A 52,983-nucleotide genomic window follows, 5' to 3' on the forward strand; every position below is an offset into this window, starting at 1 on the left:
GGGCGGCGTGCCGACCAACATTCATGGCCAGGCGATCACCCAGAACGCCGAAGGCGTGGACGAGATCATCCACGGTCTGTTCGCCGTAGGCGAAGTGGCTTGCGTATCGGTACACGGTGCCAACCGTCTGGGCGGCAACTCGCTGCTCGACCTGGTGGTATTCGGTCGTGCTGCCGGCCTGCACCTGGAAAAAGCCCTGACCGACGGCATCGAATACGATGACGCCACCGACGCCAACATCGAGGCCGCCCTGGCGCGCCTGAACGCTCTGAACGAGCGTACCGATGGCGAAGACGTGGCTACCCTGCGTCGCGAGCTGCAAAGCTGCATGCAGAACTACTTCGGTGTATTCCGTACCGGCGAATACATGCAGAAGGGTATTGCCCAGCTGGCCGACCTGCGCACGCGCATCGCCAACGTCAAGATCAACGATAAGAGCCAGGCGTTCAACACGGCTCGTATCGAAGCCCTTGAGCTGCAAAACCTGCTGGAAGTGGCCGAAGCCACTGCGATCGCCGCCGAGGTTCGTAAAGAATCCCGTGGTGCCCACGCCCGTGAAGACTTTGAAGATCGCGACGACGAAAACTGGTTGTGCCACACCCTGTACTTCCCGGGTGACAAGCGCGTGACCAAGCGTGCCGTGAACTTCTCGCCGAAGACGGTGCCGACGTTTGAACCGAAGATTCGGACTTACTAAGGGTGGCTGCCATGTTGAAAGTCAGTGTTTACCGCTACAACCCTGATCAGGACGCCGCGCCGTTCATGCAGGAATTTCAGGTCGATACCGGTGGTAAAGACCTGATGGTGCTGGATGTACTGGCACTGATCAAAGAGCAGGACGAAGGTTTCTCCTATCGTCGCTCTTGCCGTGAGGGCGTTTGTGGCTCCGACGGCATGAACATCAACGGCAAAAACGGCCTGGCGTGCATCACGCCGCTGTCGGCTGTTGTTAAAGGTAACAAGCTGATCGTTCGTCCTCTGCCAGGTTTGCCGGTTATCCGTGACCTGGTGGTCGATATGAGCATCTTCTACAAGCAATACGAGAAAGTTAAGCCGTTCCTGCAGAACGACACGCCGGCTCCGGCCATCGAACGTCTGCAGTCCCCTGAAGAGCGTGAAAAGCTCGACGGTCTGTACGAGTGCATCCTGTGCGCTTGCTGCTCGACCTCGTGCCCGTCCTTCTGGTGGAACCCGGACAAGTTCCTGGGTCCAGCTGCCCTGCTGCAAGCGTACCGCTTCCTGGCAGACAGCCGTGACACCAAGACGTCCGAGCGTCTGGCTTCACTGGATGACCCGTTCAGCGTATTCCGCTGCCGCGGGATCATGAACTGCGTCAACGTATGTCCCAAAGGCCTGAACCCGACTAAGGCCATTGGTCACATCCGTAACATGCTGCTGCAAAGCGGCGTGTAAGCGACGTTGTAGCAAAGCAGGACCGTTGTGCCCGTAAATGCTACGGCGCAGGCTTCAACCGGCGCCGTAGTTTTAACTTGAGCAGCGACTTACAAAGCCGCAGCTCTTATTTTGAAGAAATGAGACAAGCAGGGGCATTCGGGTTGGTACCCGAACTATCAGCGTGATCCTAAGTGGCTTGTTTTGGTCGCTGCACTTGGCCTTTTGCAAGCAAACTCGGTGTTTTCGCCGGTGGTGTCCCCAAATCGAGGGTGACCAAGCATGCAAGAAAGCGTGATGCAGCGCATGTGGAACAGCGGCTATCTTTCAGGTGGTAACGCTGCCTATGTGGAAGAGCTTTATGAGCTCTACCTGCACGACCCTAACGCTGTGCCAGAAGAATGGCGCACCAAATTTCAGACGTTGTCTTCAGACGGCAACGCTGCCACCGATGTATCGCACGCAACAATTCGCGATCAATTTGTGCTGCTGGCAAAGAACCAGCGCCGCGCCCAACCGGTTTCCGCCGGTAGCGTGAGCAGCGAGCATGAGAAGAAGCAAGTTGAAGTATTGCGACTGATCCAGGCTTACCGGATGCGTGGCCACCAGGCGGCCCAGCTTGACCCGCTGGGGCTCTGGAAGCGTCCTGCACCTGCTGACCTGTCGATCAATCATTACGGCTTGACCAATGCCGATCTTGATACGACCTTCCGTGCCGGCGACCTGTTCATCGGCAAAGAGGAAGCGAGCCTACGCGAAATTCACGAAGCGTTGCAGCAGACATATTGCCGCACCATCGGCGCTGAGTTTACGCACATCACCGATTCCGAGCAGCGCCACTGGTTCCAGCATCGCCTGGAAGGTGTGCGTGGCCGTCCGGTTTTGTCCGCCGACGTGCGCAGCCACTTGCTGGAGCGCGTGACCGCGGCCGAAGGTCTCGAGAAATACCTGGGTACCAAATACCCGGGCACCAAGCGTTTCGGCCTGGAAGGCGGCGAAAGCCTGATTCCAATGCTCGACGAGTTGATCCAGCGTTCCGGTTCCTACGGCACCAAGGAAATCGTGATCGGCATGGCTCACCGTGGTCGCCTGAACGTGTTGGTCAACACCTTCGGCAAGAACCCGCGTGAACTGTTCGACGAGTTCGAAGGCAAGAAGAAGGTCGAACTGGGTTCCGGTGACGTCAAGTATCACCAGGGCTTCTCGTCCAACGTAATGACTACCGGCGGTGAAGTTCACCTGGCCATGGCCTTCAACCCGTCCCACCTGGAAATCGTTTCTCCGGTGGTCGAGGGTTCGGTGCGTGCTCGCCAGGATCGTCGTAACGATTCCACCGGTGAGAAAGTCCTGCCGATTTCCATCCACGGTGACGCGGCGTTCGCCGGTCAAGGCGTGGTCCTGGAAACGTTCCAGATGTCGCAGACTCGCGGCTTCAAGACCGGCGGTACGGTTCACATCGTCATCAACAACCAAGTCGGTTTCACCATCAGCAACCCGCTGGACGCGCGCTCTACCGAGTACGCGACCGACGTTGCCAAGATGATCCAGGCGCCGATCCTCCATGTGAATGGTGATGATCCGGAAGCCGTGTTGTTCGTGACCCAGCTCGCCATCGACTACCGCATGCAGTTCAAGCGTGACGTGGTCATCGACCTGGTTTGCTACCGCCGTCGCGGTCACAACGAAGCGGATGAGCCGAGCGGCACCCAGCCGTTGATGTACCAGCAGATCACCAAGCAGCGCACCACCCGTGAACTGTACGCCGACAGCCTGATTACGGCCGGCGTGGTTGACGATGCGCGTGTTCAGGCGAAAGTCGACGAATACCGCAACGCGCTGGACAACGGCCTGCATGTAGTGAAAAGCCTGGTTAAAGAACCGAACAAAGAGCTGTTCGTGGACTGGCGCCCGTACCTGGGCCACGCCTGGACGGCGCGTCACGACACCTCGTTCGACCTCAAGACCCTGCAGGAACTGTCCGCCAAGCTGCTGGAAATTCCAGATGGCTTCGTGGTGCAGCGCCAGGTTGCGAAGATCTACGAAGACCGTCAGAAGATGCAAGCCGGCGGCCTGCCGATCAACTGGGGTTACGCCGAAACCATGGCGTACGCGACCCTGGCGTTCGAAGGTCACCCGATCCGCATGACCGGCCAGGACATCGGCCGTGGTACGTTCTCGCACCGTCACGCGGTACTGCACAACCAGAAAGACGCGACCACCTACGTACCGCTGCAACACCTGTACGAAGGCCAGCCACGTTTCGACCTGTACGACTCGTTCCTGTCCGAAGAAGCCGTACTGGCGTTCGAATACGGCTACTCCACCACCACGCCAAATGCGCTGGTGATCTGGGAAGCCCAGTTCGGCGACTTCGCCAACGGTGCCCAGGTGGTTATCGACCAGTTCATCACCAGCGGTGAGCACAAGTGGGGCCGTCTGTGCGGTCTGACCATGTTGCTGCCACACGGTTATGAAGGTCAGGGTCCGGAGCACTCCTCGGCCCGTCTGGAGCGTTACCTGCAGCTGTGCGCCGAGCACAACATCCAGGTGTGCGTGCCGACTACCCCGGCCCAGATCTACCACTTGCTGCGTCGTCAGGTGATCCGCCCGCTGCGCAAGCCGCTGGTAGTGCTGACCCCGAAATCGCTGTTGCGTCACAAATTGGCCATCTCGACCCTGGAAGATCTGGCCGACGGTTCGTTCCAGACCGTGATTCCAGAAATCGACACCCTGGACGCTGCCAAGGTCACTCGCCTGGTCCTGTGCAGCGGCAAGGTTTACTACGACTTGCTGGAAAAACGCCGTGCCGAAGGCCGCGAAGACATCGCCATCGTGCGTATCGAGCAGCTTTACCCGTTCCCGGAAGACGACCTGATGGAGGCCATCGCGCCTTACACCAACCTCACCCACGCGGTGTGGTGCCAGGAAGAACCGATGAACCAGGGCGCGTGGTACAGCAGCCAGCATCATTTGCGTCGCAGTATCGGTAACCACAAAACAGGCCTGGGCCTGGAGTACGCCGGTCGTGATGCTTCTGCTGCACCTGCGTGTGGTTATGCGTCGATGCACGCCGAGCAGCAGGAAAAACTGCTGCAAGATGCTTTCACTGTTTAACGCCTTCGCGCTGACTGAAACCGAATTTTAAGGACCCACAGATAATGGCTATCGAAATCAAAGCCCCGTCATTCCCGGAATCGGTTGCCGATGGCACCGTTGCCACCTGGCACAAGAAACCAGGCGACGCTGTAAAGCGTGACGACCTGATCGTCGACATCGAGACCGACAAAGTCGTTCTGGAAGTGTTGGCCGAAGCTGACGGCGTGCTGGGCGCGATCGTGGCTGAAGAGGGCGCTACCGTCCTGTCGAACCAGATCCTGGGCTCGATCGAAGCGGGCGGCGCTGCTGCTCCTGCTCCGGCCGCCGCTGCTGCTCCAGCTGCCGCACCTGCCGCTGCCGCTCCGGCTGCAGGTGGTGAAGACCCGATCGCTGCACCGGCTGCGCGTCAGCTGGCTGAAGAAAACGGCATCAACCTGGCGTCCCTCAAGGGCACCGGCAAAGACGGCCGCGTAACCAAGGAAGACGTGGTTGCTGCTGTCGAAGCCAAGAAAAACGCTCCGGCTGCTGCACCGGCCAAGGCTGCAGCACCTGCTGCCGCTGCGCCTGTGTTCGCTGCTGGCGACCGCACCGAGAAGCGCGTACCGATGACCCGCGTGCGTGCCACCGTGGCCAAGCGTCTGGTTGAAGCACAGTCGAACATGGCGATGCTGACCACCTTCAACGAAGTCGACATGACTGAAGTCATGGCCCTGCGTTCGAAGTACAAGGATCTGTTCGAGAAGTCCCACAATGGCGTGCGCCTGGGCTTCATGTCGTTCTTCGTGAAAGCGGCCACCGAAGCGCTGAAACGCTTCCCGGCAGTCAACGCTTCCATCGACGGCAGCGACATCGTTTACCACGGCTATGCAGACGTCGGCGTTGCCGTGTCCAGCGACCGTGGCCTGGTAGTACCGGTCCTGCGTAACGCCGAGCTGATGAGCCTGGCTGAAATCGAAGGCGGCATCGCCGGCTTCGGCAAGAAAGCCCGTGACGGCAAGCTGACCATCGACGAGATGACCGGCGGTACCTTCACCATCACCAACGGTGGTACCTTCGGTTCGATGATGTCGACCCCGATCGTCAACCCGCCGCAAGCTGCGATCCTGGGCATGCACAACATCATCCAGCGTCCGATGGCCATCAACGGCCAAGTCGTGATCCGCCCGATGATGTACCTGGCGCTGTCGTACGATCACCGCCTGATCGATGGTAAAGAAGCCGTGACTTTCCTGGTAACCATCAAGAACCTGCTGGAAGACCCGGCTCGTCTGCTGCTGGATATCTGATAGAAGCAGCTGCAAGTTGCGAGCTACAAGCTGTAGGAACAAGCAGCTTGGCTTGCAACGTGTGGCTAGAAGCTTGTCGCAAATAGAGGATCTATTTTCATGACACAGAAATTTGACGTTGTAGTGATTGGTGCAGGTCCTGGCGGCTACGTTGCCGCCATCAAGGCCGCACAACTGGGCCTCTCGACTGCTTGCATTGAAAAATACACCGACAAGGAAGGCAAACTGGCGCTGGGCGGTACTTGCCTGAACGTTGGTTGCATTCCTTCCAAGGCGCTGCTGGACAGCTCCTGGAAATTCCACGAAGCCCAAGACGGTTTCGCGATCCACGGCATCAACCATGCTGGCGTGACCATGGACGTGCCAGCAATGGTCGGCCGTAAAGCCAACATCGTTAAAGGCCTGACTTCCGGCGTTGCCACCTTGTTCAAGGCCAACGGCGTGACTTCCCTGCAAGGCCACGGCAAGCTGCTGGCCGGCAAGAAAGTTGAAATCACCAAGCCGGACGGCTCGGTTGAAGTCATCGAAGCCGAAAACGTGATCCTGGCACCAGGTTCGCGTCCAATCGACATTCCGCCTGCTCCTGTTGACCAGAACGTGATCGTTGATTCGACCGGCGCCTTGGAATTCCAAGCGGTTCCCAAGCGTCTGGGCGTGATCGGCGCTGGCGTAATCGGCCTGGAACTGGGTTCGGTATGGTCGCGCCTGGGTTCTGAAGTGACTGTGCTGGAAGCCCTGGACACGTTCCTGCTGGCTGCCGACACTGCAGTGTCCAAAGAAGCGCTGAAAACCCTGACCAAGCAAGGTCTGGATATCAAGCTGGGCGCCCGTGTTACCGGTTCCAAGGTCAACGGCGAAGAAGTCGTTGTGACCTACACCGATAAACAAGGCGAGCAGACCATCACCTTCGACAAGCTGATCGTAGCCGTGGGTCGCCGTCCAGTGACCACCGACCTGCTGGCTTCCGACAGCGGCGTGAACATCGACGAGCGTGGTTTCATCCACGTTGACGATCATTGCGCTACTACCGTGCCAGGCGTGTATGCCATCGGCGACGTGGTTCGCGGCATGATGCTGGCGCACAAGGCTTCCGAAGAAGGCATCATGGTTGTCGAGCGCATCAAGGGTCATAAAACCCAGATGAACTACGACCTGATCCCATCGGTTATCTACACCCACCCGGAAATTGCATGGGTCGGCAAGAACGAACAGCAGTTGAAAGCTGAAGGCGTTGAAGTTAACGTCGGCACCTTCCCGTTTGCCGCTTCTGGCCGTGCCATGGCAGCTAACGACACCGGTGGTTTTGTCAAAGTCATCGCTGATGCCAAGACTGACCGCGTATTGGGCGTCCACGTGATTGGCCCGAGCGCTGCAGAACTGGTTCAGCAGGGCGCGATCGGTATGGAATTCGGCACCAGTGCCGAAGACCTGGGCATGATGGTCTTCTCCCATCCGACCCTGTCCGAAGCGTTGCACGAAGCAGCGTTGGCAGTGAATGGCGGCGCCATCCACATCGCCAACCGCAAGAAGCGCTAAGCGAGATAATAAGAAACCACGGCGGAGTTGCCCGTCGTGAGCCTTGCGCGCAAGACTCACCGCGGAATATCCGCTGGACGCAGCCTTGCACAGTTTTACGGGTCTTAAGCCTCGCAAATTGTGCAAGCAGCAGTCACAGGTGGTGCGGCACTCATAATGAGCGCAGCGCCGAATGCGCAGTACCTAACGAAGACGGTAAAAAGCATGAATCTTCACGAGTATCAGGGTAAGCAGCTGTTCGCTGAATACGGCCTGCCAGTATCCAAGGGTTACGCAGTAGACACCCCGGAAGCAGCAGCAGAAGCTTGCGACAAAATCGGTGGTACCGAATGGGTTGTCAAAGCCCAGGTCCACGCCGGTGGTCGCGGTAAAGCGGGCGGCGTCAAGCTGGTTCGCAGCAAAGAAGACGCCAAGGCCTTCGCACAGCAGTGGCTGGGCAAGCGTCTGGTGACTTACCAGACTGATGCCAATGGCCAACCAGTCACCAAGATCCTGGTTGAATCGTGCACTGATATCGCTAAAGAGCTGTACCTGGGCGCTGTCGTTGACCGTTCGAGCCGTCGCATCGTGTTCATGGCTTCCACCGAAGGTGGCGTGGACATTGAGAAGATCGCCGAAGAAACCCCAGAAAAAATTCTGAAAGCCACTATCGATCCACTGGTTGGCGCTCAGCCATTCCAGGGTCGCGAGCTGGCTTTCCAGCTGGGCCTGGAAGGCAAGCAAGTTGCCCAGTTCGCCAAGATCTTCGTAGGTCTGGCCAAACTGTTCCAGGATCACGATCTGGCCCTGCTGGAAGTGAACCCGCTGGTGATCAAGGCTGACGGCGATCTGCACTGCCTCGACGCCAAGATCAACATCGACGCCAACGCCATGTACCGTCAGCCTAAGCTGAAGACTTTCCACGATCCGTCGCAAGACGATCCGCGCGAAGCGCACGCTGCCAAGTTCGAACTGAACTACGTAGCCCTGGAAGGTAACATCGGTTGCATGGTCAACGGTGCTGGCCTGGCCATGGGTACCATGGACATCGTCAACCTGCATGGCGGCAAACCAGCCAACTTCCTCGACGTGGGCGGCGGTGCTACCAAAGAACGCGTTACCGAAGCGTTCAAGATCATCCTGTCCGACTCCAACGTCGCAGCAGTATTGGTCAACATCTTCGGCGGCATCGTTCGTTGCGACATGATTGCCGAAGGCATCATCGGTGCAGTGAAAGAAGTTGGCGTTAAAATCCCGGTTGTTGTTCGCCTTGAAGGTAACAACGCTGAACTGGGCGCTAAAGTACTGGCAGAAAGCGGTTTGAACATCATCGCGGCTACCAGCCTGACCGACGCTGCTCAACAAGTTGTCAAAGCTGCGGAGGGCAAATAATGAGCGTCCTGATCAATAAAGACACCAAAGTTATCTGCCAGGGTATTACCGGTTCGCAAGGTAGTTTCCACACCCAGCAAGCCATCGAATACGGCACCAAGATGGTTGGTGGTGTTACTCCTGGTAAAGGCGGTACCGAGCACCTGGGCCTGCCAGTGTTCAACACCGTGAAAGACGCTGTAGCTGCCACTGGCGCCACCGCCAGTGTGATCTACGTTCCAGCTCCTTTCTGCAAAGACTCGATCCTGGAAGCGGCATTCGGCGGCATCAAGCTGATCGTTTGCATCACCGAAGGCATTCCTACCCTGGACATGCTGGACGCTAAAGTTAAGTGCGACGAGCTGGGCGTAGTCCTGATCGGCCCTAACTGCCCAGGCGTGATCACCCCAGGCGAATGCAAGATCGGCATCATGCCAGGTCACATTCACTTGCCAGGTAAAGTCGGTATCGTTTCGCGTTCCGGCACCCTGACCTACGAAGCTGTCAAGCAGACTACTGACGCCGGTTTCGGTCAGTCGACTTGCGTCGGCATCGGCGGTGACCCGATCCCAGGTTCGAACTTCATCGACATCCTGAAACTGTTCCAGGAAGACCCGAAGACCGAAGCGATCGTGATGATCGGTGAGATCGGCGGTTCGGCTGAAGAAGAAGCGGCTGCCTACATCAAGGCACACGTGACCAAGCCGGTTGTTTCCTACATCGCTGGTGTGACTGCCCCTGCAGGCAAGCGCATGGGCCATGCTGGCGCAATCATCTCTGGCGGCAAGGGCACAGCAGACGAGAAGTTTGCTGCCCTGGAAGACGCAGGCGTTAAAACCGTGCGTTCGCTGGCAGACATCGGCAAGGCTTTGTCCGAGCTGACCGGTTGGGCTGTCAAGTAAGCCTCGCGCTTAGCTGACGCTTCACCACACAAAGGCCACCTTCGGGTGGCCTTTGTGCATTCTGGATTTGCCCATTTTTTGGCAGATTTACTCGGTCAAGTGTGGGAGCTGGCTTGCCTGCGATAGCAGTGTGTCAGCCAACACATTTGGCACAGACAGATCGCTATCGCAGGCAAGCCAGCTCCCACAGGGACGGCACTGCCAAATTAAGTATGAAAACGCGACATTTGGATGTCGCTTATCGGACAGTCCGCCCCGCAACAGTGCGTTTGTCGGCTTATTTCTGTACTCTAGCCGCCTCTTTATGCGTCCGCCTCCCAAAAGGAAGCCGCGCGCTAGACCGGTCGGTCCCCATCAGGGCCGGCAGCAGTTCCCTCATCCACAGGGAATCCCTCTCTAAATTCCGATTCAGTAGTGTGGTATTTCCTGAAATGAAAGTGTTGAAAAGCCAGGACATCCTGGCGTTAGGCTTTATGACTTTTGCCCTGTTCGTGGGCGCCGGCAACATCATCTTCCCGCCTATCGTTGGTTTGCAGTCCGGGCCTCACGTCTGGATGGCAGCGCTGGGCTTCCTGATCACCGCAGTTGGCTTGCCGGTGGTCACCGTGATCGCGCTGGCCAAGGTCGGCGGCGGCATGGACGCATTGAGCAGTCCGATCGGCAAGATCGCCGGTGGCCTGCTGGCGGCGGCGGCGTACCTGGCGGTAGGCCCGCTGTTCGCCACCCCGCGCACCGCGACCGTTTCGTTTGAAGTGGGCCTGGCGCCGCTGACCGGCGAAAGCCCGCTCGCGCTGTTCCTCTACAGCTCGGTGTACTTCCTGCTGGTGTTCTTCATTTCCCTGTACCCAGGGCGTCTGCTGGACACGGTAGGGCGTTTTCTCGCACCGTTGAAGATCATCGCCCTGGCCGTGATGGGCATCGCTGCGTTTGCCTTGCCGGCCGGTGATGTGGGTGTTGCCACCCCGGAATACGTCGCTGCACCGTTCTCCCAGGGCTTTATCAATGGCTACTTGACCATGGATACCCTCGGCGCGCTGGTGTTCGGTATCGTCATCGTCAACGCGATTCGTTCCCGTGGTGTTGAGTCGCCAAAGCTGATCACTCGCTATGCGATCATCGCCGGGCTGATTGCCGGCGTGGGCCTGGCGCTGGTGTACATCAGCCTGTTCCGCCTGGGTTCGGGCAGCCACGCGGTGGCGGCCGGTGCCAGCAATGGCGCGGCAGTGCTGCACGCCTACGTGCAACACACCTTCGGCTCCCTGGGCAGCGGCTTCCTCGCGGTGTTGATCTCCCTGGCGTGCTTGGTCACCGCCGTGGGCCTGACCTGTGCTTGCGCCGAGTACTTCAGCAAAGTGCTGCCATTGTCTTACAAGACGCTGGTGGTGATCCTGGCGCTGTTCTCGCTGTTCGTGTCCAACCTGGGCCTGACCAAGCTGATTGCCTTCTCGATCCCGGTGCTCACCGCGATCTACCCGCCGTGCATCGTGCTGGTGGCCCTGAGCTTCTGCAAAGACTTCTGGCAGGAGCAGGGCCGTATTGTTGGCCCGGTGATGCTGGTGTCGTTCATCTTTGGTTGCATCGACGCGCTTAAAGGCGCTGGCTTGGCCGATTGGATGCCTGCACAGTTGGCGCACCTGCCGCTGAGTGAGCAAGGTTTGGCCTGGCTGGTGCCATCGGTGATTACGCTGGGGGTGGCGGTAGTGGTTGACCGGATGCTCGGCAAGCGTAGCGAAGCCATCGCCTGACTCAAGGTTTCACGCTGTACTGAAATGCCCCGTATCAATCGATACGGGGCATTTTTTATGCCTGCAAGACCACAACGCTCTAAAGTTGGAGTTCGGTCAATGTGGGAGCTGGCTTGCCTGCGATGGCGTCGGTTCAGTCACTGCTGTGTCGCCTGATCCACCGCCATCGCAGGCAAGCCAGCTCCCACATTTTTAACCGTGTTTGTCTTTAATCATCGTATACAAGGCCCTGCATGTCGTTCATCGAAACCAATCAAATCCACCTGCTGGCCGCCTTCTGGTTTGCCCTGTGCTGGGGGGGCTACACCCGCTATGCCAGTTGGAAAGCCCGAGACACCGCCTGCCTGGCCAGCGTGCTGCACCTGTATCGCGAAGACTGGATGCGCCGTATGCTGCTGCGCGATAACCGGATTGCCGACGCCAGTGTGATCGGCAACCTGGAGCGCAATGCCTCGTTCTTCGCCTCCAGCACGTTGATTATTCTCGCCGGTATTCTCACCGTGCTGGGCGCATCCGAGCGTGCGGTATCGTTGCTGGCGGACATCCCCATGGTGCAGCAGGCGTCACAGGGTATGTCGGAAATCAAGCTGCTGTGCCTGGCGCTGGTGTTCGTCTACGCGTTCTTCACCTTCAGCTGGTGCATGCGTCAATACAACTTTGCCGCCGTGCTGGTGGGCTCGGCGCCGATGATCGGTGAGCGGCAGGTGTCGGAGCAGGAGCGCAAGGCATTTGCCCTGCGGGCGGCGCGGGTGATTTCGATGGCGGCCAACCAGTTCAACTTTGGCCTGCGTTCGTATTACTTCGGCATGACCATGCTGGCCTGGTTTGTCAGCCCCTGGTTGTTCATGTTGATGAGCAGCGGTGTGGTACTGGTGCTGTATCGCCGCGAGTTTCATTCCGACGTACTGCAGGTGATGGTTTATACGCCGACCGATATGCCGGTAGCCGAGCCGGCTAAAGAAACCGTGTCTTGATGAGTGGCACCCAGGGTTAATCAAATTCTATAAATCGCAGGCAAAGTAAAGCCCGCTATGTAAGCGGGCTTTCTTTTTGCAGCAAATGCCAGGCTATTAGTTCTTGGCAGGTTCTGCAGGTGCAGCTTCTTTCGCGGCGGCTTCGTTCGATTCAGCCTGAGCTTTGGCAGCATCGGCGTTTTCTTTCGCAGCGTCGTTCACTTTATCCTGTGCTTTCGCCATGTCCTTCTGAGCTTGCTCAGAATGCGCGGCGGCATCTTGGGCTTTGTCTTCGGATTTCTTATCGCAGGCAGCGAGACCGAGGGCAGCGGCCAACATCATGGAAATAGCTAAAGTCTTGCGCATGGGGTGTTTCTCCTTATTGAAGATATCTACTGGCCTTTCGAGCTTGGACGGCCAGCATTAGTTCCTTTTGTTTCAAAGATATATAAAACACCGCTGCCAAGGAACTTTTAGTCCTGTCCCGGCTACTGCGCAAACCCACACTAATAAGAGTCTGCACACATGACCGAAAATCCCTTGTTAGAGCGTGCCACACGCTTTGTTTTGGCCCTGCGCCATTGCCAGGTGCTGGGCATCATCGTGCATGCCGCCAGCGAGGAAGGCATGACGCTGGCCCTGCCTTACGGCCCGCATATCGTCGGTGACCCTCAGACCGGCGTGATTCACGGCGGCGCGCTGACCTCACTGATGGACACCGCCTGCGGCATGGCCACGCTGTGCGTGCTGCCGGAGTTCGAGGTGTGCCCGACCCTGGATTTGCGCGTCGACTATATGCATCCCGCCGAGCCGCACAAGCCGGTGTATGGCTTTGCACAATGCTACCGGGTGACCACCGACGTGATCTTTACTCGTGGCTTTGCCTACCAGGATGATCCTCAGCAACCCATCGCCCATGTGGTGGGCACCTTCATGCGCATGGGCAAGCGCCTCAAAGGCACGCAAGGACTCGGCAATTCGATCAAGGGAGACCAGGCATGACGCATCGATTCAAGACCCGCCTCGAACAGGCCCATGAGCGCGGCGACTATGAGGCGTTGCTCAACCTGGTGCCCTACGCCAAGCTGATCGGCATCGAATGCTCAAGGTTGGGGGATGAGCTGCTGTTTCGCTTGCCGGCCAACAAGGACAATATTGGTAACCCGATATTGCCAGCGCTGCACGGCGGTGTGATCGCAGGTTTTATGGAGCTGTCGGCAGCGTTACATTTGCTGGTATTTACCGGTGCGCCAGGTTTGCCGAAAATCATCGATTTTTCCCTGGATTACCTGCGTGCCGGGCAGTTTCGCGACACTTACGCCAAATGCCAGGTGTGGCGCCAAGGCCGCCGGGTGGCGAATGTGGCGATCACCGCCTGGCAAAGCACCGCCGCTGAGCCGATTGCCACCGCTCGCGCACATTTCAAAATTGAGGAATTGGTGCGCCCTTGAAATCCTGGTCTTAGCCCCCAACTTTGATGACAACCCGCCGCCAACCCTTTCGGGCGCGGCCACTGCCATCCAATTGGAGTTTGATGACCATGAGTGTGGAAACTCAAAAGGAAACCCTGGGCTTCCAGACCGAGGTGAAGCAACTGCTGCACCTCATGATCCATTCGCTGTATTCCAACAAGGAAATCTTCCTTCGCGAATTGATCTCGAACGCCTCTGACGCTGTCGACAAATTACGTTTCGAAGCCCTCTCCAAGCCTGAGTTGCTGGAAGGTGGCGCCGAACTGAAAATCCGTGTGAGCTTCGACAAGGACGCCAAGACCGTCACCCTCGAAGACAACGGCATCGGCATGAGCCGCGAAGACGCGATTACCCATCTGGGTACCATCGCCAAATCCGGCACCGCAGACTTCATGAAGAACCTGTCGGGCGACCAGAAGAAAGATTCGCACCTGATCGGCCAGTTCGGCGTGGGCTTCTATTCGGCCTTCATCGTCGCCGACAAGGTTGAAGTATTCAGCCGCCGCGCCGGCCTTGACGCCAGCGAAGGCGTGCACTGGGCCTCCAAAGGTGAGGGCGAGTTCGAAATCGCCACTGTCGACAAGGCTGACCGTGGCACGCGTATCGTGCTGCACCTCAAAGCCGCTGAAGATGAATTCGCCGACGGCTACCGCCTGCGCAATATCATCAAGAAATACTCCGACCACATCGCTTTGCCGATCGAACTGCCGAAAGAACAAGTGGCTGTCGAGGGCGAAGAGAAACCTGCCCAGGAATGGGAAGTGGTCAACCGTGCCAGCGCCTTGTGGACCCGCCCTCGTACCGAAGTCAAAGACGAGGAGTACCAAGAGTTCTATAAGCACATCGCTCACGACTACGAGAACCCGCTGAGCTGGAGCCACAACAAGGTCGAAGGCAAGCTGGAATACAGCTCGCTGCTTTATGTACCGGCCCGTGCCCCATTCGATCTGTACCAGCGTGAGGCGCCAAAAGGCCTGAAACTGTACGTGCAGCGCGTGTTCGTGATGGACCAGGCGGAATCGTTCCTGCCGCTGTACCTGCGCTTCATCAAAGGTGTGGTCGACTCCAACGACCTGTCGCTGAACGTGTCGCGCGAAATTCTGCAGAAAGACCCGATCATCGACTCCATGAAGTCGGCTCTGACCAAGCGCGTGCTCGACATGCTGGAAAAGCTGGCGAAGAACGAGCCTGAGCAATACAAGGGCTTCTGGAAAAACTTCGGCCAGGTCATGAAAGAAGGCCCGGCAGAAGATTTCGCCAACAAGGAAAAAATCGCCGGCCTGCTGCGTTTTGCCTCGACTCAGGGTGACGACGGCGAGCAGATCGTGTCGTTGGCCGAGTACCTGGCACGCGCCAAGGAAGGTCAGGACAAGATCTACTACCTGACCGGCGAAACCTACGCCCAGGTCAAGAACAGCCCGCACCTGGAAGTCTTCCGCAAGAAAGGCATCGAAGTGCTGCTGTTGACCGACCGTATCGACGAGTGGCTGATGAGCTACCTCAGCGAGTTCGACGGCAAGACCTTCGTCGACGTGGCCCGTGGTGACCTGGACCTGGGTAACCTGGACTCCGAAGAAGAGAAGAAGGAAGCCGAAGAAGTCGCCAAGGCCAAAGAAGGCCTGGTTGAGCGGATCAAGACTGCCTTGGGCGATGCCGTCAGCGAAGTGCGGGTTTCCCACCGTCTGACCGACTCTCCGGCGATTCTGGCCATCGGTGAGCAGGACCTGGGCATGCAGATGCGTCAGATCCTCGAAGCCAGCGGGCAGAAAGTGCCGGATTCCAAGCCGATCTTCGAATTCAACCCGGCTCACCCGCTGATCGAGAAACTCGATGGCGAGCAGAGTGAGGAGCGTTTTGGCGACCTGTCGCACATCCTCTTCGACCAGGCAGCCCTGGCTGCCGGTGACAGCCTTAAAGATCCGGCCGCGTATGTGCGCCGCCTGAACAAGCTGTTGGTTGAACTGTCGGTTTAACACCGTTGTAGAAAAACCCGCTTCGGCGGGTTTTTTCGTTCTAACGCACCTCAACTGGAGTAAATGATGAGCCAAGTCACTGTACGTTCCGTGGTCTATCAGATTGATGGCCAGTCTTATGAAAGCCGCCTGGCGTTCGATGCCAGCCACAAAGGCCCGCTGCCGGGCCTGCTGATGGCGCCGAACTGGATGGGGGTGAGTGCGGGTGCCGAGGAAATCGCCAAGAGCGTGGCCAGCAAAGGCTACGTGGTACTGATCGCCGACCTGTACGGGCAAACCGTGCGCCCGACGAATGGCGATGAAGCCGGCGCTGCGATGATGCCGTTGAAGAACGATAACCCGGCGCTGCTCAAGCGCATGCAGGCGGCCTTTGAGCAACTGCAAAGCCAGACCGAAGCGGCCGTTGATACCTCGAAGCTGGCGACCTTCGGTTTCTGCTTTGGTGGTTTCTGCTCGCTGGAGCTGGCACGCACCGGTGCGCCGTTGAAGGCTGCGGTGTCGTTCCACGGCACGATCGACACACAAAACCCGGCAGGTGCCAAGCACGTCAAGGGTTCGGTGCTGGTGCTGCACGGCGCGTCCGATCCGTTGGTGCCGAAAGAGCAACTGCCGGCGTTTGAGCAAGAAATGAACGCCGCCGGTGTGGATTGGCAACTGCTGAGCTACGGCGGCGCGGTGCATTCCTTTACTGACCCGCACGCCAATGTGCCGGGCAAGATGATGTACGACGCGAAGACGGCCAAGCGTGCGTTCCAGTCGATGCATAACTTGCTGGATGAAGTGTTCAAGGGCTAAAGCTTTAGCGCCTGTTCCGGCCTCATCGCAGGCAAGCCAGCTCCCACACTTTGAACTGTGAAAACAGTCGACAGGTGGGAGCTGGCTTGCCTGCGATAGCTATCTGACAGGCAACTCGATTCTTTCTGACTCACCCGGCACCGTCGGCCAATCCCCGGCCGCCCAGCGCTGCCTGGCCTGTTCAATCACCGCCGGATCGCTCGCGACAAAATTCCAATTGATCCGGCGTGGCCCATCCAGCGGCGCGCCGCCGAACACCACCACGTGGCAATCGCTTTCGGCAAACAAGGTCATTTCCTGCCCGCTCGGCAATACCACCAGGCTATGCGCCTCCACTGCCTCACCGTCCAACTGCACCTCGCCGTCCAGCACATACACCGCGCGCTCCTCATGCTCATCCGGGATCAGCAGCGTCGTGGCCGTGTGCATCTGCACCTCGGCATATAGCGTAGGCGACAGCACCGGCACCGGCGATTTAAGGCAGAAACCCGCGCCTGCGATCAGGCGAATCTGCACGCCCAGGTTATCGCTCACCGGCAGGCTTGCCGCCGGGTGATGGCTGTAGTGGCCCGGCCCGGTTTCATGGTCCTTGGGCGAGGCCAGCCACACCTGCAGGCCGTGCAAGCTGAAACCACTGGCCTTGAGGGCTTCGGGCGTGCGCTCGACGTGGGCAATTGCGCTGCCGGCGGTCATCCAGCTGACGTCGCCGGCTTGCACTACCTGGTCCGAGCCCAGGCTGTCCTTGTGTTGCAGGGCGCCTTCGAACAGGTAGGTGAGGGTGGACAGCCCGATATGCGGGTGCTGGCGGATATTCATGCCGGTGCCGGGTGCATAGCGGGTCGACAACATATGGTCGAAAAACACAAAAGGCCCGACGCTGCGGCATTCGCGTGACGGCAGCGGTCGCAGGATCGGCTGGCCTTCGACGTCTTCGGCGCGCGGGCGGATCACGGTAAGGGTGGTCATGGGGCGTCCCTGTCTGAGCGGGTTAGGTGCTACTGAGCATAACCCGCTCGACGGGAGGTTGGGGCTACTGGCTGAAAGCGCCTTCGGACAGTTTGGTTTCGATGGTGACGTCGGCAGTGGTCATCAGCTTGTGTACCGGGCACTTATCGGCGACGCGATGCAGCTCATCGCGCTGCTCATCGCTGAGTACGCCCTTGAGCGTCAGCTTGACGTTGAGCTTGTACTTGCCTTTTTGCTCCTCTGAGCTGTCGTGGGTAACTTCCACGGTGACGCCGGTGAGCGGGATGTCTTTTTTCTGCGCGTAGAGCTTGACGGTCAGCGCCTTGCACGAGGCCAGGGCGGCGTCGAAATAATCGTGGGGCGAGGGCGCCGAATCATCACCGCCCAGGCTCTTGGGCAGGTCGGTGAACAGTTCGTGGTTGTTGATGTTCACGCTGTGGCGAAAGTTGTCGTGGTTAAGCGTATTGACGGTAACAGGCATGGCAAACCTCACGAGGGCAGTAAAAGGTCATGCAGTTATAGAGCATGCCGGCACTTCAGTGTTCCGTGTTTTTTCCAATGGCTGCCCGCGCGATTGCCAAGCGCGTTGATATCGCATTTTCGTCTTACGCAAACGCGACAAAGGGCCGATACCTTTCAGGAGACCTGCTGCAGGTGGATGCAGCGCATTCGGAAGGAATCCAGGCATGAGTATCCGTAGTTTGAATATCGCCCCGCGCGCAGGCTTAGGCTTTGGCGTGCTGGCATTGATGGTGTTTGCCCTGGGCGGCTTCGCCCTGCTGCAGATGGCCAATATGCGCCAGCAGTCCGATCAGGTGGAGAACAACTGGCTGCCCAGCGTGATGGCGGTGGGGGAGATGAGCCAGGACCTGTTGCGGGTGCGTGCCCTCACCCTGCGTTTGGTGGTCAACCGTGACCCGCAGGCGTTGGCGCAGAACGAACAGAAGCTCACCGACCTGAAAAACGGCCTGCACCATGCGCAGACGCTCTACGAAGGGTTGATCGTACTGCCCGAAGAGCGTGTACTGTTTGATCGTTTCAAAAACCAGGAGCAGCAATACCTGCAACGTCAGGAGCAGGTGATGGCGTTTTCCAAGGCCAACCAGCTGGAGGATGCGATCAGGATCGTCAATGGGGAGATGAATCAACTGGCCGATGAGATGGCCGCGACCCTGCACGACCTGGTCGCCTTGAACAAGGCCAGTGCCAACCAGGCCGCGAACCTCGCGCAGAGCGTATTCACCCAATCGCGCACATGGGTGGTTGGCATGATAGTGCTCACAGCATTGATCACCATTGGCCTGGCGGTATGGCTGACCCGCAGCATCGTGCTGCCGTTGGCGCAGTCGCTGAAGGTTGCCCAGGGCGTGGCAGGCGGCGACCTCACTGGTGAGATCAACGTAACCGGCAACGATGAACCCGCGCGCTTGCAGCAGGCGCTCAAGGGCATGCAGGAGAACCTGCGCGACACCATTCGACGGATTGCCGAGTCTTCGAACCAATTGGCCTCGGCTTCTGAAGAACTCAGTTGTGTGACTGAAGATGCGACCCGTGGTTTGCACCAGCAGAACCAGGAAATTGAACAGGCGGCCACGGCGGTCAACCAGATGACCGCGGCGGTGGAGGAGGTGGCGAGCAATGCGGTGGCCACGTCACAGGCGTCCCGTGAGTCTGACCGCATTGCCCAGCGTGGGCGCGAGCAGGTGCATCAGACCGTGGTGTCGATTGAAGCGCTGGCCGATGACGTCACATCCAACGCGACCCAGGTTGAGGACTTGGCGCAGAAGGTCTATGGCATCAGCAAGGTGTTGGATGTGATTCGCTCGATTGCCGAGCAGACCAACTTGCTGGCGCTGAATGCCGCGATCGAAGCGGCGCGCGCGGGCGATGCCGGACGTGGGTTTGCGGTGGTGGCCGATGAAGTGCGGGCACTGGCCCATCGCACGCAGCAGTCGACTCAGGAAATAGAATTGATGATAAGCGGGATTCAGCAAGGCACCGATCAAGCTGTCAGTTCGATGCAGCAGAGCAATACGCGGGCGCGCTCTACGTTGGATATCGCCAAGTCGGCGGGCACGGCGTTGGAGGAGATTGCGTCGGCCTTTACCTTGATCAACGAGCGCAACCTGGTGATTGCGAGTGCCTCGGAGCAGCAGGCAGCGGTGGCGCGGGAGGTGGATCGCAATTTGATGAATATTCGCGACCTGGCGCATCAGACGTCGACGGGCGCTAACCAGACCAGTGCGGCGAGCCAGGAGTTGTCGCGGTTGGCGGTGGACCTGAATACCATGGTGGCGCGGTTTTCGGTGTAGGGCTTGGGACCGAGGTGACGCTATCGCAGGCAAGCCAGCTCCCACATGTTGAATGGCGAACACCGCCATATGTGGGAGCTGGCTTGCCTGCGATGAAGGCGACTCGGTCTCATTCCATTGCCCACAAAAAAGCCCCGAACCAGTCGGGGCTTTTCCAGGTGATCAACCTGCGGGGCTTACTTGCCCTGCCAGCGTTTCAGTACCAGGGTGGCGTTGGTGCCACCGAAGCCGAAGCTGTTGCTCATCACGGTGTCGATTTTTGCGTTTTCAACGGTCTTGGTCAGGATCGGCATATCGGCGACGACCGGGTCGATCTCGTCGATGTTGGCCGAGCCGGCCATGAAGTTGCCTTCCATCATCAGCAGGCAGTAGATCGCTTCGTGAACGCCGGCGGCGCCCAGGGAGTGACCCGACAGGCTCTTGGTGGAGCTGATGGCCGGAGCCTTGTCACCGAATACCGCACGCACGCCTTCCATTTCCTTGGCATCGCCGACCGGAGTCGAAGTGCCGTGGGTGTTCAGGTAGTCGATTGGGGTGTCCACGGTGGACATGGCCATCTGCATGCAACGAATGGCACCTTCGCCGCTCGGCGCAACCATGTCGTAACCGTCGGAAGTAGCGCCGTAGCCGACGATTTCCGCGTAGATTTTTGCACCACGGGCCAGAGCGTGTTCCAGCTCCTCGACCACCACCATGCCGCCACCGCCGGCGATGACGAAGCCGTCACGCTTGGCGTCGTAGGCGCGGGAGGCCTTTTCCGGGGTTTCGTTGTACTGGGTGGACAGCGCGCCCATGGCGTCGAACAGGAACGACTGGCTCCAATGTTCTTCTTCGCCGCCGCCAGCGAAAACGATGTCCTGCTTGCCCAGCTGGATCTGCTCGACCGCAGTACCGATGCAATGAGCACTGGTGGCGCAGGCAGAGGAGATCGAGTAGTTCACACCCTTGATCTGGAACGGGGTGGCCAGACAGGCCGAAACAGTGCTGCCCATGGTCCGCGTTACGCGGTACGGGCCAACGCGTTTCACGCCTTTTTCGCGCAGGATGTCCAGCGCTTCCATCTGGTTGAGGGTCGATGCGCCGCCGGAGCCGGCGATCAGGCCGGTGCGTACGTTCGAAACCTGGTCTTCGCTCAGGCCGGAATCGGCAATGGCGTCTTTCATGGCCAGGTAAGCGTAAGCGGCAGCGTGGCCGACGAAGCGATAGATCTTGCGATCAATCAGTTCTTCGAGGGGCAGGTCAATGGAGCCGGAAACCTGGCTACGCAGACCCATTTCGGCATATTCCGGGTTGAAGCGGATGCCAGGGCGACTTGCACGCAGGTTAGCGGTGACGGTCTCTTTGTCATTGCCCAGGCAAGAAACAATGCCCAGACCAGTGATAACGACGCGGCGCATGCGGATAACCCTTAAAAGTTGTCAGTGGAAGTGAATACGCCGACCCGAAGGCCTTCGGCAGTATAGATCTCGCGACCGTCGACAGTCACCGAACCGTCGGCGATAGCGAGGTTCAGCTTGCCCTTGAGGACGCGCTTGATTTGAATGTTGTAGGTGACTTTCTTGGCAGTCGGCAGGACCTGGCCAAAGAACTTCACTTCGCCCGAACCCAGGGCGCGGCCGCGACCTGGCAGGCCTTGCCAGCCCAGGTAGAAACCGACCAGTTGCCACATGGCATCAAGGCCCAGGCAGCCCGGCATCACAGGGTCGCCTTCGAAATGGCAGGCGAAGAACCACAGGTCAGGGGTGATATCCAGCTCGGCGACCAATTCACCTTTGCCGTACTTGCCACCCTCTTCGCTGATATGGGTGATGCGATCCACCATCAGCATGTTCGGGGCGGGCAGTTGCGCGTTACCTGGGCCGAACAGCTCACCGCGACTGCAGCGCAGCAGGTCTTCCCGAGTAAAGGCGTTTTGTTTGGTCATGCGAGCTCCTCAATAATCCCATGCGGCAGGGCAGGGTAAATCTTCCCGGACCGAATGAAGCGTTCATGCCTCATACCGGCAGCCTACACATAGACTATTGCGTTGTAGTGAAAGTCACAGCGTCAAGGTACTCAATGTACACTTGTTCACTGAAATTTTAAACCGAGCCTGTTTATCGGCCCGTTTGGGTGCCTAAGACTGCCGCACTTTCGTCTCTCGCGCCAGTCGCAGTTGGTTGATGGCGCGGCGCTATTGCACCCAGCGCTGCAGTATTTGCTGCAAATCCGTGCGTTTGAACGGCTTGGCCAGGTAATCGTTCATTCCGGCTGCCAGACAGGCTTCGCGATCGCCCTGCAAGGCGTTGGCCGTCAACGCGATAATCGGCAGGTCGGCGCAGCCGGGCAGTTGGCGAATCCGCCGGGTGGCTTCGTAGCCGTCGATCAGCGGCAGGCGGCAATCCATCAGGATCGCGGTAAAAATCAGGCTCTCGGCGCTGCGGATTGCCTCGGCGCCATCGGTGGCCAGGCTCACTTCAAAGCCCAGGCTGCGCAACATGGCCTCGACCACGGTGCGGTTGACCGGGTTGTCTTCCACCAGCAACACATGGCGGCCATCACCCGCGCTGGCCTTGCCCTCGGCGTCCAGGGCGATCGCCGGCAAGCTGTGCTGGTCGATGGCCAGTGGAATTTCCAGGGTAAATACCGAGCCACGGCCTTCCTGGCTTTGCGCGCGCAACGTGCCGCCCATTCGTTCGGCCAGCGTGCGAGCAATAGGCAGGCCCAGGCCGGTGCCGCCGTAACGTCTGGAAATGGAACTGTCAGCCTGCTGGAACGCATCGAACATCAGCTCCAGGCGTTCAGCGGAAATCCCGATGCCGCTGTCGCGCACCGTGCAGGTGAACCACACCAGTTCATGGTCGAGAGTTTGCCAATGGGGCTCGACGGTGACGCTGCCGTGCTCGGTGAATTTGAGCGCGTTACCGATCAGGTTCACCAGGATTTGGCGGATACGCGTCGGGTCACCCCTCACGCGCAACGCGTCCATGCCCAGCGGAATCGGTAATTCCAGGCTCAACCCACGCTGCTGTGCGCTGTGCTGGAAGGCCTGGGCGCAACTGTTGATCAGGTCCGCCAGGTTGAAGGCGATATGTTCCAGCTCCAGCGCGGCGCGTTCGATACGTGAGAAGTCGAGGATGTCGTTGATGACTTTAAGCAGGTGCTCGGTGGACTCCGAGGCCAGCGCCGCGTACTCGGTCTGCTCCTCGGTCATCTCGGTGGTTTCCAGCAGTTGCAGCATACCCAGCACGCCGTTCATGGGCGTGCGCAACTCGTGGCTCATCATCGCCAGGAAGTCCGACTTGGCGTTGTTGGCCCGTTCGGCTTCTTCGCGGGTCTGGATCAACTGGGCCATGGCCTGGTGCTGTTCGCGGCTGGCCTGGTTAAGGCCTTCGGCGAGGTTGTTGATGTGCCGCGACAAGTCGCCCAGCTCCGAATCATCGACAATCGGCAGCGGTGTCTTGTAGTCGCCTTGCTGGATGGCTTTTACCGCGTGGCCCATGGCGCTGATCGGCTGCGACAGGCTCGCGGCCAGGCGTCGCGCGAGCAGGAAGGTAAACAGCAGGGCGAACAGTGCGAGGATGCCGGCCTTGAACAGAATCTCCTGCTGGCGCTGGCTGAAGGCGTCGTTGGACATGCCGACGATCACCCGGCCCAGGTAATCGGCACGCGGCGCCTTGGGTTCGTTGAGGTTGTCCTGGAAAAAGTCATTGCCCAGCTGGATATGCTGTAAGCGGATGGGCGCCTGGAACACTTTCACCGACAGCGAACGGTCGTGTTTTTCCGAAGGTTGTTCGACGTACACCAGGATGTTCTCAGTGCTGTCCTGAATCTCCAGGAAGCGCACATGCGGGGTGGCCAGCGTGGCACGCAGCAGGCTTTCGAGCACATCGTTGTTGCCGGAAATCACCCCGTACTCCGTGGCCGGGGCCAGTTGGTTGGCGATCAACTGGCCGGTGTGGTCGAGTTCCTGGCGCAGGTCCTGGATACGCACGAAGGTAAAGAAGCTGATCAACAGCAAGGTCAGCAACAGCGCCGGGCCCAGGGTGATGAGCTGGGTGCGGGTGTTGATGTCCCAACGACGGCGCAAGGTCATGGGCGTTTTTCTCCTTCGGCCAGGCGGGCGGCGACGGCGGTTTCGTCCACCTGTTCGATCCCCAGTGAGCGCGCGACCTGCGGGTTACCCACGACTTTGAAGTGTTGCGGGTACAGGCTGCGTGGCCAGTTGGCTGGCGGATGATCCAGCAGCCGGTCGAGCACCGCCAGCCAGTCGGCCTGGTCGCTGTAGGTGCTGGCCAGGCTGCCGGCCTTGACGAACCCGGCGTTGGGCCCCACCAGCGGCAGTTGCTGGGCGTAGCTGCTGAGCAACAGGTTCTTCACGGTTTTCGGGTTGTACAACTGCGGGTCGTCGAGGCCGAGCAGCACGTCACTGTTCTTGAGCAGGTTTTGCAACGGGCGGCTGTCGTTAATGTTGTCCCAGCGTTGCGCCACGATTTCCAGGCCCATGGGCGCTGCATACTCGCGCAACTCCGGCAGCAGGAACTCACTGTCGCTGCCATAGAGCACACCGATGCGTTGGGCCTGCGGCAGGATGTTGGCGATCAGCTTGAGTTGGCGTGCCAGCGGCGGGTCGCTCCACAACAGGCTGATTTTTGCCGGGTGGGTGGTGCCCAGGCGCTGGCGTGCCTGTAGGCGGCTGATGCGCAACACCAGTGTCGGCGGGCCCTGGTCATCCTGCAGGCGCCAGTCGAGGCCGGGCAGGTCCAGCAGGATCAGGCGCGTACCGGGCGACAACTGGCTCGGCGCGGGCAAGTCTTTGAGCGGGACAAAGCTCACCTGGTCTTCGGGGCGTTGCTGGGCGAGGGCCTGGGTAAATGCCTGAACGCCGGCACCGTCTTCGGCGGCGGTCAACAGGATATCGGCGCTCCACGCCGGCGCGGTCAGTAACAGGCACACCAGCAGCAAGGCGCGGCGCCAGAGCCGAGAGATAAAGATGGGGGTCATCCGTGACTGAGCGCCCATGTCAGAATTCCAGCTCCGCGCTGAAATACAGGACATGGCGACTGTCGTAGTTGTTATCGGCCCAGGTGGTGGGCTGGTTATCGAGGCGTTGTTGCAACATGCCGGCCAGCTCCACATTGGCTTTGCCCAGGGCAATGCGCTTGGCCACCCGCAGGTCGACCCGTTCGAAGCGATATTGGTTGAGCGCATCGTCGCCGTAGTAGAACAGCGCACTGGACCAGCCGTGGCCCCACTCGCGCAGCCAACCGGCCGAGCCGCTGTTGCGCGCGGTCTGCGCCTTGTCCAGCGGGTTGCTGGAAGCGGCGTCGACGTAAGCATAGGTCAGGCGCAGACGGTCGGTATTGCTCATGCGCCAGTCGAACTGCGATTCGGCGCCGGTGAACCGTGCGCTGTTGGCGTTGCTGGCAATGTATTGGTTGTTGCGCAGCGGCGAGCTGATCATCTCGGTGATTTCGTCGTAGAACAGTTTCACGTCGACATTCAACCCGAAATCGGCAAAGAAGCCGTTGTAGCCCAGCTCTCGTGAACGCATCAACTCTTTATCGAGGTTGCCGGGGCCTCGCGTTACCACAAAATATTGCCCGGCGTTCTGCCCGTAGGTCGGGGAGCTCAAATTGGTGACGCGGTAACTCCAGTTGACGTTGTTCTCGAACATGTCCGGCGAGCGAATCGCCTCGGAGTACACCGCCCGCAAGCCGTGGCGCGGGTTGATCAGGTAGTTGACCGCCACCCGTGGCGTCAGCGAGTTGCCGCTCAGGTGGGTGTCTTCGTACATGGCGCCGCCTTGCAGCAGCCAGTGTTCGCTGGCGCGCCATTCCAGGTGGCCGAACAAGCGCCAGGTGGTGTCGTCTAGGGTGCCGTTGAAGTAGGTGTCGGAGTCGGCGCGGTCGTAACGGTAGTTCATGCCGCTGACCAGGCGCAGGCTATCGGACAGGCTCAGGGTGTCCTGAATCTCCAGGTCGTAGCGGCTTTCGCGGGTGCTTTGGTCGATGTCGCCGCACACGCTTTGGTTCGCGCCGTTGCGCCACTGGTCGAGTACCTGGTTGCCCAGCGTTTGTTCGGCGGCACTGCCGGGTGGTGCAACGCCCTGGCTGTAGGTGTCCATGTGCCGCGCCAACCGTTCGGCATAGTTGGGGTTCAACTGCCACAACTGCGTCAGTTCCGGGCTGAACGAGACCTTGGCGTCACAGGCTTTCCAGACCTGCTGGCGGTCCCATTGCTGGGCCGAGCCTTGAATGTACAGGCTGTGTTCGGGGTTGAAGTCGAAGTTCCAGCGCAACGACCCGGCATAGTCCTTGGCGACGGCATCGGAATTGGTGCCGCCTTCGGTAATCCCGGCGAACACCGGCAGGTAGGTATAAGGACGCTGGTTGGTGCCTTCCTTGGCGTCAAATTGCCAATCGAGACTCTGCTGAGCATTCAGGGTCTGGCTCACCGCCAGGCTGAAGCGGTTGAGGCGGCGGCCGTCACGACGGTCGGCACCGACGGCGTCGCTGTCAAAGCCATCGTCCTGCTGGCCGGAAAAGGACAGGCGCAAGTCACCGGTTTCCCAGCCCACACCCTGGCTGGCGTAATAGTCGTTGATGCCGCGTTGGCCACGGATGACTTTAATCCGCGAGCCGTGGCTGTTGGCCGGTGAGCGCGTGAGGATATTGACCACCGCCATCAGTGCGTTGGCGCCGTAGCTGACGGTGTTGGGGCCACGGAACACCTCGATGCGCTCGATATCTTCCATGGCCACCGGGATGTCGCTCCAGTCCACGGTGGCCAGGCCCGCGCGGTACACCGAGCGCCCGTCGATCAACACCTGCATGCGTCGCGCGTCGCTGGCGCTGGTGCCGTGGTAGTTCACCGCCGCCTGGTTGCCGGTGGTGTAGCCGACCATCATCCCCGGTACCAGCCGCAGCAGTTCGGCGATGTCGCGTGCGCCGCTGGCCTTGATCAGCTCGCTGTCGATCACCGTCATGCTGCCGGGCACGGCCGCGGCCGATTGCTTGAGGCGTGTGGCGGTCAACACTTGCGGCAGTGGCTGGCTGTCGAGAAACAGGTCATCCGCCAGCGCAGGTGTGCTGCACAGCAACATCAGCAACAGAGATGAGCGAGGAGGATGGCCCAGATACACGGTGCAGCCTTGATAATTACGGATAGCCGCCCATGTTAACTGAGGTGGGGCCATTTGCCAGTCGTGGGACTTGCAATTACTTCACACAAGTGTGGCATTTTCCGACAAGCGCACGAATTGACGCGGGGGCTGGCCGCAAGCGGGTCGCCCCGTATAATGCCGCCATCGCCATGTAAGGATTAACGGATTGCATATGACTGAACAGCGCCCTATTGCGGTCCTGGGAGGCGGAAGTTTTGGTACCGCCGTGGCTAACCTGCTGGCTGAGAACGGCCACGCGGTGCGCCAGTGGATGCGTGATCCCGAGCAGGCCGAGGCCATCCGCGTGCATCGGGAAAACCCCCGTTACCTTAAAGGCATCAAGATTCATCCGGCGGTGGAGCCGGTCACCGACCTGTTGGCCACGCTGACTGACTGTGACCTGTGCTTTGTCGCGCTGCCTTCCAGCGCCTTGCGCTCGGTGTTGGCGCCCCACGCTGAACGCCTGGCCGGCAAGCTGCTGGTCAGCCTGACCAAAGGCATTGAGGCGCAGACCTTCAAGCTGATGAGCGAAATCCTCGCCGAGATCGCCCCGCAGGCGCGCATCGGCGTGCTGTCCGGGCCGAACCTGGCACGGGAAGTCGCCGAGCACGCGCTGACCGCCACGGTGGTGGCCAGTGAAGACGAAGCACTGTGCGAACGTGTGCAGGCCGTGCTGCATGGCCGTACCTTCCGCGTCTACGCCAGTGGCGACCGCTTCGGCGTCGAGCTGGGCGGGGCGCTGAAAAACGTCTACGCGATCATCGCCGGCATGGCCGTGGCGCTGGGCATGGGCGAGAACACCAAAAGCATGCTGATCACCCGCGCGTTGGCGGAGATGACCCGCTTTGCCGTGAACCAGGGCGCCAACCCGATGACCTTCCTCGGGCTGGCAGGCGTAGGTGACTTGATCGTCACCTGCTCGTCGCCCAAAAGCCGCAACTACCAGGTCGGGTTCGCCCTCGGCCAGGGCCTGAGCCTGGAAGACGCGGTCACGCGCCTGGGCGAAGTCGCCGAAGGCGTCAACACCCTCAAGGTGTTGAAGGCCAAGGCCCAGGAAGTCGGTGTGTACATGCCGCTGGTCGCCGGCCTGCATGCGATCCTGTTTGAAGGGCGCACCTTGGACCAGGTGATCGAGGTGCTGATGCGCGCCGAGCCCAAGACCGACGTCGACTTCATTTCCACCAGCGGTTTCAACTGAGGAACGCGCACATGAACGATCCTAAAGACACCCCAAAATACGAGTCCATCCTGCTGCGCGTCCTGTGGATGCTGGTGTTTGCCCTGGTGTGGCAAGTGGCGCAGTTCCTGCTCGGTGCGCTGGTGGTGGTGCAGCTGATTTATCGCCTGATCTACGGCGCGCCGAACCTGGGCCTGATGAACTTTGGCGACAGCCTCAGCCAGTTCCTGGCGCAGATCGGCCGTTTCGGCAGCTTTCATACTGAACAGAAACCTTGGCCGTTTGCCGATTGGCCAACCCCACGCGCACCCGAAGGCGAAGCCGCCCACAGCGTGCCACCCGCGCCGCACCCGGCGCGTGATGAGGAGCCAAAGCTGTGAAGCTATGGATTTTGCGTCACGGTGAAGCCGAAGGGCATGCGCGCACCGACGCCGAACGCAACCTCACCGAGCACGGCCGTGGCGAAGTGTTGCGCAGTGCTGCGCACCTGATCGGCCAGCCCATCAGCGCAATTATCGCCAGCCCTTATGTGCGCGCGCAGCAGACCGCGCAGTTGGTGCGTGACGCGCTGGGGTTTGAGCCGCAGATTCGCACCGTGCCGTGGCTGACGCCCGACGGCAACCCGCTGCAAGTACTGGAAAAGCTCGACACCGATGACAACGTGCTGCTGGTCAGCCACCAACCCTTGGTGGGCAGCTTGATCAGCTTTTTGCAGCATGGTCACCAGCGCCAGCCAGAGCCGATGCACACCGCCAGCCTGGCGGAGCTGGAAGGCGATTTTCCGCTGGCGGGGCTTATGAGCCTGGTCAGTGTGAAGCATCCGTAGGAAAAGCAATCGCGACTTTGTGTGCTATATAGTCAACCAAGCAAGTGCTTGGTTGGCTATCATCGGATCACAAAGGAGCGCGTCCCATGCCTGTCGCTTTTCGTTTGCCGTTGCAGGTCTTCTTTGAACGTGAAGCGCGACACCCGCGCAAGCCTTTTCTGGTGCAACCCATCGGCGGCGGCGAGGTGCAGACGCTCACCTGGGGCGATGTCGGCCATCAGGCCCGTTGCGCCGCGCATTGGCTGCGCGCCCGGGCATTGCCCCAGGGCTCGCACGTTGCCCTGATCTCGAAAAACTGCGCGCACTGGATCATTGCCGACCTGGCGATCTGGATGGCCGGGCATGTGTCGGTGCCGTTGTACCCCAACCTCACGGCCGAGTCCGTCAACCATGTGCTCACGCATTCCGAGGCGGCGCTGGTGCTGATCGGCAAGCTGGATGACTGGCCTGCGATGGCGCCCGGCATCCCGGCCGGGTTGCCGACCATCAGCTTGCCGTTGTGCCCGGCCGGCGACTTTGATTTCAGCTGGGCAGACCTGCAAGCCAATGCGCCGATCCAGGACAACCCCGCGCCGGATGCCGCAAGCCTGGCAACCATCGTCTACACCTCCGGCACGACCGGCCTGCCCAAAGGCGTGATGCAAACCTTTGGCGCCCTTGGATTTGCGGCCACGCGCGGCACAGAGATATTTGGCTTGGGCGAGGGCGACCGGCTGCTGTCGTACTTGCCGCTGTGCCATGTGGCGGAGCGCATGTTTGTCGAGCTGGCCTCGATCTATACCGGGCAAACCGTGTTTTTCGCCGAAAACCTCGAGACTTTTCTGACCGACCTGCGCCGGGCGCGGCCCACAGCCTTGTTCGGCGTGCCGCGTATCTGGACCAAGTTCCAGATGGGCGTCTATGCCAAAATCCCGGAAAAACGCCTCGATACCCTGTTGCGTCTGCCTTTTATCGGCAAGCGCGTCGGCCACAAAGTGCTGGCCGGGCTGGGCCTGGATGCACTGCGCATCGCGCTGTCCGGCGCCGCCCCGGTGCCAGAAGCCTTGCTGCGCTGGTATCAACGCCTGGGCCTGGATGTGCTGGAGGTGTATGGCATGACCGAAAGCTGCGGCTATTCCCATGTGTGCCGCCCTGGCCAACAAACGCTGGGTTGGATCGGCCTGCCGTGCCCTGGCGTCGAAGTGCGCATCGACTTGACGGGGGAAGTGCAGGTGCGCAGTGGTGCGACCATGCTCGGCTACTTCAAGGACCCGCAGAAAACCGCCGAAACCCTCACTGACGATGGCTTCCTGCGCACGGGCGACAAGGGTGAGCAGGACGCCGATGGCCGCCTGCGCCTGACCGGGCGGCTCAAGGAGATCTTCAAGACCAGCAAGGGCAAGTACGTGGCGCCGGCGCCGATCGAAAACCGCCTGGCTGAACACGCACGCATCGAACAGGTGTGCGTAGTCGGCGATGGCTTGCTGGCGCCGATGGGCTTATGCGTATTGTCGGCTGGCAGCCAGGACCGGCAGGCACTGCGCAGCAGCCTGGAACGCTGGCTGGAACAGGTCAACGGCGCATTGGACAAGCATGAACGCTTGCGCCAACTGGTGGTGGTCAAAGACAACTGGGCGGTGGAAAACGGCTTTTTGACGCCGACCTTAAAGATAAAACGCAACGTGATCGAGTCGACTTACGGTGCACAATTTTCGGCCTGGAGCGAACGCAGTGAGCCGATTGTGTGGCAGGATTAGGACCGTAATAAAACCAATAAGGACGACTTCATGAGCTTGTGGCGCACCCAACCGAATATCGAGCAACTCAACGCCATCCAGAAAAACACCATCGGTGAACTGCTGGATATCCGTTTCGAAAGCTTCGACGACGAGTCGCTGACCGCGAGCATGGTGGTCGACCATCGCACCCACCAGCCGTACGGCCTGCTGCACGGTGGCGCGTCGGTGGTGCTGGCCGAAAGCGTCGGCTCCATGGCGGCTTACCTGTGCATTGATGCCAGCAAGTTCTATTGCGTGGGCCTTGAGGTCAACGCCAACCACTTGCGTGGTGTGCGCAGCGGGCGGGTGAGGGCGGTAGCGCGGGCGATTCATATCGGCCGTACCACTCAGGTGTGGGACATTCGCTTGACCAGCGACGATGGCAAAGCCAGCTGTGTGTCGCGCCTGACCATGGCCGTGGTGCCGTTGGGCGAGAACCCACCTGCACGATAGGCGTGGCGTGAGTGTCATCATTCCTGGCGGTTACAGTCATTGCTGTGCGGCTCAAGGCTGGTGACAATTCACTTCTGTTCCCGTAGATGGATCCTGTATGTCGCAGCACGTGTTTTTTGCCCATGCCAATGGCTTTCCTTCGGCCACTTACGGCAAGTTGTTTACCGCCCTGGCCCCGGAATACGCGGTGGCGCATTTGCCACAGCACGGTCACGACCCCAGGTTTCCAGTAGATGACAACTGGCAGAACCTGGTGGATGAGCTGATCCATCACCTGGAACAGCAACCGGAACCGGTGTGGGGCGTGGGCCACTCCTTGGGCGGCGTGCTGCACTTGCACGCGGCCATGCGCCGCCCGCAGCTGTACCGTGGTGTGGTGATGCTTGATTCGCCGGTATTGACCCGCGCTGACCGCTGGGTAATTCGCGCTGCCAAACGTTTTGGCTTTATAGACCGCCTGACCCCGGCGGGGCGCACCTTGGGCCGGCGTGAAGAATTCAGCGACCTGGCCGCCGCACGCAGCTACTTCGCCGGCAAAACGCTGTTTCGCGGCTTCGACCCGGAATGCTTTGACGCGTACCTGCAACACGGCCTGCAACAGGTGGGCGATCGCCTGCGCTTGCGCTTTGACCCGGCCACCGAAATCAGTATCTACCGAGGCGTGCCCCATACCAGCCCAGGCCAGATTCGCCAGCTGAAGGTGCCGCTGGCGGTGGTGCGCGGGCGTCAGAGCCGGGTGGTGATGCGTCACCATGCCAGTGGTGTCGATCGTCTGCCCATGGGTGAAATGCTCACCATGCCCGGCGGCCATATGTTCCCTCTCGAACGCCCTCAGGACACCGCGACGTTGATCAAGAACCTGTTTTCCCGCTGGCAAGCCCGTGAGCGCAGCTGCGCATGAGCAACCCCGTCGAAGAAGTGCGCCTGAGCCTGCCGCATATCGAATTGGCCGCGCATCTGTTCGGGCCTGAAGACGGCCTGCCGGTGATCGCCCTGCATGGTTGGCTGGACAACGCCAACAGCTTTGCGCGGCTGGCGCCCAAGCTTGCGGGTTTGCGCATCGTTGCGCTGGACATGGCCGGGCATGGGCACTCGGCGCATCGGCCTGCCGGGGCCGGCTATGCCTTGTGGGATTACGTGTTTGATGTGCTGCAAGTGGCTGAACAACTCGGCTGGAAACGTTTTGCATTACTTGGCCATTCCCTTGGCGCCATCGTTTCCCTGGTGTTGGCCGGAGCGCTGCCGGAACGCGTCACACACCTGGGGTTGATCGACGGCGTGATCCCGCCGACCGCCGCTGGCGAGAACGCCGCCGAGCGCCTCGGCATGGCGTTGCAGGCGCAATTGAGCCTGCAAGACAAGCGCAAACCGGTCTACAGCACCTTGGATCGAGCCGTCGAAGCGCGCATGAAAGGTGTAGTGGCGGTCAGCCGTGAAGCCGCTGAACTGCTGGCCCAGCGCGGTTTGATGCCCGTGCCGGGTGGCTATACCTGGCGCACCGATGCACGCTTGACCCTGGCGTCGCCTATGCGCATGACCGATGAACAGGCGATGGCTTTCGTGCGACGTGTGGGTTGCCCTACACAATTGGTCGTCGCGGCTGACGGCATGCTGGCGAAACATTCCGAATTGCTTTCTCAGCTACCTTTTACGGTGAACACGCTGCCGGGCGGCCATCATTTACACCTTAATGATGAGCCCGGCGCGATCCTTGTTGCAGACTGTTTCAATCGGTTTTTCTCCATGCCTTGACTTGGCGGGGTCAACTGCCGAGGCTGGGCGGATTGAAAGGGAGTCAACCATGTACGAACTCAACACCGCTGCGCACTTCGATGGCCAGGGCTCAATCATCCGATGAGCCTGCGTAAAGAATGTCTCCGTGTCTTCGGGCTGTGCTGTTTCAGCCCCTTGGTGTTCGCCGCCGATGTGCCAGGCAGCCAGGATCTGCCGACCGTGGCCCGTCAGGTCGACGCGCAAATCGTCGATTATCGCCCCGCCGAAGAAAAAGAACGCATCTACCCCATGGGCGCGATCCGCAAGATCAGCGGCCAGTTGCGCTACGAAGGCCAGGCTACGGCGCGCGGCCAAACCACTGCAATCACCTATGAGTTGCCTGCCGAGCACACCTCCAGCGCCGCATTTACCGCGACGCGCGAAGCGCTGCAGGCCAAGGGCGCGCAGCTGTTGTTCTGGTGCCAGGCGCGTGATTGCGGCGAAAGCAGCCTGTGGGCCAATGAAGTGTTCGGCAATGCCAAGCTGGTCGGCGCCGACGGCCAGCAGGAATACCTGCTGCTGCGCCTGGCCGCCCCGCAAGACAATTCGCTGGTGGCGCTATATGGCATTACGCGCGGCAACCGCCGGGCTTATCTGCATGTAGAACAACTGGACGCCGGGGCGCCGCTGGGCGACTTGCTGCCCACTTCGGCGACCTTGCTGCGCGAGCTGAAAAGCACCGGCGAGCTGGACTTTCCGGCACTCGGCAGCGCGCCTGACGCCACTTGGCTGACCTTGATTTCCCGTGGCTTGAACCTCGACGCCACCTTGCGCGTGAGCCTCACCGGGCCGACCGCCGAAGCCTGGCGCCAGGGCCTGATCGACAGCGGTGTGCGGGCTGCCCGCCTGGAAACCGGCAGCGGTGACGCTAAGGGTTTGCACCTGCATCTGATACGCTGACCGTTATCAAGGCGAACGGACCCGTGCCGTTCGCCTAAGCTCTCTTCCTACAGCCTTATTCTCGAGATACCCGATGCTCAATAACGATCGCCTACTGGTGCAAATCCTGCTGCTGGTGTTGTTTGGTGCCAGCTTCTGGGTGATGGCGCCGTTCTGGTCGGCGCTGTTCTGGGGCGCGGTGCTGGCGTTTGCCAGCTGGCCGCTGATGCGTTTGCTCACGCGCTGGCTGGGTGGCCGCGAATCCCTCGCGGCGGGCATCCTGACCCTGGGCTGGATGTTGCTGGTGGCGGTGCCGCTGGTGTGGCTGGGGTTCAACCTGGCCGACCATGTGCGCGATGCGGTCGGCCTGATCAAGGATATCCAGGTTGACGGCTTGCCCGCCGCACCTGCCTGGCTGAACTCGATCCCCTTTGTTGGCGAGCGGCTGGTGGCGACCTGGGACAGCATCGACCAACAGGGCGCGGCGCTGATGGTCAGCATCAAGCCGTACCTGGGGCAGGTGGGTAACTGGCTGCTGGCGCGCAGTGCGCAAATTGGCGGCGGTATCCTCGAGCTGACCCTGAGCCTGGTGTTCGTGTTCTTCTTTTACCGTGATGGGCCACGGCTGGCGATGTTTGCCCATCGGTTGCTGGAGCGCCTGATCGGCGAGCGCGCCGGTTACTACATCGAGTTGGTGGCCGGCACTGTGCAGCGCGTGGTCAACGGCGTGATTGGTACGGCGGCGGCCCAGGCCCTGCTGGCGCTGATCGGCTTCCTGATTGCGGGGGTGCCGGGCGCGCTGGTGCTGGGCATCGTCACCTTCCTGCTCAGCCTGATCCCTATGGGGCCGCCGCTGGTGTGGATCCCGGCCACGGCCTGGCTGGCATGGAAGGGCGACTACACCTATGCGGTGTTCCTCGGTGTATGGGGCACGTTCATCATCAGTGGCGTGGACAACGTGCTCAAGCCGTACCTGATCAGCCGAGGCGGCAACCTGCCGCTGGTGATCGTGCTGTTAGGCGTGTTTGGCGGCTTGATTGCCTTTGGCTTCATCGGCCTGTTTATCGGCCCGACCCTGTTGGCGGTGGCCTACAGCCTGCTGACGGATTGGAGCGCGACCCAGTCCCAGGAACGTCGCGAAGATAAAGCACTTTAGGCCCTCGGTAACCACATCACGGCCGTGAGGCCACCGCCTGGGGTTTCCTCCAGGCTCAGGTGGCCGCCGAGGCGTTCTACGGCTTCCTTGGAGATCGTCATGCCCAGGCCAACGCCGCCGGAGTTGCGGTTGCGTGAGCCTTCGAGGCGAAAGAACGGTTCGAACACCGCCTCGCGTTTATCCGCCGCAATCCCCGGCCCGTGGTCGATCACGCGGATCACCAGGGCGCCACGGCTGTCCGCCAACTCAATACGCGCCGTGCCGGCATACCGCAGGGCGTTGTCGATCAAGTTGTTGAGGCACGAACGCAGTGCCATCGGTTGCACCTGCAACGGTACGCACGTGCCGGAGAACTGTACGTCCGAGCCTTGGTCCTGGGCGTTTTCGCTGAGGGACTCGACCAGCGCCTGCACATCGAGCCAGTGCCGGGTCTCGCTGGTGCGTTGTTCGTGCAGGTAGCTCAAGGTGGCGTCGAGCATGCCGATCATGTCGTCCAGGTCCTGGCGCATTTGGCCTTGCAGCTTGGTGTCTTCGATCTGCTCCAGGCGCAGCTTAAGGCGTGACAGCGGCGTGCGCAGGTCATGGGAGACGGCGCCGAGCATGCGCGCGCGCTGGCTGACTTGTTCGCGGATGCGCTTTTGCATCAGGTTGAAGGTCGATGCCGCCTGGCGTGCTTCCCGTGGCCCGGATTCGTCGAGCGGTGGGCTGTCGAGGTCAAGGCTCAAGCGTTCGGCCGCTGCGCTCAGGCGCTGGATCGGCCGGCTCAGCAGTTTGGCGCCATACCAGGCGGCGATGATCAGCGAGATAAACTGGAAGGTCAGCGGCACCACGGGGCCGCCGTACCAGGGCCGGTGATGGCGGGCCAATGGCTTCATCGTGCCGTCTGGTTGCTCGACAAAGGTTTCCTGGGGCCGTGGTGGTGGCGGGCCGTAATGACGGAACCAGAAGATCGCCAGTACATGAGCGAGCACAATAGCCACCAGCAATACGCCGAACAGCCTGCCAAACAGCGTATTGAAGGTGGCGCGCATCAACCGATATCCCGGGCGTCGAACAGGTAGCCTTCGCCACGCACGGTCTTGATCAGTTGCGGTGCTTTCGGGTCATCCCCAAGCTTCTGGCGCAGGCGCGATACGAGCAGATCGATGCTGCGGTCAAAGGCTTCGATGGAGCGGCCACGGGCAGCATCGAGCAATTGTTCGCGGCTCAACACACGGCGCGGGCGCTCGATAAACACCCACAGCAAGCGAAATTCCGCGTTGGACAGCGGCACCACCAGGCCATCGTCGGCCACCAGTTGGCGCAATACGCTGTTGAGCCGCCAGTTATCGAAACGGATGTTGGCGCGCTGCTCGGTGCGGTCATCGCGCACCCGGCGCAGGATGGTCTGGATACGCGCCACCAGCTCGCGCGGTTCGAACGGCTTGGACATATAGTCATCGGCGCCCAGTTCCAGGCCGATGATGCGGTCGGTGGGTTCGCAGCGCGCCGTGAGCATCAAAATCGGGATGTCCGATTCAGTGCGCAGCCAACGGCACAGCGACAGGCCGTCTTCGCCCGGCAGCATCAGGTCGAGCACCACCACATCAAAGGTTTCGGCTTGCATGGCGGTGCGCATGGCCGTGCCGTCGGTGACGCCGGTGGCAAGAATATTGAAGCGGGCCAGGTAGTCGATCAGCAGTTCACGGATCGGCAGGTCGTCATCGACGATCAGCGCGCGGGTGTTCCACCGCTTGTCTTCGGCGATCACCGCGCTTTTTTGCTCTTCGTTTACAGAGACGGTAGGGGTATGCATAGTGCGATCATCTGCCTGGGTTGTTGCATTGAGCATAGGCGCCCGGCTCCATGGCTGGAAGTGCCGGGCGAGCGGTCATGTGCGCGAGGCTAGTCGCGGGGCGTGTTGAGGGCATGTCGGGAATGTATCAGTCTTGACACATCTTCTTAAAACACTGGGTTATGCGCGCTTGATCAGCATTTTACCGATCATCGGATCCCGCAACGGCGCCGCTTGCGCTACAATCCGCGCCGATTTCGACTTGCCTGAGAGCCCATTCCAATGTCCGTCTGCCAGACTCCTATCATCGTCGCCCTGGATTACCCCACTCGTGACGCCGCACTGAAGCTGGCTGACCAGTTGGACCCCGCGCTTTGCCGGGTCAAGGTCGGCAAGGAACTGTTCACCAGCTGCGCCGCCGAAATCGTCGGCACTCTGCGTGACAAAGGCTTCGAAGTATTCCTCGACCTGAAATTCCATGACATCCCCAATACCACAGCCATGGCGGTTAAAGCCGCCGCCGAAATGGGCGTGTGGATGGTCAATGTGCACTGCTCCGGCGGCCTGCGCATGATGAACGCCTGCCGCGAAGTGCTCGAGCAGCGCAGCGGCCCGAAACCCTTGCTGATCGGTGTGACCGTGCTCACCAGCATGGAGCGCGAAGACCTGGCCGGCATCGGCCTGGACATCGAGCCGCAGGAGCAGGTACTGCGCCTCGCAGCCTTGGCGCAGAAGGCTGGCCTGGATGGCCTGGTGTGTTCGGCGCTGGAAGCCCAGGCGCTGAAGACCGCGCACCCGTCGCTGCAACTGGTAACCCCGGGGATTCGTCCCGCGGGCAGCGCCCAGGATGACCAGCGTCGTATCCTGACGCCGCGTCAGGCGCTGGATGCCGGCTCGGACTACCTGGTGATTGGTCGCCCGATCAGCCAGGCGGCGGACCCGGCCAAGGCACTGGCCGCAGTCGTCGCCGAAATCGCCTGATGATCGTTCCCACGCTCTGCGTGGGAACGCCTCTTGTGACGCTCTGCGTCACGCTTTGGGACGCAGAGCGTCCCGGGCTGCATTCCCACGCAGAGCGTGGGAACGATCGGGTCAGCTGACTTTAAGCACCAACTTCCCAAAGTTCTCGCCGTTGAACAGCTTCATCAACGTCTCCGGGAACGTCTCCAGCCCCTCGACAATATCTTCCTTGCTCTTGAGCTTGCCCTGGGCCATCCAGCCGGCCATTTCCATGCCGGCGGCGGCAAAGTTCGCCGCGTGGTCCATCACCACAAACCCTTCCATGCGCGCACGATTGACCAGCAACGACAAATAGTTGGCCGGGCCTTTCACGGCTTCTTTATTGTTGTACTGGCTGATTGCGCCGCAGATCACCACCCGTGCCTTCAAGGCCAGGCGGCTGAGCACGGCGTCGAGAATGTCGCCGCCGACGTTATCAAAATACACATCCACGCCTTTAGGGCATTCGCGCTTGAGGGCGGCGGGCACGTCTTCGCTTTTGTAGTCGATGGCCGCGTCAAAGCCCAGTTCATCAATGAGGAACTTGCACTTGTCGGCGCCCCCGGCGATGCCCACCACGCGGCAACCCTTGAGCTTGGCAATCTGCCCGGCAATGCTACCCACTGCGCCAGCGGCGCCGGAGATCACCACGGTATCGCCAGCCTTGGGCGCGCCGGTGTCGAGCAGGGCGAAGTAGGCGGTCATGCCGGTCATGCCCAGCGCTGACAGGTAGCGCGGCAGCGGGGCCAGTTTGGGGTCGACCTTATAAAAGCCGCGCGGCTCGCCCAGGAAATAATCCTGCACACCCAGCGCGCCGTTCACATAATCACCCACGGCAAATTTCGGGTTGTTCGAGGCAATCACCTTGCCCACGCCCAGCGCTCGCATCACTTCACCGATGCCGACCGGTGGAATGTAGGATTTACCCTCGTTCATCCAGCCACGCATGGCCGGGTCCAGGGACAAGTATTCATTGCGCACCAGCACTTGCCCATCACCTGGCGTGCCCACCGGCACTTCCTGGTAGGTAAAGGTCTCCCGCGTGGCGGCGCCGACCGGGCGTTTGGCGAGCAGGAATTGGCGGTTGGTCTGGGCAGTCATGGCAGGGACTCTGTTAGAAGTGAACCCTGAGTGATAGACCTTCAGCGGCCTGGGGGCAAGGTTAAGGGTGGCTGCGAATGCCCGCCGATAGGTTGGACTGATAGTTGGCCTGGGCGTCTTATCACTGCGATTCATGCAACCCCAACCGGCCATATGATAGTGCTGACGCGCCCGCCGTCGGCTTGGCTAGACTCGGCCCACGGCTATTTCTTGCATAGGACATCCCCCATGAGCATGACGTTTTCCGGCCAGGTTGCCCTGGTGACCGGCGCCGCCGCCGGTATTGGCCGCGCCACCGCGCTGGCATTTGCCGCAGAAGGCTTGAGAGTAGTGGTAGCCGACCTGGATGTGGCGGGCGGCGAGGACACGGTTGCGTTGATTCAACAGGCGGGCGGCGAAGCGCTGTTCGTGCGTTGCAATGTCACGCTGGACGCCGACGTACAGCAATTGATGGCACAGACCATCGCCGCCTATGGGCGCCTGGACTATGCCTTCAACAACGCCGGCATCGAGATTGAGAAGGGTAAGCTGGCCGACGGCAGCCTGGATGAGTTCGATGCAATCATGGGCGTCAACGTCAAGGGCGTGTGGTTGTGCATGAAGTATCAACTGCCGCTGTTACTGGCCCAGGGCGGCGGTGCGATCGTCAACACCGCCTCGGTAGCCGGGCTGGGCGCTGCGCCGAAGATGAGCATCTATGCGGCGTCCAAGCATGCTGTGATCGGCCTGACCAAATCGGCCGCAATTGAATATGCAAAGAAGAAAATCCGCGTGAATGCGGTGTGCCCTGCGGTGATCGACACCGACATGTTCCGCCGTGCCTATGAAGCAGACCCGCGCAAAGCCGAGTTCGCCGCCGCCATGCACCCGGTTGGGCGCATCGGCAAGGTCGAGGAAATCGCCAGTGCCGTGCTGTACCTGTGCAGTGATGGGGCGGCGTTTACCACCGGGCAAGCGTTGGCGGTGGATGGTGGCGCAACGGCTATCTAGGACTCCATGCCATGCACTCTTAGAAAAGGATGGGGCTGCTGTGGGGCGTTTCCATGGCTGGCACAAGGCCTCGTCAGAATGTGTATCAGCAGGTAAATAAGTCAATAAAATCAATACTTTAATAATTTTTTGCGGCCGGCTTGAGCGAGCTTCTGTGCTTAACTGTTTGGGGTTGAATAACAGACAGTTCAAGTGAGTGGCTCATGGATTTAGGGATCGATCGACAAGCCCTTGTACCGGTGGTGCAGCAAATCGTCAGCGCGGTGGCGCAATGGATACGCAAGAGCGGCGCGAGCCCCGGCACGCGCTTGCCGTCCATCCGGCAACTGGCCCTCGACAACCTGCTCAGCCAGTCCAGCGTGATCGAGGCTTTCGAGCGAATGGTGGCCCAGGGGTTGTTGGCGTCCAGGCAAGGTTCGGGATTTGTGGTCGCCCAGCCGCCTGTTTGCCTTGAAGGCCACTGGTATGAGGGTGCAGAGCTGGGCTGGGGCGCCTATGTCGATGGCCCGTTGGGCGAGTTGAAGCTGGGTTGCGGCTGGCTGCCGGACACATGGCGTGAAAGTGATGACCTGTGCTACGCGATACGGGAAATCAGCCGCACCGACACGGCCGGTCTCTTCAACTACAGCACGCCATTGGGCCTGCCAGCATTGCGCGAGCAACTGCTCAAGCGGCTGACCCAGATAAAGGTGGGCACCTGCCTGGATCGCATCCTGACCACCCATGGTGCCGGCCATGCACAGGACCTGTTGATCCGCTCACTGCTCAAGGCTGGCGATACGGTGGTGGTCGAGACGCCGGGCTACGCCAACCTCTATCGACAATTGGAGCGCCATGGGGTCACGTTGCTGGAAGTTCCGCGCACCGTGGGCGGCCCGGACATGCCAGTGCTTGAGCAACTGCTGCTACGGCATCGTCCCAAGTGCCTGTTCATCAACTGCCTCTACCACAACCCAACCGGCACCAGCCTGTGTCGCGCCGTGGCTGAACGGTTGCTGGAGCTTTCGCGACGCGATGGCTTCCTGATCATTGAAGAAGACGTCTATGGCGACCTGCAGCACGCCAGTTGCACGCGGCTGTCGGCGTTGCCCCATGATGACCGGGTGATCTACGTATCAAGCTTTTCCAAAACCCTGAGCAGTGCCTTGCGCGTGGGCTACGTCAGTGCCGGCACAGATATCGTTGCGAAAATGGCCAGCCTCAAGACCCTGACCGGTATCGGCACTTCACGGTTTGCCGAAGCAGTGGTCGCCACATTGCTGGCCAATGGCACCTACCGCAAGTGGGTGCAACGCCTGCGCAAGCGTTTGAATGCGCAAATGGCAGCCACCCTGCAGGTGCTGGAGGATGAGGAATGGCAGGTGTTTGCCGTGCCTGCTGGCGGTATGTTTGTGTGGGCGCGGCCGGGCCTGGGCGATCATTCACGGTTGCAGGCGTGCGCGCGCAGGCTTGGTGTCCTGCTGTCTTGCGGGGCGCTGTTCACTCCCCGCGGTGAGCACAGTGACTGGCTGCGCATAAATGTGGCCTATGCTGCTGATCAGCGGGCTTTGGAGTTGTTCCGTGCCATGGGGCCTGCCAGATCGACCTCAACCATTCTGAAAACGACGAGCATGTAGCTTTTTGCCATTATTGTGACGCCAACGTCTTGTGCCAATGGCGTCTCGTTGCGAATCTCGCTGCATGGCAACCAGGCTTGCTGGCATCTGCCCGTGCAAGAGGATTCAAGTGCAATGATTTCGGCCGTGCAACGACGTTTCGCCAACCTCGGTATGGCAAAAAAGCTGGGCTTGGGCTTCTTCCTGGTGCTGCTGCTGACGGCGCTGGTGGCGGCCATTGGCGTGTGGTCGCTGCAAACCATTGGCCAGCGTTTCGAAGGCCTCAATGCCATGTCCTCGCTCAACAGCGGCTTGCTCAAGGTGCGCTTGATCGAGCAAGACTACGCGTTGCACGCCGACCCCAAAGCCGTTGATGCCTTGCATGAGAGCGTCGATGCACTGGCCGCCCTGGCGGCCACGCTCAAGGCCCAGTCCGCCGCCAATGTGCCGGTGATGGGCGACGTTGAACAGGCGTTGGCCGCGTATCGCAAGGCGTTCGATGAATTTGTCGAGTTGACCCAGACCAAGGACCTGGCTTTGGAAATGGCCAGTTGGTCCGTTTCCAGCGTGGCCAATAACCTCGATGTGCTGCAAGCCGGCCTGGCCGATGATGGCGCCTATGGCCTCAAGGAAAGCCAGGGCAAGGAGGGCGCCGAGTTTATCGAACAGGCCGGGCAGGTCAGCCAGGTGTCTCGCTTGATGCTGCAAGCCATGAACGAGGCACGGGTACGCCTGGACCAGAGCCGCAAGGCCGATGCCGACAACGCCGAACAGGGCAAGATCGAACAGGCCGACCAGGCCCTGGCGCAGGTTGAGCAGTTGAAAACCTTGGTCAAGGACGCGGGTTACCAGACCGTGCTCAATGAGGTGTCCGGGCATATTGCGGCCTTCAGCGAAAAGCTCGGTGAGTACACCGGTTTGCTGGCTCAGGAAAAAATCGTCTACAAGCAATTGCATGACCGCGCCGACCAGGTGGTCAGCCGGGTCAACCAGGCGTATGCCGCCGAAGACCAGTCGATGCAGGCGCAATTGAAGAAAAGCACGCTGCTGATCGTCGGTTCCTCGGCACTGGCGTTACTGGTGGGGCTGGTTGCAGCCTGGCTGATTACCCGCCTGATCGTGGCGCCGCTGCGCAGTGTGATCGCAGTGGCCCAGCGGATCGCCGCCGGTGACCTGAGCGGGCGGATGGAGGTCAGTCGCCGCGATGAAATTGGCCAGCTGATGCAAGCGATGCAACAGATGGGCAATGGCTTGAGCCAGATGGTCAGCGGCTTGCAGGCCGGCATAGAGCAATTGGCCAGCTCTGCGCAATCCCTCTCCAGCGTCACCGAACAAACCAATCTAGAGGTCAGCAGCCAGAAGGAGGAGACCGAACAGGTCGCCACGGCGATGAACCAGATGACCGCCACCGTGCATGACGTAGCGCGCAACGCCGAAGAGGCCGCGCAAGCGGCGCAGACCGCCGATGCCAAGGTCGACAGCGGCCAGCAGGTGGTGCGTCAGAGCCTGCAGCGTATTGAGTTGCTGGCGTCCTCCAGCACCAGTGCCAGCGCCAGCATCGACAGCCTCAGTGCCGAAATCCAGCACATCGGCACGGTGTTGGGGGTGATCAAAAGCGTGGCCGAACAAACCAACCTGTTGGCCCTTAACGCTGCCATCGAGGCCGCCCGCGCCGGCGAGCAGGGCCGAGGGTTTGCGGTGGTGGCCGATGAGGTGAGGGCGCTGGCCAAGCGTACTCAGCAATCGACCGAGGAGATCGAGCGGTTGGTGAGTACTTTGCGCAGTGCGGCGCAGTCATCGGTGCAGCAGATTCAGCAAAGCGGCGAGCTGGTGAAACTCGCCGTCAGCGATGCGCTGGAAACCGAGAGCGCGTTGGGCAGCATCGCCGCTGCCGTGTCCCTGATCCAGCAGATGAATCAGCAGATTGCCGCCGCCGCCGAGGAGCAAAGTTCGGTGGCCGAAGAGATCAATCGCAGTGTCACCAGTATCCGCGCGAGTGCCGACCAATCGGCGCTGAGCATGCAAGGCAACGCCGCCTCGAGCATTCAGCTGGCGCAGCTGGGGGCCGAACTCAAGGGCATGGTGGGGCACTTCCGCCTTTGATCAGTGAGCAAAGGCGGAGCCGTACGATCAGGCGTTGTTGGCGAGGAAGGTCAGCAGGGCTTCATTGACGAAGTCCGGGTTTTCGCGGCTGGAGATGTGCCCGGCGTCTGGAATCAGGGTCAGGCTGCAACCGATCAACTCAGCCATTTCCCTGGATTCGGCGGGTGGGCGTGGCTTGTCCTGCTCACCGCACATGATCAGGGTGGTGTCGGTGTCCAGGCGGTGCAGTTGGTCGAGGATATCGGCGCGGCTGAAGATCTGGCGGCCCAATGGCACGATGCTGTCCAGCAGGCGCTCCTTGGAGAAGGCCTGCAGTGACTGGCGGAAATCCTGGTACAGCGCCGACTCGCGGTCGATGCCTGGCCGGAAGAAGATCGGTGCGATCACATCCAGCAACGGCTCAGGGATGGCACCGGCGTCTTCGATCATCTTGAACAGCGAGAAATAATACTGACGCGTGGCCTCGGGCTCGGCGCCCAGGTAGGTGTCCATCAGCACCAGGCTGTTGATGCGCTCTGGGGCCAGTAATGCCAGGCGTGCGCCCCACATGCCGCCGACCGACAAGCCCACCAGATTGATCTGTGGGATGTCCAACTGATCCAGCAGGGCCAGGGTCTGGCGCGCCAGGTCGTCGAGGGACCGGGTTTGGGCCGGCAGCGGGCCAGATTCACCATGGCCCCAGAGCTCGGGGACGATCACGCGGTACTGTTGCGACAGCGCTTCGATTTGCGGCGCCCACATGTGGCGGTCCCACAGGTAGCTTGAGCCCAGCAGAACGACCGGGCCGGTGCCCTGGTCGACGTAGTGCAGCGGTTGTCCATCAATGACGGCGACAGGCATAGCAGGCCTCTGACTTCATGGAGTTAGGGGCACTTTTTTACGCTAGTCGGGGGCGGGGGGATAGGTGCAAAGTGATGGCACTTTGTTGTGGCGTGTTGCGTTGGGGGGCATATCCGTTATTTAGGTAACGGCGGCTTAGGAGTCCGCCCTGACAGCGGGGCACTTTTGTAAAGACCGGAATGGCGGCCTAGACAAAAGCAACCAAAAAGTCTTCGCCCCAACACTCGGCAACAGCGACAGCAACAGCAACAGCAAAGCCAAACTCGGTCAACTGTGGGAGCTGGCTTGCCTGCGATGGCATCAACTCTGTGTACCTGATACACCAAGGTGTCTGCATCGCAGGCAAGCCAGCTCCCACAGAAAAGCAGATCTTCGGTGTATGCGGATCCGCTTTCGCTTTTGAACTAACCACTCAGGTCGGCTACTAGGCCGCCGTGCTCTGCTTTTGATCTTGCTTTTGATCTGAGGCGGCCCACGGATTCAAGCCTTCGTTCTGGCACACCGAGCCTAAGCGAGGTGCCGAGTGGTGGGGCGAAGACTTTTTGCTTACTTTTGGCTGGGCCGGCATTCCGGTCTTTCCAAAAGTGACCCGCCGTCAGGGCGGAACCCTAAGTAGCCGTTACCGCAGCAACGGATATGTACCCAACCCATCCATCCACCGCGCGCGCCAAACGATCAATCGTAAATAGCCTTCTTTTTCCACTCCGCATCCGCATCCACAACTTTAAGCCCTTCAGTCAACTCATTGACCTCATCTTCAGCCGGCTTGCTGTTAGTCAGTACCGTCGAATTAGCACGGGCCAATTGATTCTCAAGCAATTGCAACTGCGCGCTATAGAGCACCGGCTCTGGCTGTTTACGCAGGTACTGCACACCGCGCTCGAATGCCAGGCGTGCCTGGCCGGGTTGGTTCTGTTGCAGGGCGTGCTGGCCGAGGTTGTTGAAGAACTCGATGTGCAGCAGCACCAGGATATGACGAATTTCCTTGATCCAGTGCTTGGCCTCGTTTGTCGGCAGAAAACCATCCTGGGCCGCGCGGGTCACTTGGCCATGCAGGGCTTCAAGGAGGAAACGCACATCCTTGGCCTTGGCTTCGGTCTGGATCGGCGCCGGCGGGTTGGTCACCGGAATCGATTCGCCCTGGGCGATCAGCGCATTCAACTCAGTGATACGCGCCTTGAGTGCTGCACTGGACTTGTTGAGGTGCAACAGACGCTGGTTGACGTTCAGCTCAAGGCGGGTGAGCAGCAGCTTGAGCGCCGGGGTCATCAATTGGCCAGGAAAGGTCTCGGTGATTTCACCGCACCGACGCAGCCGATCATTGAGCTCGATCTCGGTACGTTTCTTTTCCAGCTTGTTGTTTTCCACCACGTGGTTCATGTAGCCAATGGCGATCAGTATTACGATCCCGGCTATTACCAGCAGGGTGATCATGAGTGGTGTCACCGGTGTGACCTCTTTTATAGGGTTTGCTGTGGAGTGTAGTGACTGGACCATCCGGCGGATAGGACTGTTCGACCAGTTGCCCAGGTAGTTTCTTCTATATAGGTAAGCGTTGCCGGGCGGGCTCCCTGCATAGATGCACATTGCCATCATTTGCTTGGGCGAACTATAGCGCCTTGTCGGGCGCCAGAATATAGGCGTCAAAGCCCGGACGGGCAGAATGCCCGCCAAGGCCCGGAAAGCAGGGCGAAGTCATTGATTTAAATAAATTTATCCTTGGGGGTTGACGACCTTTCAATCCATCCATAGAATGCGCGCCACTTACAGCGTAAAGCACACAGCGAAACGCGGTAGGGAGTGAATGTTGTACGTGTGTCCCCTTCGTCTAGTGGCCTAGGACACCGCCCTTTCACGGCGGTAACAGGGGTTCGAGTCCCCTAGGGGACGCCATATGCGGGAATAGCTCAGTTGGTAGAGCACGACCTTGCCAAGGTCGGGGTCGCGAGTTCGAGTCTCGTTTCCCGCTCCAATTTACAAGCAATGTGGCCCTCGGGCGGCATTGAGTGAAACCAGGGCATAATCTTCGGATTTAACCTCTGGGCACTGAAACACACACCATGTGTTTCAGTTGTGTGTCCCCTTCGTCTAGTGGCCTAGGACACCGCCCTTTCACGGCGGTAACAGGGGTTCGAGTCCCCTAGGGGACGCCATTTTGCGGGAATAGCTCAGTTGGTAGAGCACGACCTTGCCAAGGTCGGGGTCGCGAGTTCGAGTCTCGTTTCCCGCTCCATATTTAACGAAAACGCCGATCAGCAATGATCGGCGTTTTTGTTTGTGCTGATTTTAATCAGCCGGGTCAGGAATCTGCGCCAGGGCATAGGCGAGAAGGAACAGGCTTATCAGGCCGCCTGCCTCGGCGTTGCTCATGTCGAATTCTTTGCGAATAAATGGCATCGCCACACCGAGGTTGGCGCGGTCGGCCGCCGCAATGGCGTAGATGACGAAAATCAAACCGGGGACCACCCAGCGATAGCGGCTGCACGCGACATGTGTAGGCCTTGTTGTGAAGTGCGTGGGAATAGTCTGTAGTTAATAGCGGGTGGGTGTGTACTGGTTCTGCTGTCTCTACTCTGGCCAGCCCCGTGTGCCTGTTCACTTCAGAGAACTGCCCAGATGTTCCAACTCGATTTTTACTCAACCCTGGTCGCCGCCTCTCTGGTGCTGCTGTTGGGGCGTTGGCTGGTCGCCCGTATCGGCTTTTTACGCGCCTACAGTATTCCGGAGCCGGTGGTCGGCGGCTTATTGGTGGCTGCGCTGCTGCTGTTGCTGCGCGCATTAACGGATATCGAGGTTCGATTCGACGCCTCATTGCAGGCCCCCTTGATGCTGGCGTTCTTTGCCACCATCGGCCTGAATGCGGACTTTGCCAGCCTGAAGAAAGGCGGGCGCATCCTCGGCATCTTCCTGCTGGTCGTGACGGCCCTGCTGGTGGTGCAAAATGCCATGGGCATTGCCCTGGCCAAGGCGCTGGGGCTTGACCCGTTGATGGGGCTGTTGGCAGGCTCCGTCACCTTGTCGGGCGGGCACGGCACTGGCGCAGCCTGGGGCGCGGTGTTCAGCGAAAAATATGGCGTGGCTTCGGCGTCCGAACTGGCGATTGCCTCGGCGACGTTTGGCTTGGTATTGGGTGGGCTGATAGGTGGCCCCGTTGCCCGCTTGCTGATCAAACGTGTGCAGGTGCCCGGCGTTGAGCTGGCGCAACCGCCCCAGCCCAAAGGCTTTGAGCAGCCCAACCAGGAACGCATGATCACCTCGTTTTCATTTATCGAGACCCTGGCGTTATTGGCGATCAGCTTGCAGGTCGGCACCTTCCTGTATGGCTTTATTAAAGGTACGGCTTTCGAATTGCCGACGTTTGTATGCGTGCTGTTTGTGGGCGTGGTGTTGCGCAACGGCTTGTCGGCGCTTGGCTGGCATCAGGTGTTTGAGCGTGAAGTGTCGCTGCTGGGCAATGTCAGCTTGTCGTTGTTCCTGGCGATTGCGCTGATGTCGCTCAAGCTCTGGGATCTGGCGGCGTTGGCCTTGCCGATAGTGATTCTGTTGGCGGCCCAGGCGTTGCTGATGGCCCTGTTTGCGATCTTTGTGACGTTCCGGGTCATGGGCCGCAACTACGACGCGGCCGTGCTGGCGGCGGGGCATTGCGGTTTTGGCTTGGGGGCCACGCCGACCGCCATTGCCAATATGCAGGCGGTCACGCAGCGCTTCGGGCCATCGCCGATTGCGTTTCTGGTGGTGCCGATGGTGGGGGCGTTTTTTATCGACATTACCAATGCGGTGGTGATCAAACTGTACCTGGCGTTGCCGTTTCTGGGGGCGGCGGGTTGAGGGTACCTTCGAATGGTCGCCAAGCGGCGCCGTCCTGACGGATCAGTACGGCGTCGTGGCTCATGTACAGGTCGATGACTTGCTCTATTTGCACGTGGCGAAGCTTGAAGTCATGCGTTGGGGTGATTATCGCGCCATGTTTGTACAGCGTGTAAAAATGCACCTCACCCGAGAGTTGCAAGCCGGCCTCTTGCTGCGCAACTTCGAACGCTTGATCCGGTAATTGCACCTGAAAAAACGCCAGCAGAGGCCAGCGTTTTCGTTGTTCTTTGTCTGATCCGACCCCTACTGCCTCATAAGCACGACGCATCCCCAGCACCCTCTGGTGGTACTGCGCGGTGCTGGTCTGCCCGGTGATGGCCAGCGACAGTTGGCCATCCAATGCGGCCTGCGTGTAGTCGCTGTACTCATAAGCACGGTACTGCACCAGCATGCGCCCCTGCGACTCAATCAAGGTGGGACCGGCGCGGCCATCCCAGGCAGGGCTGTCGCCCAGGCCGATTTCGCTGTCTGTCAGCGGAATGACCGTGGCCGAAACATTGCGCGGTTCAAAGCTGCGGGTGGAGTCAGGTGCCACCCCCGGCCAGTACGAGCCGAGTGCCGCACAGATGCGTGCATCCTCGGTAAACGGGCTGGCTAACTGATAACCGCACAGCATGTTCGTAAACGGAGCGTCTACCAGGCCCCGGCCCACTTCCCAGCCCGGCCCAAAGACCCCGCTGGCGAAATCCGGCAGCCAGGATTGCCGTTGTGTGCGTTGCACAGGTAGCGTCGGGCCTGGTGTTGTAGAGGACTGTGGGTGGGAGACGATGGCGGTGACGCCACGGTCTTCAGGGGCGAAGTAACCACCGGCAAGGGCCTGATTGATAAAAAAACGCACGTCGGACAGTGGGTTGACCCGTGTATGCCAAACCTCTGGGCAGGGCGGCGCAGGGCAAGGGAAAACCGCCGGGTCGCTGGACCATTGCTTGAGCTCTCGTTGCCCGCATAACGGAAAAAAATCCGGCGCACCGATGATGGAGTAGGCGGCGATGCTCGCCAGTTCCAGCGCAGGGCAGTGGGCCCGTACCCAGCCGTCGGCCATGGCATCCTGATAGTGCAGGGCTCGGTAGCCGCCCGCCTTGACGATGGCGTCGACATCCTCACGCTGGTTGAGGTCTTCGATCGAACCGTCGTCGCGCAAATGATGGCGCCCATGCACCAACCCACCGGTATTGGGAGGCATCATGAACGACAGCGGACGGTCTTGGTAATAGGCCAGTTCCACCAGCGCTTCTTTGGCGTCGGGCATCAACAGCCCCGGCGCGAACTCATCGGTATTCGCCCAATGGCACAAGCCCTCGGTAATGACGAAAGGCGCATTGAGAATGTCAGGCTCTTGCCAGCCGGTATCGCGAAATCGCCTATGGATCTGTCCGATTTTTTCATTGATCTGGTGGTTTTCCAGCTGCACAGTCAGGTCCATTCCGGCCAGGCACTCGTTGCCATCGAACACTTTGTGCAGGGGCACCCAGAACTCCAGATCCTCATCGATAGGTTGAGCATCCATTGGGCCAAACCGCGCCGGTTGGCCGGTGTGCCGGGCAGCGATGAACGCGCCGTAGCGCGCGGGTATCACCCGCATCTGGTTCGGCTGGCCCTCGACAAAGGGCAAAAAACCTCTTTGCTGCGGGTTATACAGCGCGTCCGCCGTGCCGACCCGGGCCACCCCGGTACGCGAGAAACACAGGTCCGCCTGGCGCCTGTGCACAGTTTCGGCGTAGGGCCGGTATTCATACGCGAACACTGCAATCGCCAGTTGCGCCTCACCGGCCAGTTGCTGCAAAGCCTCCAGGGTCGGGGGAGCGGCGCCGTAGACATAATTGAGGACGTGCTCGATTTCAGCGGCTGTGGGGAAGGCCGTGAGCGTTTTACCCTTGACCGCGGTGACCACATGGGGCGAGGCGAAGGCATGAAACAGCAGGCTGTCGGCCGGGCGCCCAGGCTCTATACCGCGTGTGGCATCAGCGGAAAAATCCTCAAAGCCTGGCTGGGTGCGATCAATCTGCACAGGCCTGGCGAGTTCCTCACGCAGGCTTGTCGAGGTGATGTCCAGGCCGTGGTGCAGCAACAGGTCATGCCATCCTGCTGAGGCCAGGCGTGTGCAAGCGCGTTCTACATCGCTGATCAAGGACATCACGCCCCCTCCGAGAGAAACCAGGGGAAAGGGTAAGCAAAGGGGGCATGCGCGGTAACTGACCGAACGGCTAGGTTACCGCCCGGGGGCTTCTTGAGGATGGCGAGTGATCGCGCGCCTAACTCAGCGTGTAAACGTCCTGTTTAGGCATGAAAAAACGCGAAAAGAGTTCGGACTGCGATTTGATGTTGAGCTTGGTGTAGATATTGCGCCGGTGCACCTTGATGGTTTCTGTCGACAGCGCCAGTTTGCCGGCGATTTCTTTATTGGAAAAACCACTGAGCAGCAACTTGAGCACGTCCTTCTCGCGCGTGGTGATCTGTGTGCCCAACTGCACAATGGCTTCGGACCAGGGCGGCGGCTCACTGAGGTTTTTTTCTTCATCGACTTCAAAACACATGCGTTGATGCATCAATGCCATGACCCACGGCTTGATGATATCCAGTGTGGTGATCTGTTCCGGGGTGTAGCGCGTGTTACTGCCAAATGAAATACACAGGGTTCGATCCGCGTCGAGCTGGACGTTGTACTGCACCTCATCGACGGACACGTACCGGGCGAAATACTGATGGTAGTACTCGGTGGTCAGGAAGTGCTCGGGTGCAATGTCTGACAGATGGAAAAAACCGCTCTGCGGGTTTTCACGGTTGGCAATGTAAAACGGGTCCAGCAGGTAAAGGCCTTTTACATACAGTTGCGTCAGGGCGTCGACTTCGTCGGCATCGGCTACCTCGGTCACGCTGACGACGTTGACTTGCTGGTTGCTGAACACCAGGACCACCCAATTGTCGATCTGCACGTACTCATTCAGGACGCGAACCAGCGAGCTCCAGAAAGCTGGGCGGTTCAGCTCCATGATGAGTTTGCCGGCTGACCGGTGCCAGGCGAGGTTGTGAAGGTCGAGTGACATGGACTACCCCTTTAGGGTTAGGGATTCAGGCGAATGAGCTAAGTATTTGTAGGTATTTACTATTCGACGACGCCGGGTATATTCACCCACCAGCGTTGATGGCCATGAAGGCCTGTCGTTTTTGACAAGGATAGTTATATGAATAAATCACATTTGCGAGCCATTTTTTTAGCCTCGCTTGTCTGTGTCGGGGCCAGCACGCCCGCAGCGGCGGCAGAACCCCGGGTTAACCTGTACAACTGGTTCGGGTTGATCGCTCCCGAGACACCGAAGGAATTCGAGCAAAAAACCGGCACCAAGATGCACATCGATACCTTCGACAGTGCCGAGGTCATGCAAAGCAAGGCCATGGCCGGGCGCACCGGGTATGACGTCGTCGTCGCCACCTCCAACGTGTTGCCAAGCCTGATCCAGGCGGGTGTGCTGGCCCCGCTGGATCGCAGCCAACTGAGCAACTATGCGCATATCGACCCGGAAATGCTGGCCTTGCTCGCCACTAACGATCCAGGCAACCAATATGCGATTCCGTACCTGTGGGGCACCACCGGCATTGGTTATGACGTGGATAAGGTCAACGCCGCACTCGGTGAAAACGCCCCGGTGGACAGTTGGGACTTGATCTTCAAAGAAGAAAACATCAGCAAGCTCAAGTCCTGCGGCGTGGCGATGCTCGACTCGCCGAGTGAAATCATCTCCATCGCCTTGCATTACCTTGGCCTGCCGAGCAACAGCCAGAACCCCGAGGACTACCAGAAGGCCCAGGCGCTGCTGCTGAAAATCCGCCCTTATGTCCTCTACTTCGACTCCTCCAGAACCGACGCCGACTTTGCCGATGGCAATATCTGCGTGGTCGTGGGTTGGGCGAGCGGGGCGCTGACGGCCCAGGCCATCAATGAGAAAAACCATACTGGCCGCAAGATTGCCTACAGCTTGCCGCGCGAGGGTGGGCTGGTCTGGTCGGAAAACTTTGTGTTGCTCAAGGATGCGCCCAACGCCAAGGCCGGCTTGGCGTTTATCAATTACATGCTTGAGCCCGAGGTGATTGCCAAGAGCTCCAATCACACGCTGTACCCGAATGCCAACAAGGACGCCACCGCGCTGGTTGAGCAGAAGTTGCGCGATAACCCGTGGATTTATCCGTCCAAAGCCACCATCGCCACGCTGGTGCCGCTTGAGCCGTTGCCCTTGAAGCTGGAGCGTATCCGTACACGTGTGTGGACCAAGGTGAAGAGCGGTACGTGACTGGCTGAGTGAGGCCCGAGTGCTTTCGCATAGATCCCAGAGAGGGAGATAAATCATGGCCCGACGTGATGACCCGTGCGATGTGAAATCGGACGATTATCAGGCGTACAAGGAGATTGAGGAGCAGATCGGTCACTGTACGCCGGAGCAGGCCTGGGCCATGTATTACGTCTCGACCGGGATGGTGCGTGAACACGTTACGCGGGCGGTCATGGAGCATATCGGCAGGGGTAATCGGGCGCTGCTGCTGGAGTTTCCTGAGTTGGCGCGGGTGCAAGAGCGGTCTCGTTTGATGCTTCCTCTTTGAGGGTGGTGCTTTTTCAGGTCTTTTGAGGCGGTCTTAGGGGCGGTGGTTTTGAGTGTATATCCGTTGCTGCGGTAACGGCGGCTTAGGGTTCCGCCCTTACGGCGGGTCACTTTTGGCAAACGCCCTGTACGGACCGGACACATGGTTGACGGGTGTGCGGGGACATGGTGGACAC

45 protein-coding genes, 4 tRNA genes and 3 pseudogenes (1 of these 52 cut by a window edge) are annotated in these 52,983 nt (G+C 60.0%); 36 read left to right on the forward strand and 16 right to left on the reverse strand.

Annotation, left to right across the window (positions count from 1 at the left end):
• The 9 genes from sdhA to GIW28_RS07950 form a co-directional block, all read left to right on the forward strand.
• Positions 1-697: the 3' portion of a succinate dehydrogenase flavoprotein subunit gene (sdhA, locus tag GIW28_RS07910; RefSeq protein WP_017134444.1), read on the forward strand. 1,076 nt of this gene lie to the left of the window's left edge; the window shows 697 of its 1,773 coding nt (coding positions 1,077-1,773); its start codon lies off the left edge, out of view; its stop codon occupies positions 695-697.
• 11 nt (positions 698-708) lie between these two features.
• Positions 709-1,413, forward strand: a complete 705-nt coding sequence (locus GIW28_RS07915; RefSeq protein WP_003172807.1) for a succinate dehydrogenase iron-sulfur subunit — start codon at positions 709-711, stop codon at positions 1,411-1,413.
• Between the two features lie 261 nt (positions 1,414-1,674).
• Entirely contained in the window at positions 1,675-4,506 is a 2,832-nt protein-coding gene (locus tag GIW28_RS07920; RefSeq protein ID WP_017134445.1) for a 2-oxoglutarate dehydrogenase E1 component, read from the forward strand.
• A gap of 44 nt (positions 4,507-4,550) precedes the next feature.
• Positions 4,551-5,774 (forward strand): 2-oxoglutarate dehydrogenase complex dihydrolipoyllysine-residue succinyltransferase, encoded by a 1,224-nt coding sequence (gene odhB, locus GIW28_RS07925; protein WP_017134446.1) that lies wholly within the window; start codon positions 4,551-4,553, stop codon positions 5,772-5,774.
• Between the two features lie 99 nt (positions 5,775-5,873).
• The gene (gene lpdA / locus GIW28_RS07930; protein ID WP_236447776.1) at positions 5,874-7,310 is read left to right on the forward strand and encodes a dihydrolipoyl dehydrogenase; all 1,437 of its coding nucleotides are present in this window, start codon (positions 5,874-5,876) and stop codon (positions 7,308-7,310) included.
• Between the two features lie 204 nt (positions 7,311-7,514).
• Positions 7,515-8,681 carry an ADP-forming succinate--CoA ligase subunit beta gene (sucC, locus tag GIW28_RS07935; protein WP_003210567.1) on the forward strand — a complete coding sequence of 389 codons (1,167 nt, stop codon included), beginning with the start codon at positions 7,515-7,517 and terminating at the stop codon, positions 8,679-8,681.
• Complete coding sequence (gene sucD / locus GIW28_RS07940; protein WP_003210566.1) at positions 8,681-9,562, forward strand: succinate--CoA ligase subunit alpha; 882 nt, start codon at positions 8,681-8,683, stop codon at positions 9,560-9,562. Before sucC ends, sucD begins: the two co-directional genes overlap by 1 nt.
• A gap of 431 nt (positions 9,563-9,993) precedes the next feature.
• Positions 9,994-11,307: a branched-chain amino acid transport system II carrier protein gene (brnQ, locus tag GIW28_RS07945; protein WP_236447775.1), complete on the forward strand. Its 1,314-nt coding sequence runs from the start codon at positions 9,994-9,996 to the stop codon at positions 11,305-11,307.
• A 233-nt stretch (positions 11,308-11,540) separates the two neighbouring features.
• Complete coding sequence (locus GIW28_RS07950; RefSeq protein ID WP_017134479.1) at positions 11,541-12,281, forward strand: DUF599 domain-containing protein; 741 nt, start codon at positions 11,541-11,543, stop codon at positions 12,279-12,281.
• A gap of 96 nt (positions 12,282-12,377) precedes the next feature.
• Here GIW28_RS07950 and GIW28_RS07955 read toward each other — a convergent pair whose 3' ends face one another.
• Entirely contained in the window at positions 12,378-12,626 is a 249-nt protein-coding gene (locus tag GIW28_RS07955; RefSeq protein WP_099549025.1) for a hypothetical protein, read from the reverse strand.
• 159 nt (positions 12,627-12,785) lie between these two features.
• On the opposite strand from GIW28_RS07955, the gene GIW28_RS07960 reads away from it, so the two are divergent.
• From GIW28_RS07960 to GIW28_RS07975, 4 genes are all read left to right on the forward strand, one after another.
• The gene (locus tag GIW28_RS07960; RefSeq protein ID WP_017134477.1) at positions 12,786-13,262 is read left to right on the forward strand and encodes a PaaI family thioesterase; all 477 of its coding nucleotides are present in this window, start codon (positions 12,786-12,788) and stop codon (positions 13,260-13,262) included.
• Positions 13,259-13,711 carry a PaaI family thioesterase gene (locus tag GIW28_RS07965; protein ID WP_017134476.1) on the forward strand — a complete coding sequence of 151 codons (453 nt, stop codon included), beginning with the start codon at positions 13,259-13,261 and terminating at the stop codon, positions 13,709-13,711. The genes GIW28_RS07960 and GIW28_RS07965 overlap by 4 nt, the downstream gene beginning before the upstream one ends.
• 89 nt (positions 13,712-13,800) lie before the next feature.
• Positions 13,801-15,705 (forward strand): molecular chaperone HtpG, encoded by a 1,905-nt coding sequence (htpG, locus tag GIW28_RS07970; protein ID WP_236447037.1) that lies wholly within the window; start codon positions 13,801-13,803, stop codon positions 15,703-15,705.
• Between the two features lie 66 nt (positions 15,706-15,771).
• Complete coding sequence (locus GIW28_RS07975; protein WP_017134474.1) at positions 15,772-16,500, forward strand: dienelactone hydrolase family protein; 729 nt, start codon at positions 15,772-15,774, stop codon at positions 16,498-16,500.
• Positions 16,501-16,599: 99 nt separating this feature from the next.
• Here GIW28_RS07975 and GIW28_RS07980 read toward each other — a convergent pair whose 3' ends face one another.
• Together GIW28_RS07980 and GIW28_RS07985 are read right to left on the reverse strand one after the other, a co-directional pair.
• Complete coding sequence (locus GIW28_RS07980) at positions 16,600-17,466, reverse strand: pirin family protein (protein ID WP_099549022.1); 867 nt, start codon at positions 17,464-17,466, stop codon at positions 16,600-16,602.
• A gap of 64 nt (positions 17,467-17,530) precedes the next feature.
• Positions 17,531-17,947 (reverse strand): OsmC family protein, encoded by a 417-nt coding sequence (locus GIW28_RS07985; protein ID WP_099549021.1) that lies wholly within the window; start codon positions 17,945-17,947, stop codon positions 17,531-17,533.
• Between the two features lie 205 nt (positions 17,948-18,152).
• Between GIW28_RS07985 and GIW28_RS30745 the strand changes: the two are divergent.
• A pseudogene (locus GIW28_RS30745) lies at positions 18,153-18,923 on the forward strand (MCP four helix bundle domain-containing protein); the annotation flags it as partial.
• Complete coding sequence (locus GIW28_RS30750) at positions 18,915-19,778, forward strand: methyl-accepting chemotaxis protein (protein ID WP_371318486.1); 864 nt, start codon at positions 18,915-18,917, stop codon at positions 19,776-19,778. The pseudogene GIW28_RS30745 and the gene GIW28_RS30750, both read left to right, overlap by 9 nt.
• Positions 19,779-19,954: 176 nt before the next feature.
• Here GIW28_RS30750 and fabB read toward each other — a convergent pair whose 3' ends face one another.
• The 5 genes from fabB to GIW28_RS08015 all read right to left on the reverse strand — a co-directional run bounded on the left by fabB (position 19,955) and on the right by GIW28_RS08015 (position 26,901).
• Entirely contained in the window at positions 19,955-21,175 is a 1,221-nt protein-coding gene (fabB, locus tag GIW28_RS07995; protein WP_017134470.1) for a beta-ketoacyl-ACP synthase I, read from the reverse strand.
• A gap of 11 nt (positions 21,176-21,186) precedes the next feature.
• Positions 21,187-21,702, reverse strand: a complete 516-nt coding sequence (gene fabA, locus GIW28_RS08000; protein ID WP_003210552.1) for a 3-hydroxyacyl-[acyl-carrier-protein] dehydratase FabA — start codon at positions 21,700-21,702, stop codon at positions 21,187-21,189.
• A gap of 249 nt (positions 21,703-21,951) precedes the next feature.
• Positions 21,952-23,853: an ATP-binding protein gene (locus GIW28_RS08005; RefSeq protein WP_017134469.1), complete on the reverse strand. Its 1,902-nt coding sequence runs from the start codon at positions 23,851-23,853 to the stop codon at positions 21,952-21,954.
• The gene (locus tag GIW28_RS08010; protein WP_236447036.1) at positions 23,850-24,779 is read right to left on the reverse strand and encodes an ABC transporter substrate-binding protein; all 930 of its coding nucleotides are present in this window, start codon (positions 24,777-24,779) and stop codon (positions 23,850-23,852) included. The genes GIW28_RS08005 and GIW28_RS08010 overlap by 4 nt, the downstream gene beginning before the upstream one ends.
• A gap of 1 nt (position 24,780) precedes the next feature.
• A complete protein-coding gene (locus tag GIW28_RS08015) occupies positions 24,781-26,901 on the reverse strand; it encodes a TonB-dependent receptor plug domain-containing protein (RefSeq protein ID WP_329606427.1) in 2,121 nt (706 codons plus the stop codon).
• 193 nt (positions 26,902-27,094) lie between these two features.
• Here GIW28_RS08015 and GIW28_RS08020 point away from each other — a divergent pair, with 193 nt between their 5' ends.
• The 9 genes from GIW28_RS08020 (at position 27,095) to GIW28_RS08060 (ending at position 34,943) form a co-directional block, all read left to right on the forward strand.
• A complete protein-coding gene (locus GIW28_RS08020; RefSeq protein WP_099549019.1) occupies positions 27,095-28,120 on the forward strand; it encodes an NAD(P)H-dependent glycerol-3-phosphate dehydrogenase in 1,026 nt (341 codons plus the stop codon).
• 11 nt (positions 28,121-28,131) lie between these two features.
• Positions 28,132-28,479, forward strand: coding sequence for a DUF4389 domain-containing protein (locus GIW28_RS08025; protein ID WP_099549018.1), 348 nt, complete (start codon positions 28,132-28,134; stop codon positions 28,477-28,479).
• Entirely contained in the window at positions 28,476-28,925 is a 450-nt protein-coding gene (gene sixA / locus GIW28_RS08030) for a phosphohistidine phosphatase SixA (RefSeq protein ID WP_176991173.1), read from the forward strand. Before GIW28_RS08025 ends, sixA begins: the two co-directional genes overlap by 4 nt.
• 86 nt (positions 28,926-29,011) lie before the next feature.
• Positions 29,012-30,661 (forward strand): AMP-binding protein, encoded by a 1,650-nt coding sequence (locus GIW28_RS08035; protein ID WP_236447035.1) that lies wholly within the window; start codon positions 29,012-29,014, stop codon positions 30,659-30,661.
• Positions 30,662-30,691: 30 nt separating this feature from the next.
• Positions 30,692-31,135: a hotdog fold thioesterase gene (locus GIW28_RS08040; RefSeq protein ID WP_138449178.1), complete on the forward strand. Its 444-nt coding sequence runs from the start codon at positions 30,692-30,694 to the stop codon at positions 31,133-31,135.
• A gap of 97 nt (positions 31,136-31,232) precedes the next feature.
• Positions 31,233-32,036 (forward strand): alpha/beta fold hydrolase, encoded by an 804-nt coding sequence (locus tag GIW28_RS08045; RefSeq protein ID WP_236447034.1) that lies wholly within the window; start codon positions 31,233-31,235, stop codon positions 32,034-32,036.
• Positions 32,033-32,887: an alpha/beta hydrolase gene (locus GIW28_RS08050; protein ID WP_236458953.1), complete on the forward strand. Its 855-nt coding sequence runs from the start codon at positions 32,033-32,035 to the stop codon at positions 32,885-32,887. Before GIW28_RS08045 ends, GIW28_RS08050 begins: the two co-directional genes overlap by 4 nt.
• A 102-nt stretch (positions 32,888-32,989) precedes the next feature.
• Positions 32,990-33,808, forward strand: a complete 819-nt coding sequence (locus tag GIW28_RS08055) for a DUF4892 domain-containing protein (RefSeq protein ID WP_236447032.1) — start codon at positions 32,990-32,992, stop codon at positions 33,806-33,808.
• Between the two features lie 73 nt (positions 33,809-33,881).
• Positions 33,882-34,943 carry an AI-2E family transporter gene (locus GIW28_RS08060; RefSeq protein ID WP_056859710.1) on the forward strand — a complete coding sequence of 354 codons (1,062 nt, stop codon included), beginning with the start codon at positions 33,882-33,884 and terminating at the stop codon, positions 34,941-34,943.
• Here GIW28_RS08060 and GIW28_RS08065 read toward each other — a convergent pair.
• The gene (locus GIW28_RS08065) at positions 34,940-35,974 is read right to left on the reverse strand and encodes a sensor histidine kinase (RefSeq protein WP_017134457.1); all 1,035 of its coding nucleotides are present in this window, start codon (positions 35,972-35,974) and stop codon (positions 34,940-34,942) included. The genes GIW28_RS08060 and GIW28_RS08065 overlap by 4 nt on opposite strands.
• Positions 35,974-36,738 (reverse strand): response regulator, encoded by a 765-nt coding sequence (locus GIW28_RS08070; protein ID WP_026013476.1) that lies wholly within the window; start codon positions 36,736-36,738, stop codon positions 35,974-35,976. The genes GIW28_RS08065 and GIW28_RS08070 overlap by 1 nt, the downstream gene beginning before the upstream one ends.
• Positions 36,739-36,999: 261 nt before the next feature.
• Between GIW28_RS08070 and pyrF the strand changes: the two genes are divergently transcribed.
• Positions 37,000-37,698 (forward strand): orotidine-5'-phosphate decarboxylase, encoded by a 699-nt coding sequence (gene pyrF, locus GIW28_RS08075; RefSeq protein ID WP_017134455.1) that lies wholly within the window; start codon positions 37,000-37,002, stop codon positions 37,696-37,698.
• 111 nt (positions 37,699-37,809) lie between these two features.
• Here pyrF and GIW28_RS08080 read toward each other — a convergent pair whose 3' ends face one another.
• Positions 37,810-38,817, reverse strand: coding sequence for an NADP-dependent oxidoreductase (locus tag GIW28_RS08080; RefSeq protein WP_017134454.1), 1,008 nt, complete (start codon positions 38,815-38,817; stop codon positions 37,810-37,812).
• A gap of 228 nt (positions 38,818-39,045) precedes the next feature.
• Here GIW28_RS08080 and GIW28_RS08085 point away from each other — a divergent pair, with 228 nt between their 5' ends.
• From GIW28_RS08085 to GIW28_RS30760, 4 genes and pseudogenes are all read left to right on the forward strand, one after another.
• On the forward strand, positions 39,046-39,807 hold the full coding sequence (locus GIW28_RS08085; RefSeq protein ID WP_138449186.1) for an SDR family oxidoreductase: 762 nt from the start codon (positions 39,046-39,048) through the stop codon (positions 39,805-39,807).
• Between the two features lie 203 nt (positions 39,808-40,010).
• Positions 40,011-41,423: an aminotransferase-like domain-containing protein gene (locus tag GIW28_RS08090; RefSeq protein ID WP_017134452.1), complete on the forward strand. Its 1,413-nt coding sequence runs from the start codon at positions 40,011-40,013 to the stop codon at positions 41,421-41,423.
• 996 nt (positions 41,424-42,419) lie between these two features.
• Positions 42,420-42,647 (forward strand): annotated as a pseudogene (locus GIW28_RS30755) (HAMP domain-containing protein); the annotation flags it as partial.
• A 15-nt stretch (positions 42,648-42,662) separates the two neighbouring features.
• Positions 42,663-43,505: a methyl-accepting chemotaxis protein gene (locus GIW28_RS30760; RefSeq protein WP_371920520.1), complete on the forward strand. Its 843-nt coding sequence runs from the start codon at positions 42,663-42,665 to the stop codon at positions 43,503-43,505.
• Positions 43,506-43,532: 27 nt separating this feature from the next.
• Here GIW28_RS30760 and GIW28_RS08100 read toward each other — a convergent pair whose 3' ends face one another.
• The gene (locus GIW28_RS08100) at positions 43,533-44,345 is read right to left on the reverse strand and encodes an alpha/beta fold hydrolase (protein ID WP_176991168.1); all 813 of its coding nucleotides are present in this window, start codon (positions 44,343-44,345) and stop codon (positions 43,533-43,535) included.
• Between the two features lie 675 nt (positions 44,346-45,020).
• Positions 45,021-45,779 (reverse strand): hypothetical protein, encoded by a 759-nt coding sequence (locus GIW28_RS08105; protein ID WP_080593750.1) that lies wholly within the window; start codon positions 45,777-45,779, stop codon positions 45,021-45,023.
• A gap of 383 nt (positions 45,780-46,162) precedes the next feature.
• Between GIW28_RS08105 and GIW28_RS08110 the strand changes: the two genes are divergently transcribed.
• The 4 genes from GIW28_RS08110 (at position 46,163) to GIW28_RS08125 (ending at position 46,578) form a co-directional block, all read left to right on the forward strand.
• Positions 46,163-46,238, forward strand: a tRNA-Glu gene (locus tag GIW28_RS08110).
• A gap of 3 nt (positions 46,239-46,241) precedes the next feature.
• Positions 46,242-46,317 (forward strand) — tRNA-Gly (locus GIW28_RS08115).
• Between the two features lie 105 nt (positions 46,318-46,422).
• A tRNA-Glu gene (locus GIW28_RS08120) sits at positions 46,423-46,498 on the forward strand.
• Positions 46,499-46,502: 4 nt separating this feature from the next.
• Positions 46,503-46,578, forward strand: a tRNA-Gly gene (locus tag GIW28_RS08125).
• 68 nt (positions 46,579-46,646) lie between these two features.
• Here the strand turns inward: GIW28_RS08125 and GIW28_RS08130 are convergent.
• Positions 46,647-46,868 (reverse strand): annotated as a pseudogene (locus tag GIW28_RS08130) (hypothetical protein); the annotation flags it as partial.
• A gap of 93 nt (positions 46,869-46,961) precedes the next feature.
• Between GIW28_RS08130 and gltS the strand changes: the two are divergent.
• The gene (gltS, locus tag GIW28_RS08135) at positions 46,962-48,173 is read left to right on the forward strand and encodes a sodium/glutamate symporter (RefSeq protein ID WP_099547845.1); all 1,212 of its coding nucleotides are present in this window, start codon (positions 46,962-46,964) and stop codon (positions 48,171-48,173) included.
• Here the strand turns inward: gltS and GIW28_RS08140 are convergent.
• On the reverse strand, positions 48,130-50,349 hold the full coding sequence (locus GIW28_RS08140) for a hypothetical protein (protein WP_177033488.1): 2,220 nt from the start codon (positions 50,347-50,349) through the stop codon (positions 48,130-48,132). The two genes, gltS and GIW28_RS08140, sit on opposite strands and share 44 nt — an antisense overlap.
• Positions 50,350-50,467: 118 nt before the next feature.
• Positions 50,468-51,259, reverse strand: coding sequence for a response regulator transcription factor (locus GIW28_RS08145; protein WP_099547847.1), 792 nt, complete (start codon positions 51,257-51,259; stop codon positions 50,468-50,470).
• A gap of 138 nt (positions 51,260-51,397) precedes the next feature.
• Between GIW28_RS08145 and GIW28_RS08150 the strand changes: the two genes are divergently transcribed.
• The gene (locus tag GIW28_RS08150) at positions 51,398-52,501 is read left to right on the forward strand and encodes a polyamine ABC transporter substrate-binding protein (RefSeq protein ID WP_177033486.1); all 1,104 of its coding nucleotides are present in this window, start codon (positions 51,398-51,400) and stop codon (positions 52,499-52,501) included.
• A gap of 55 nt (positions 52,502-52,556) precedes the next feature.
• Positions 52,557-52,808, forward strand: a complete 252-nt coding sequence (locus tag GIW28_RS08155) for a hypothetical protein (RefSeq protein ID WP_017136288.1) — start codon at positions 52,557-52,559, stop codon at positions 52,806-52,808.
• Positions 52,809-52,983 lie beyond the last annotated feature (175 nt).

It is taken from the genome of Pseudomonas sp. PA-5-4B, from assembly GCF_021606215.1.
Lineage (GTDB): Bacteria > Pseudomonadota > Gammaproteobacteria > Pseudomonadales > Pseudomonadaceae > Aquipseudomonas > Aquipseudomonas edaphica.

Coding starts and splice junctions, on each gene's coding strand:
- GIW28_RS08150 (WP_177033486.1), top strand. CDS start 51,398: ATGAATAAATCACATTTGCGAGCCATTTTTTTAGCCTCGCTTGTCTGT.
- GIW28_RS07920 (WP_017134445.1), top strand. CDS start 1,675: ATGCAAGAAAGCGTGATGCAGCGCATGTGGAACAGCGGCTATCTTTCA.
- GIW28_RS08060 (WP_056859710.1), top strand. CDS start 33,882: ATGCTCAATAACGATCGCCTACTGGTGCAAATCCTGCTGCTGGTGTTG.
- GIW28_RS08155 (WP_017136288.1), top strand. CDS start 52,557: ATGGCCCGACGTGATGACCCGTGCGATGTGAAATCGGACGATTATCAG.
- GIW28_RS07915 (WP_003172807.1), top strand. CDS start 709: ATGTTGAAAGTCAGTGTTTACCGCTACAACCCTGATCAGGACGCCGCG.
- GIW28_RS08010 (WP_236447036.1), bottom strand. CDS start 24,779: ATGGGCGCTCAGTCACGGATGACCCCCATCTTTATCTCTCGGCTCTGG.
- GIW28_RS30760 (WP_371920520.1), top strand. CDS start 42,663: ATGGTCAGCGGCTTGCAGGCCGGCATAGAGCAATTGGCCAGCTCTGCG.
- GIW28_RS08020 (WP_099549019.1), top strand. CDS start 27,095: ATGACTGAACAGCGCCCTATTGCGGTCCTGGGAGGCGGAAGTTTTGGT.
- GIW28_RS08025 (WP_099549018.1), top strand. CDS start 28,132: ATGAACGATCCTAAAGACACCCCAAAATACGAGTCCATCCTGCTGCGC.
- GIW28_RS08080 (WP_017134454.1), bottom strand. CDS start 38,817: ATGACTGCCCAGACCAACCGCCAATTCCTGCTCGCCAAACGCCCGGTC.
- htpG (WP_236447037.1), top strand. CDS start 13,801: ATGAGTGTGGAAACTCAAAAGGAAACCCTGGGCTTCCAGACCGAGGTG.
- GIW28_RS07980 (WP_099549022.1), bottom strand. CDS start 17,466: ATGACCACCCTTACCGTGATCCGCCCGCGCGCCGAAGACGTCGAAGGC.
- GIW28_RS30750 (WP_371318486.1), top strand. CDS start 18,915: ATGCAGGAGAACCTGCGCGACACCATTCGACGGATTGCCGAGTCTTCG.
- GIW28_RS08085 (WP_138449186.1), top strand. CDS start 39,046: ATGAGCATGACGTTTTCCGGCCAGGTTGCCCTGGTGACCGGCGCCGCC.
- GIW28_RS07965 (WP_017134476.1), top strand. CDS start 13,259: ATGACGCATCGATTCAAGACCCGCCTCGAACAGGCCCATGAGCGCGGC.
- GIW28_RS08100 (WP_176991168.1), bottom strand. CDS start 44,345: ATGCCTGTCGCCGTCATTGATGGACAACCGCTGCACTACGTCGACCAG.
- GIW28_RS07950 (WP_017134479.1), top strand. CDS start 11,541: ATGTCGTTCATCGAAACCAATCAAATCCACCTGCTGGCCGCCTTCTGG.
- GIW28_RS07985 (WP_099549021.1), bottom strand. CDS start 17,947: ATGCCTGTTACCGTCAATACGCTTAACCACGACAACTTTCGCCACAGC.
- GIW28_RS08090 (WP_017134452.1), top strand. CDS start 40,011: ATGGATTTAGGGATCGATCGACAAGCCCTTGTACCGGTGGTGCAGCAA.
- GIW28_RS08145 (WP_099547847.1), bottom strand. CDS start 51,259: ATGTCACTCGACCTTCACAACCTCGCCTGGCACCGGTCAGCCGGCAAA.
- GIW28_RS08035 (WP_236447035.1), top strand. CDS start 29,012: ATGCCTGTCGCTTTTCGTTTGCCGTTGCAGGTCTTCTTTGAACGTGAA.
- GIW28_RS07960 (WP_017134477.1), top strand. CDS start 12,786: ATGACCGAAAATCCCTTGTTAGAGCGTGCCACACGCTTTGTTTTGGCC.
- GIW28_RS08045 (WP_236447034.1), top strand. CDS start 31,233: ATGTCGCAGCACGTGTTTTTTGCCCATGCCAATGGCTTTCCTTCGGCC.
- brnQ (WP_236447775.1), top strand. CDS start 9,994: ATGAAAGTGTTGAAAAGCCAGGACATCCTGGCGTTAGGCTTTATGACT.
- sucC (WP_003210567.1), top strand. CDS start 7,515: ATGAATCTTCACGAGTATCAGGGTAAGCAGCTGTTCGCTGAATACGGC.
- GIW28_RS08070 (WP_026013476.1), bottom strand. CDS start 36,738: ATGCATACCCCTACCGTCTCTGTAAACGAAGAGCAAAAAAGCGCGGTG.
- gltS (WP_099547845.1), top strand. CDS start 46,962: ATGTTCCAACTCGATTTTTACTCAACCCTGGTCGCCGCCTCTCTGGTG.
- GIW28_RS07975 (WP_017134474.1), top strand. CDS start 15,772: ATGAGCCAAGTCACTGTACGTTCCGTGGTCTATCAGATTGATGGCCAG.
- lpdA (WP_236447776.1), top strand. CDS start 5,874: ATGACACAGAAATTTGACGTTGTAGTGATTGGTGCAGGTCCTGGCGGC.
- GIW28_RS08140 (WP_177033488.1), bottom strand. CDS start 50,349: ATGTCCTTGATCAGCGATGTAGAACGCGCTTGCACACGCCTGGCCTCA.
- GIW28_RS08055 (WP_236447032.1), top strand. CDS start 32,990: ATGAGCCTGCGTAAAGAATGTCTCCGTGTCTTCGGGCTGTGCTGTTTC.
- fabB (WP_017134470.1), bottom strand. CDS start 21,175: ATGCGCCGCGTCGTTATCACTGGTCTGGGCATTGTTTCTTGCCTGGGC.
- GIW28_RS08040 (WP_138449178.1), top strand. CDS start 30,692: ATGAGCTTGTGGCGCACCCAACCGAATATCGAGCAACTCAACGCCATC.
- sucD (WP_003210566.1), top strand. CDS start 8,681: ATGAGCGTCCTGATCAATAAAGACACCAAAGTTATCTGCCAGGGTATT.
- GIW28_RS07955 (WP_099549025.1), bottom strand. CDS start 12,626: ATGCGCAAGACTTTAGCTATTTCCATGATGTTGGCCGCTGCCCTCGGT.
- GIW28_RS08065 (WP_017134457.1), bottom strand. CDS start 35,974: ATGCGCGCCACCTTCAATACGCTGTTTGGCAGGCTGTTCGGCGTATTG.
- pyrF (WP_017134455.1), top strand. CDS start 37,000: ATGTCCGTCTGCCAGACTCCTATCATCGTCGCCCTGGATTACCCCACT.
- GIW28_RS08005 (WP_017134469.1), bottom strand. CDS start 23,853: ATGACCTTGCGCCGTCGTTGGGACATCAACACCCGCACCCAGCTCATC.
- GIW28_RS08050 (WP_236458953.1), top strand. CDS start 32,033: ATGAGCAACCCCGTCGAAGAAGTGCGCCTGAGCCTGCCGCATATCGAA.
- GIW28_RS08105 (WP_080593750.1), bottom strand. CDS start 45,779: ATGATCACCCTGCTGGTAATAGCCGGGATCGTAATACTGATCGCCATT.
- fabA (WP_003210552.1), bottom strand. CDS start 21,702: ATGACCAAACAAAACGCCTTTACTCGGGAAGACCTGCTGCGCTGCAGT.
- odhB (WP_017134446.1), top strand. CDS start 4,551: ATGGCTATCGAAATCAAAGCCCCGTCATTCCCGGAATCGGTTGCCGAT.